The organism is Halomonas sp. LES1 (assembly GCF_031846005.1).
Lineage (GTDB): Bacteria > Pseudomonadota > Gammaproteobacteria > Pseudomonadales > Halomonadaceae > Halomonas.
Map to the genome: position 1 here is coordinate 453,389 of NZ_JAVRGC010000002.1, position 57,671 is coordinate 511,059.

Here is a 57,671-nt window from a genome sequence, read left to right on the forward strand (position 1 = left end):
CGACGACCTCCCAGTAGGACATGGGCGCGGAGAGCACCTCGTAGACGGTGCCCGAGAAGCGGGGAAAGAAGATGCCGAACGAGGCGTTGGAGACGCTCTGGGTGAGCAGCATCAGCATGATCAGGCCCGGCACGATAAAGGCTCCGTAGCTGATGCCGTCCACCTCGCTGATGCGACTGCCGATGGCGGAGCCGAACACCACGAAGTAGAGCGAGGTGGAGAGCACCGGCGAGACGATGCTCTGCAGCACGGTGCGCAGGCTGCGGGCCATCTCGGCACGGTAGAGGGTCTTGACGGATTCGAGATTCACGTCGTCTCCTTGACCAGATTGACGAAGATCTCCTCCAGGGAGCTCTGGCGAGTGTGCAGATCCTTGACGGCGATGCCCGCCGCCTCCAGATCGGCCAGCAGGCCGGCGATACCGGTGCCATCATCCTCGTCTGCCGTGGCGTCATAGGCGTAGACCAGGGCGTGCCCCTCCTCGGCCAGCGTCAGGCGATGACGGGCGAGGCGGGGAGGCACCGAGTCCAGCGGGTCACGCAGATGGAGGGTGAGCTCCTTGCGACCGAGTTGTTGCATCAGCGCCTGCTTGTTCTCCACCAGCACCAGCTCCCCCGAGCGGATCACCCCGATGCGGTCGGCCATCTCCTCGGCCTCCTCGATATAGTGCGTGGTGAGGATGATGGTCACCCCGCTGTCGCGCAGCGCTCGCACCACCTCCCACATATCGCGGCGCAGGGCGACATCGACCCCGGCGGTGGGCTCGTCGAGAAACAGGATCTCGGGCTCGTGGGCCAGCGCCTTGGCGATCAGCACCCGACGCTTCATGCCGCCGGAGAGGGTAATCAGGCGGTTGTTGCGCTTCTCCCACAGCGACAGCGAGCGCAGAACCTTCTCGATATGCGCGGGATCCTTCGGCTTGCCGAACAGCCCGCGGCTGAAGCTCACCGTATCCCACACCTTGATGAAGGCATCGTTGGTCAGTTCCTGGGGCACCAGGCCGATGCGCGCCCGGGCCTTTCGAAACTCGCGCACATTGTCGTGGCCATCGACCAGCACGCGCCCGCGACTCGGGTTGACCAGCCCGCAGATCACGCTGATCAGGGTGGTCTTGCCCGCCCCGTTGGGGCCGAGCAGGGCGAGGATCTCGCCACGGCGGATCTCCAGGTCGACATCCTTGAGGGCTTCGAAGCCCCCCGAGAAGGTCTTGCCCAGCCCCTCGACGCGAATGACCGTACGGTCCCGCGCCTCACTCAAGGGTGATATCCCTGTCGAAGGTCAGTGCCAGGTCGATGCCGTCGACCGTCACGGTGACACGCGCCGGCAGATGCTCGTCGCCCTTCAGCTTGCCCTCGTCGATCGCCTGCCGAACGGCCTTCTCGATCTCCTGCTGGGTATTCACCCCGACATTCTTGAGCAGCGTGCGGATGCTGTGCTGAAACGCGTCCTGATTCATGACAAGGCTCCTTTAGCAAGAAGGGATCAATATCCATCCTACCGTGACTGTTCGAGACTGTCGCCTCGGCGCCGATGGCACTTAGGCTGGAGATGGCACTTGGGCTGGAAATGGCGCTTAGGCTGGGGGTGGCATGGTAGGAGGGAGGCTCCCCCATCGCGACGGGCGCCTCGACGGTGTTGCCGATCTTGGTGCTGTCATCCGGGGGAGCCCTTCGGCCGCGATGCGGAGCCGGGATGCCGGGCCGATCCCGCCTACCGACAAGGTTCACGTCACTCCACGGAGAAAAAAGCGCCCCGGATGGGGCGCTTCGCTTATCGACTTCGGCCTCAAGTCTTGGCTTCAGGTCGGGCCGCCGCGGACGGCGGCCTACGATGGTGCGAGCATCGGAGTCGAAGCTGCGGGTGTCAGAGTCGTGGCACTCAGGCCTCTTGAGCGGTCGGAATCACAATGGAAGCAGCGATCTGGCTCAAGGTCGATGTGCCTGTGATAGTCACATCATCATGCCACAGGTGCCGGCGCTATCTAGCCCCGTGACCGGGCTTAGAAGCGCCAGCCCACGGAGGCCGTGAAGGCATCGACGGTATAGTCACTATCGAAGTCGTAGCGCTCGTATTCGGCGCGCAGCAGCATGGGGTCCAGCTGGAACTGGGCGCCGACTCCGTATACCGGGTCGGTACCGTCCTGGTCGCTGAGCTCCTGCTGGAAGTTGCCGAGGTTGCCGTTGGTCTGCGTCTCCCAGTGCGCCAGGCCGGCCTTGCCGAAGAGCGTGAACCAGTCGGTGAGCGGCAGCTTGCCGACAAGGCTCGCGCCATAGGCCTGGGACTCGAGCTCGGCGTTGACGGCATCGTTGCCCTTCAAACGCACCTCACCGAGGTCACTGTAGAAGCCTTCCACGGCGAGGTAGCGGTTGAGGTCATAGCCCACGAAGAACTTGGTGACGTTATCGTCATCGTCGATGTCGAAGTCCTCGACACCCCCTTCGACGAAATCGGCGACTTCATCCCGATCGTTCTCGAGCGAACCGAAGCCGGCGCCAGCCCCCAGGTAGAGACCGCGGTGTTCGGCTCCCTCCGCCAGGGCCAGCGGGGAGAGGGAGATGGCGGCGATCACCAGACCGCCAAGGGACAGGGGACGCAGTGCGGTGGTGTACTGGATCGACATGAGAGGCTCCTCATCATTAATCAAGTGGGAACACCCGGATGGCAGTGCCACCTCGACGTGCGGAGCCCTCACCTTAGTAAATATGCATGTAATACTAAAGTTTGAATTAGTTACCGTTGGTAGAATGGCGTCGGTATTCGGCGACGGTTATCGCCCGGCGCGAATGAGCCGCACCCCACCAGCGGGTGACACAAAAAAAGCGCCCCGTGAGGGGCGCTTCGTTCATCGACTTTCGGGGTTGAGACCCGGGCCGCCGCGGACGGCGGCCTACGATGTTGCGAGCATCGGAGTCGAAGCTGAGGATATCAGAACCGCGACACTCAGGCCTCTTGAGCGATCGGGATCACATTGGAGGCGGCGTTCTGATACTCCTCGATCTCGTGGAAGTTCATGTAGCGATAGATCTCGCCGGCCATGGCGTCGAACTCGCTCATATAACGGCGGTATTCGTCGACGCTGGGCAGGCGGCCTTCCACGGCGGCCACGGCCGCGAGTTCCGCAGAGGCGAGGTAGACGTTGGCACCGTCGCCCAGGCGGTTCGGGAAGTTACGGGTGGAGGTGGAGACCACGGTGCTCTTGGCGGCGACGCGCGCCTGGTTACCCATGCACAGCGAGCAGCCCGGCATCTCCATGCGTGCCCCGGCACGACCATAGATACCGTAGTAGCCCTCTTCGGTCAGCTGGTGCTGGTCCATCTTGGTCGGCGGTGCCAGCCACAGGCGGGTCTTCAGGCTGCCGGCCGGCTGCTTCTCGAGCAGCTTGCCCGCGGCGCGGAAGTGGCCGATGTTGGTCATGCACGAGCCGATGAACACCTCGTCGATCTTCTCGCCGGCCACCTCGGAGAGCAGGCGGGCGTCGTCCGGGTCGTTGGGCGCACAGAGTACCGGTTCCTTGAGCTCGTCGAGATCGATCTCGATGATCTCGGCGTACTCGGCATCCTTGTCGGCGCGCATCAAGCTCGGGTCGGCCAGCCACTCCTCCATGCCCTGGATGCGGCGCTCGATGGTACGGCGGTCGCCGTAGCCGTTGGCGATCATCCACTTGAGCAGGGTGATGTTGGACTTGAGGTACTCGGTCACGCTGTCCTCGGACAGGGTGATGGTACAGCCGGCGGCGGAACGCTCGGCGGAGGCGTCGGAGAGCTCGAAGGCCTGCTCCACGGTGAGGTCCTCGAGACCCTCGATCTCCAGCACGCGACCGGAGAAGGCGTTCTTCTTGCCGGACTTCTCGACGGTCAGCAGGCCGTCCTGGATCGCGTAGTAGGGGATCGCGTGGACCAGGTCACGCAGGGTGACGCCCGGCTGACGCTTGCCCTTGAAGCGCACCAGCACGGACTCCGGCATGTCCAGCGGCATCACGCCGGTCGCGGCGGCGAAGGCCACCAGGCCGGAGCCGGCGGGGAAGGAGATGCCCAGCGGGAAGCGGGTGTGGGAGTCGCCACCGGTGCCCACGGTGTCGGGCAGCAGCATGCGGTTCAGCCAGGAGTGGATGATGCCGTCACCCGGGCGCAGGGAGACGCCGCCGCGGTTCATGATGAAGTCGGGCAGGGTGTGGTGGGTATCCACGTCGACCGGCTTCGGGTAGGCGGTGGTGTGGCAGAAGGACTGCATCACCAGGTCGGCCTGGAAGCCGAGACACGCCAGGTCCTTGAGCTCGTCGCGGGTCATCGGGCCGGTGGTGTCCTGAGAACCCACGGTGGACATCTTCGGCTCGCAGTACATGCCGGGGCGCACGCCGTCCAGGCCGCAGGCCTTGCCGACCATCTTCTGGGCCAGGGTGAAGCCCTTGCCGGTGTCGGCGGGCTGCTCGGGCAGGCGGAAGACGTCGGAGGCGGGCAGGCCCAGGGACTCGCGCGCCTTGGTGGTCAGGCCGCGACCGATGATCAGCGGGATACGGCCACCGGCACGCACCTCGTCGAGGATCAGCTGGGTCTTGAGCTCGAAGGTGGTGAGCACCTCATCGCTGCCGTGCTTGCACACCTTGCCCTCATAGGGGTAGACGTCGATGACGTCGCCCATCTCGAGCTTCTCGACGTCCATCTCGACCGGCAGGGCGCCGGAGTCTTCCATGGTGTTGAAGAAGATCGGCGCGATCTTGCCGCCGAAGCAGAAGCCGCCGGCGCGCTTGTTCGGCACGTTGGGGATATCGTCACCGAAGAACCACAGCACGGAGTTGGTGGCAGACTTGCGCGAGGAACCGGTGCCGACCACGTCGCCGACGTAGGCCACCGGGAAGCCCTTGGCCTTCACTTCCTCGATCTGCTTGAGGGGACCCTTGACGCCCGGCTCCTCCGGCTCGATGCCGTCACGCTCGTTCTTGAGCATGGCGTTGGCGTGCACCGGGATATCCGGGCGCGACCAGGCATCCGGGGCCGGGGAGAGGTCGTCGGTGTTGGTCTCGCCTGGCACCTTGAAGACAGTCAGAGTGATCTTCTCGTCCAGTTTTGGCTTTGCGAGGAACCACTCGGCGTCGGCCCAGGACTGGATGACTTCCCTGGCCACGGCGTTGCCCGCCTTGGCACGCTCTTCCACGTCGTGGAAGGCGTCGAACATCAGCAGGGTGTGCTTGAGCTGCTCGCCCACTTCCCTGGCCAGGTCGGCGTCGTCGAGCAGCTCGACCAGCGAGGCGATGTTGTAGCCGCCCTGCATGGTGCCCAGCAGCTTGACGGCGTGGACCCTGTCGATCAGCGGGGACTCGGCCTCGCCCTTGGCGATGGCGGTCAGGAAAGCGGCCTTGACGTAGGCGGCCTCGTCGACGCCCGGCGGGACGCGGTTGGTCAGCAGGTCGAGGATAAACTCCTCTTCACCGGCCGGCGGAGTCTTCAGCAGTTCCACCAGGGCGGCGACCTGCTCGGCGTTCAGCGGCTTAGGCGGCACGCCTTCGGCGGCACGCTCCTCGACATGTTGGCGATAGGCTTCAAGCACGTTAGGGCCCTCATTGCGTGTGGGGCCAGAGTGTCACGACCCGGTGGAATCGCGACCCGATAGAGTCGTGACCCGGTAGAGTCGCTACCCGGTAGAAACACCACCGGAACAAGCCTCTGGCGCGTGGAACAGGGGTGGAAGTCCCCGTTTCAGGTGGCGGCGATTCTACGCGAGACTGTCGACAATGTTAAGAGAAGCCCATGCTGGCGGGCCTTGCACTTTGGTCGGCGGGATGTGGGTTGGGCTACAGGATCCTCCCCTTTTTGGGGTCTGACCCCTAAAGGGGAGGGCTCACAACGGCAGATTGAGCTGGCGCCTCGCATCGGCCTCCACCAGCCGGGTGCCGACGCCGAGCAGGCGCACCGGGCGCTGGCCGCGCCGCCAGGCTTGCTCCAGTAGTCTGGAGTAGTTCTCGGGGGAGGGCGCCAGGCCACGGCTCTCCAGGGTCGTCAGGCTGAAGTCATCGAAGCGCACCTTGATGACGATGCCGGCGAGTGCGGGGTGGCCGTGGCGCGCCAGGCGCTCCTCCAGCTTCTCGCACAGCGGCAACAGTGCCTCCCGGCAGTGGGCGAGGTCGGGCAGGTCGCGGGAGAAGGTGGTCTCCACGCTGACCGACTTGCGCTCGCGCTCGGGCTTGACCGGACGGTCGTCGATGCCGCGGGCCAGTTCGAAGAGGCGCTTGCCGAACTTGCCGAACTCCTCCACCAGCCGCTCGATGGGCAGCTTGCGCAGCTCGGCGCAGGTGTCGATGCCCAGGGCATCCAGGCGAGCGCCGGTGGCCGGGCCCACGCCGTGGAGTTTTTTTACCGACAGCGCGCTGACGAACTCCTCGACCCGGTGTGGAGGAATGACGGTCAGACCATCGGGCTTCTCCCAGTCACTGGCGATCTTGGCCAGGAACTTGCTGGAGGCCGCGCCTACCGAGATGGTGATTCCGGTACGCCTGAGGCTCTCCTGCTTGATCCACTGCGCCATCCAGGTGGCGCTGCCCGAGAAACGCTCCACGCCGGTGACATCGAGAAACGCCTCGTCCAGGGAGAGCGGTTCCACCAGGGGGGTCAGCTCATGGAAGATCGCCTGGATCTGGCGCGAGACCTCGCGATACTTGTCGAAGTCGCCGCGCAGCAGGGTGAGGTGAGGGCAGAGGCGTAGCGCACGGGCCGTGGGCATCGCCGAATGGATGCCGAAGGCCCGTGCCGGGTAGTTGCAGGTGGCGATCACCCCGCGCCGGTCGACGCTCCCGCCGATGGCCAGCGGAATGTCGCGCAGCGCGGGGTTGTCGCGCATCTCCACCGCCGCATAGAAGCAGTCGCAGTCGGCGTGGAGGATCTTGCGCTCAGGAGAGGGATTGACCGTTGCCGCCACGGATCACGCCAACGCCGATGCCTTCGATCTCCAGCGGGTCGTGCCGCAGGTCGACCTTGATGGGCGCGAAATCGGCATTTTCCGCCACCAGGGTCACCTGGTGCCCCTTGCGCTGGAAGCGCTTCACCGTCACCTCATCCTCCAGGCGCGCCACCACGAGCTGGCCATTGCGCACTCGGTCGGTGCGGTGCACCGCCAGCAGGTCGCCCTCGAGGATGCCGATCTCCTTCATCGACAGGCCACGAACTCGCAGCAGGTAGTCGGCCCGGGGCGTGAAATACTCCGGGGGCAGCGGGCAGTAGCGATCGATATGCTCGGCGGCCAGGATCGGGCTGCCCGCCGCCACTTCACCGATGATCGGCAGCTGCCGCGCCGGGGCCTCCTCGGTCTCGGCCTCCGCTTCCTGTGCGGGCAGTCGAATCCCCCGTGAGGTGCCGGAGATCATGCGGATGGCGCCCTTGCGCTCGAGGGCGCGGAGGTGCTCCTCGGCGGCATTGGGCGAACGATAGCCCATCGCTCGGGAGATCTCCGCTCGGGTCGGTGGATAACCGAGCTCCTGCATGGTCTTGACGATAAAGTCGTAGACGTTCTGTTGGCGCTGGGTCAGCGGACGAGCCATGGGAACCTCCTGTGCGAATGGCGCAAGCGTATTGATCAAGTATACAGCATGACGTTCCGTACAGTAATCCGGAGGCGGTCAGCCGTGTTCCTGGCCGACCAGGGCCCCTGAACAACATCTGCATGGACCGTTTTAAACGATGCGTTATCCGAGCGTTGAGCCCAAACTGCCGACTAGCGTAGAATTGCGCTAAATTTCAAACAAATGTTTATAACTGGACGCACCCAGCATGGCACAGAATGATACCGTCACCCGGATCCTCGACACCGCCGAGGTGCTGTTCGCCGAGCGCGGCTTCGCCGAGACATCGCTGCGCACCATTACCAGCAAGGCCAAGGTCAACCTGGCGGCGGTGAACTACCATTTCGGCTCGAAGAAATCGTTGATTCAGGCGGTCTTCGCGCGCTATCTCGACCCCTTTACCGAGCGCTTTCATCGTGCCCTGGACGAGCTCGAGGCGCACTACGGCGACCAGGCCATACCGCTGGAGCGTCTGCTCGAGACCATGGCCAGCAGCGTGCTGGAGGTGCCGGCAGAGCGCAATAGCCTCAAGGTGTTCATGCGTCTGCTCGGACTCGCCTACAGTCAGGCCCAGAGTCACCTGCGCCGCTATATTCAGGAGGAGTATGGCAGCGTCTTTACGCGCTTCACCGTGCTGATTCGCCAGGCCACGCCGGAGCTGCCCGATAGCGAGCGCTTCTGGCGCCTGCACTTCATGCTCGGCTCGGTGATCTTCACCCTCTCGGGCCTGGATGCGCTGCGTGATATCGCCGAGAAGGACTACGCGGAGCATGTCACGGTGCGCGACCTGGTGCGCCGCCTGCGCCCGGTGGTGGTCGCCGCCATGCAGGCGCCGGTGCCGGCGCATCTCTCTTCTGCTTCCCAGGAGGTCTGATCATGTCTCAGACACCCGTGTCACAGACTCATAGACAGCCCTTGGGGCCGGTGATGCTGGATCTGGAGGGCACGCGACTGACGGCCGATGAGGCCGACCTGCTGTGTCGCCCGGAGGTCGGCGGCGTGATCCTGTTCGCCCGCAATGTCGACTCGGCCGGCCAGGTCCGCAAGCTGTGTGACTCGATTCGTCGGCTGCGGCCCAGCCTTCTGATCGGCATCGACCAGGAGGGCGGGCGCGTTCAGCGGATTCGCGAGGGGGTGACGCGGCTGCCCGCCATGCGCCGCCTGGGGCGTGATGCGGATACCCGGCCGGAGGAGACCCGGCGCCTGTGTCAGGACGCCGGCTGGCTGCTGGGCATGGAGATGGCCGCCTGCGGTCTCGATCTTACCTTCGCGCCGGTGCTCGATGTGGATGGTGGCACCTCCACGGTGATCGGCGATCGCAGCTTCTCCTCCTCTCCCGAGGCCGTGACGACGCTGGCCGGCGCCTTTGTCGACGGCCTCCACGAGGCCGGCATGGTGGCGGTGGGCAAGCACTTCCCGGGGCATGGCGGCGTGGCGGCCGACTCCCATCACGAGCTGCCGGTCGATGACCGCCCCCTTGAGGCGTTGCGTGCCCACGATCTGGTGCCTTTCGCGCGGCTGGCCTCGCGGCTCGACGCCGTGATGCCCGCCCATGTCGTCTACTCCGACTTCGACAGCCGTCCCGCGGGCTTCTCGCCGGCCTGGCTCGGCATGCTGCGGGAAAGCCTGGGCTTCCGGGGCGTGATCTTCTCCGACGACCTGAGCATGGCCGGTGCTGCCTCGGCGGGCTCTCCCGCCGAGCGTGCCCGGGCGGCACTCACCGCCGGCTGTGACATGCTGCTGGTCTGCAATGATCGCCAGGCCGCCCTGGAAGTGCTCGATGCCTGCCGTGACCACCGCGCCACCCCGCGCCTCTCGAAGCTCAGTTTCGCGCGGGCACGGCCGGCACTGGAGAGCCTGTCGGCCCTCTCTCGCTGGCGCCGCCTGCATGCCCATCTCGAGGCCATGGGGTAACCATGGCCCACCGGGACAGTCCCCTGTCACGAGGACTGTCCCCGATATCGATTAACCACGAGACTTTCTGATGCCCCGACTCGATCCCGAGACCCATCAATCGCTGACCGATATGCGCGACCTGATGGCCAGCGCCGACTGCCTGATCAGCCAGGAGGAGGTCGAGCGCGCCCTCGACCGCATGGCGGAGGAGATCACCCGTGACTTGGGTGACAAGCTGCCGGTCTTCTACTGCGTGATGAATGGCGGGCTGATTACCACCGGTCATCTGCTGACCCGTCTCGGCTTCCCGCTGGAGGTGGATTACCTGCATGCCACCCGCTACCGCGGCAAGACCCGGGGTGGCGAGCTGTTCTGGAGAGTATCGCCCGAGATTCCCATGGCCGGACGCCATGTGGTGATCGTCGATGATATCCTCGACGAGGGCGCGACCCTGGCCGCCATCCTCGACTACTGCCGCGAGGCGGGGGCGGCCAGCGTCAGCACCGCCGTGCTGGTCGACAAGCAGCACGACCGCAAGGCGGTGCCCGGCCTCAAGGCGGACTACTGCAGCCTGGAGGTGGCCGACCGCTACGTGTACGGCTTCGGCATGGATATCAAGGGCTACTGGCGCAACGCCCCGGGGATCTTCGCGCCGAAGGGGATGTAATCCGGCTTCGCCGGGTTTGGGGGTGTGGTAGGAGGGATTGGACCGCCGAAGCGGCTCCGCATCGCGATTGGCGCCCCAAGGCGCCTCGGCGGTGTTGATGAGCACTCTGGAGCTACTGTGAGGAGGCCTACGGTCTCCAGTCGCGAGGCAGAGCCTCCCTCCTACGGAATGCGCCATACCTCGGTTGTCGTCATCAAAAACCCCGCGGGCCCTTAAGGCCCGCGGGGTTTCCCTTTCTACTTTTTTTCGCTTGGTCGCTTGGCACCTACTTCAAGCCAAGCTCATGCACGGCTTCCTCACGCATCTTGAACTTCTGGATCTTGCCGGTGACGGTCATCGGGAACTCATCGACAAACTTCACGTAGCGCGGCACCTTGTAGTGGGCGATCTTGCCCTTGCAGAAGGCCTTGAGCTCCTCCTCGTTCAGCGCCTCGCCATCGGTCAGCTTGATCCAGGCCATCACCTCCTCGCCATACTTCTCGTCCGGGACGCCGATTACCTGCACATCCGAGACGGCGGGGTGGGTGTAGAGGAAGTCCTCGATCTCGCGCGGATAGATGTTCTCGCCGCCGCGGATGATCATGTCCTTGATGCGCCCGACGATCGCCACATACCCCTCGTCATCCATGGTGGCGAGGTCGCCGGTATGCATCCAGCCCGCCTCATCGATGGCCTTGTCGGTGGCCTCCTGGTTGTTCCAGTAGCCGAGCATCACGCTGTAGCCGCGGGTGCAGAGCTCGCCGGTCTCGCCACGGGGCACCACGGCGCCGGTCTCGGGGCTGACCAGCTTGACCTCCAGGTGGGGGTGAATGGTGCCCACGGTGGTGACGCGCTTCTCCAGCGGGGCGTCGGTCTCGGTCTGCAGGCTCACCGGGCTGGTCTCGGTCATGCCGTAGCAGATGGTGACGTCCTGCATGTTCATGCGATCGATCACCTTGCGCATCACCTCGATGGGGCAGATGGAGCCCGCCATGATGCCGGTACGCAGGTGCGAGAGATCGAAGCTCTCGAAATCCGGGTGCTCCAGCTCGGCGATGAACATGGTCGGCACGCCATAGAGGGTGGTCGCCTTCTCCTCGGAGACCGCACGCAGGGTCTGCTCGGGGTCGAAGCCATCCCCCGGATAGATCATGGTGGCACCATGGGTCATGCAGCCCAGGTTGCCCATCACCATGCCGAAGCAGTGGTAGAGCGGTACCGGGATCACCATGCGGTCCTGGTCGGTGAGCGCGATGGTGCGCGCCACGAAGAAACCGTTGTTGAGGATATTGTGATGGGAGAGGGTGGCACCCTTGGGCGCGCCGGTGGTGCCGGAGGTGTACTGGATATTGATCGGGTCGTCGAACTGCAGGCTGGCCTGCACCTCGGCGAGGTGCTCGGCGGAGACCTCGTCGGCGTGAGCCAGCATCGACTGCCAGCTGAACATGCCGGTCAGGGCGCGGTCGCCATCCAGGCAGATGACGCGCTTGAGCTCCGGAAGCCTGGCGCTCTTGAGGGTGCTCGGTCCTCCGTCGCGCAGCTCTTCATGGAGCTCCGGTGCCAGCTCTTCATGGAGCTCCGGTGCCAGCTCTGCCAGGGTCGCCACATAGTCGGAGCTCTTGAAGACCCCCTGCAGGACCAGCGTCGAGGCGCCGGATTGCTTGAGGGCGTACTCCAGCTCATGGGTGCGATAGCTGGGGTTGATATTGACCAGAATGGCGCCGATCTTGGCCGTGGCGAACTGGGTAATGGTCCACTCGGCACAGTTCGGCGACCAGATGCCCACTCGTTCGCCTTTCTGCACGCCGATGGCGAGCAGGGCGCGGGCGGCCTGATCGACGGCCTCCTGGAGCTCCTTCCAGGTATAGCGAAGCCCCTGGTGACGGCTGATTAGGGCGTCACCGTCGGGGAAGCGAGCGACGGTCTCGTCGAAGCAGTCACCGATGGTCTGGCCCTTGAGCGGGGTATCACTGGTGCCGCTGACATAGCTGATCGAGTTGAGTTGGCGTGTCATGAGCGTGTCTCGCGCTTGTTGCTGAAATTGTTGCTGAAATTGTTGGGCGTCTGGACAGCACGGCCTGGATCCTGGCGACTGCCGGCTCAATCGCTATCGCCGAGGCTCGCCAGCACATCCCGGGCGCGGCGCTCGACATCGTCGAGCTCGAGCTGCATCAGCCGAATATCCTCCAGCTGGCGCTCCAGGTTGCGGCGCTTGTCGGTCAGGATCTCGATAAGGCGTCGCAGTTGGCGCCGGTTCCCGTCGGGCATGGCGTCATACATCATGACCACCTCGCGGATCTCGGCCAGCGAGAAGCCCAGGCGCTTGCCGCGCAGGGTCAGCTTCAGGCGCACGCGATCCTTCTCATCATAGATGCGAGTCTGGCCACGACGCTCGGGGGCCAGTAGCCCTTCCTGCTCATAGAAGCGGATGGTGCGCGTGGTGACCTCGAACATCTTGGCCAGTTCGCCGATGCTGTAGGTGCGTCGCTGGCGTGGCAGCGGCCCGTCCTGTGCAGTGGCGGGAGCCGAGGAGGAGGGTGGTTGAGTCATGTGTGTCTTCCGTTTGTTATTGGCAAGCGGAGCGTGGCTCGCCCGCCTTCAGGCAACACTAGCCGAGGTTTACGTTAACGTAAAGGTCTTGTTAGACCATGGGTTGATATGGGATAAACCAAGCAAGTGCTAGGTTGGTGCCACTAACCCGTAGCGCCAGATATCACGGCCGCGAAGCACGCCACTACAATGTGCATGACAAGTGTTCATGATAACGGTTCATGATATCGAGTGGCCCTGCACCTGCTTGCAGTACTGGCGTATCGCACTTGCCCACTGCACCCGATCAAGGCATCACTTCATAGCTACGTGCATAACTACGTTCATAATTACTTTCATAACAACGAGACGAGGAACCTTCCATGGACTTCTCCTTGACCGATGACCAGAAGGCACTGGCCCAGGCCGCGGCAGACTTCGCCCGGGCCGAGCTCGCCGACCATGCCGCCGAGTGGGACGCCAACGCTCATTTTCCGGTTGACGTGATTCGCCGGGCGGGGGAGGCCGGCTTCCTGGGTATCTATACCCCCGAGGAGCATGGCGGCCTGGGGCTCTCGCGACTGGAGGCCTCGCTGATCTTCGAGCAGCTCGCCCAGGGCTGTGTGGCCACCACCGCCTACCTCACCATCCACAATATGGTGACCTGGATGATCGCCAACTGGGGCGATGATGCCCTGCGCGAGGCCTGGGTGCCCGCCATGGTAGCCGGCGAGGCGCTGGGTTCCTACTGTCTCACCGAGCCCGGTGCCGGCTCGGATGCCGCCAGCCTGCGCACCAAGGCCGTGCGCGAGGGCGACGAGTATGTGCTGAGCGGCTCGAAGATGTTTATCTCCGGGGCCGGTGCCACCGAGGTGCTGGTGGTGATGGCTCGCACCGGGGCGCCGGACAGCGGTGCCGGGGGCGTCTCGGCCATCGTGGTGCCTGCCGATGCCGCCGGTATCGAGTATGGCAAGAACGAGGAGAAGATGGGCTGGAAGAGTCAGCCGACCCGCCTGGTCAGCTTCGACGGCGTCCGGGTGCCGGTCACCAACCGCCTGGGCGCGGAAGGCGAGGGCTTCAAGTTCGCCATGAAGGGCCTCGACGGTGGGCGCCTCAATATCGCCAGCTGCTCACTGGGCGCCGCTCAGCAGGCGCTGGCTCTCTCGCGCGACTACCTGGCCGAGCGCAAGCAGTTCGGGCGTGAGCTCAACCAGTTCCAGGCGCTGCAGTTCAAGCTTGCCGATATGGCCAGCGAGCTCACCGCCGCGCGCCTGATGGTGCGTCACGCCGCCTGGCGCCTGGACAATGGTGACCCCGAGGCCACCGCCCACTGTGCCATGGCCAAGCGTTTCGCCACCGACATGGGGTTCACTGTCTGCAACGAGGCCCTGCAGCTGCATGGCGGTTATGGTTATATCCGCGAGTACCCCCTGGAGCGCCTGGTGCGCGATACCCGCGTTCACCAGATTCTCGAGGGGACCAACGAGATCATGCGTCTGATCGTCGCGCGGCGCCTGCTCGCCGACGGCGTGATCGAATCGCTGCAATAAGCTCGCCCGAACAAAACAACTCGCCTGGATAAAGCCATAAGGAGACCAGGATGACGGATCTTCCCGTGCTCTTCGAGGAGCGGCCCACCGCCGACGGTGGGCGCATCGGCGTCGCCACCCTCAATGCCCCGCGCTCGCTCAACTCGCTGTCACTCGAGATGGCGCGTCAGCTCGATGCCAAGCTCGAGGCCTGGTCGGTGGATCGCAATATCGTCGCGGTATGGATCGAGGGCAGTGGTGAGAAGGCCTTCTGCGCCGGTGGCGACGTGGTCGCGCTCTATCGAGCCCTCAATGAGGAGGGTGACAACCGCGGGTCGGGTCGCGACAGCGAATTGCCAGCGACCTACTTCACCCTGGAGTACCGGCTCGACTACCGCATCCACACCTTTCCCAAGCCGGTGATGGTGTGGGCGGATGGCATCGTCATGGGCGGCGGCCTGGGCCTGACGGCCGGGGCGTCCCATCGCCTCGTCACCGAGACCACGCTGATCGCCATGCCCGAGATCACCATCGGGCTCTATCCGGATATCGGCGCCAGCTGGTTCCTCAACCGCATGCCGCCGGGCGTGGGGGCCTACCTGGGGCTTACCGGCGCCCAGCTCAATGCCCGGGATGCCCTGGATCTCGGCCTGGGAGATCACTTCATCCCCCGTGAGCGCCGCGCGGCGCTGCTCGACGCACTGGGGGAGGCCGACTTTGGCGATCGCGGCGCGAAGGCACGGCGCGCCGCCGTTCAGGCCGTGATCGACCGTTTCGAGGCGCGCGAGCAGGCGCCGGAAGGGCAGGTGTCCCCGCACCAGGACACCATTCAGGCGCTGGTCGGCAATGTCGATGTCGAGACCGCCGTGTCACGCATCCTGGCCGATGACAGCGACGATAAGTGGCTCGCCGCCAACCGCAAGCGTCTGGCCAGTGGCTGCCCGATCAGCGCCCATCTGGTATGGCGCATGCTCGAGCGCCACGCCCACACCAGCCTCGCCGACGCCTTCCGCGATGAGCTGATGCTCTCGGTGCAGTGCGGTCGCCTCGGCGACTTCGTCGAAGGCGTGCGGGCGCTTTTGATCGACAAGGACAAGAATCCCCGGTGGACCTACCGCGACGTCGCCAGCGTCCCCGCCACCTTTATCGACGCCATGTTCGAATCCCCCTGGACCAGCGAGGAGCATCCGCTGCGTGACCTGGGCCATGGCCAGCGGGTGGGGTAGCGAATTGAGCTTCGGGGTCAGACCCCAAGCCATGGGGTCTGACCCCAAATGAGACCCCATATACAACGCAACAATCACAAGGAATTAATTATGAATATCGCCTTTATCGGCCTCGGCAATATGGGCGCCCCCATGGCCAGCAACCTGGTCAAGGCCGGCCATAGCGTCACCGTCTTCGACCTGGTCGAGAGCGCTATGCAGGCGCTGGAGAGCGAGGGTGCCAAGCGCGCCGAGACCGCCGAGGCCGCCGCGAAGGGCGCCGAGGTGATCATCTCCATGCTGCCCGCCGGCGTCCACGTTAGGAGCCTCTACCTGGGGCGTGAGGGTACCCCTGGTCTGTTGGAAAGCCTGGAGAGCAAGCCGCTGATCATCGACGCCTCCACCATCTCGCCGGAGGATGCGCGCGAAGTCGCTGCCGCCGCCAGGGAGCATGGCCTGACCTGGCTCGACGCCCCGGTCTCCGGCGGCGTAGGCGGTGCCAAGGCGGGTGCCCTGACCTTTATCGTCGGCGGCAGCGCCGAAGGCTTCGAACAGGCCAGGCCGGTGCTCGAGGCCATGGGCAAGAACATCTTCCATGCCGGCGAGAGCGGTGCCGGCCAGGTCGCCAAGATCTGCAACAACATGCTGCTCGGTATTCTGATGAGCGGCACCGCCGAGGCCCTGGCGCTGGGGGTCAAGAACGGCATGGACCCGGCCGTGCTCTCCGAGATCATGAAGCAGAGCAGCGGCGGCAATTGGGCACTCAACGTCTACAATCCCTGGCCCGGCGTGATGGAAGGCTCCGCCGCCAGCCGCGACTACCAGGGCGGCTTCCTCACCGATCTGATGGCCAAGGATCTCGGCCTCGCCTGGGAGCTCGCGCTGGGTTCCAAATCCACCGTGCCCATGGGCTCTCAGGCCCGTAACCTTTTCGCCCTGCATAGCGCCCAGGGCAGCGGCAGCCTCGACTTCTCCAGCATCCAGAAGCTTTACCGGGAAGGGGAGTAGCGCCCGAGGCCACCCGTCGTGATGCGCAGAAGAGGCGACGGGCCGATCCCTGCTGCATGCTCATATCAGCGAGGGGGTTCGTCGTAACCTTATGTCGCAAGGGTTGGCGCCGATCTTCCCACCCGTTTTTTCAATTCGATTTTTTCAACCAAGGTCTAACGCCCTCCTATCCGAGGGCGCTTCGCGCTACCATAACGTTTTAACGTTATCTTCACCCGGTGAGACGCGAACCGATCATGTCCGAGACCCTGTCCGAGCCTGCCGCCGTAAAGGCCGATGCCGAGGCGCTGCTGTCCGATGAGCTGCTGACATTCCTTGGCTGCCGCACCCCCGATGCCTGGGTGGCGTGGGCGCTGGAAAACCCCGAGCTGCTGCTGATCGACCACGCCCAGTGCGAGAAGAAGGCGGCCTCCACTGCCATGAGCCTGCTTTACCGCTACGTGGACCAGCCGCTGCTGCTGACCAAGATGAGCCAGCTGGCCCGCGAGGAGCTGCTGCACTTCGAGCAGGTGGTCAAGCTGATGGAGGCCCGCGGCATCGCCTACTGCCATCTGAGTGCCTCGCGCTACGCCGAGGGGTTGCGTCGCCATGTGCGCGCCAATGACCCCGAGCGGCTGGTCGATATCCTGATCATCGGTGCCCTGATCGAGGCGCGCAGCTGCGAGCGCTTCGCGCGGCTGATACCTCACCTCGATGCGGAGCTTGCCAAGTTCTACCGCACTCTGGTTAAGTCAGAGGGTCGCCACTACGAGGACTACCTGATGCTGGCTCGGCACCTGAGCGATGCCCCGATCGAGCCGCGAATTGCCTTCTTCGCCGAGCGCGAAGTCGAGCTGATACAAGAGCCGGATACGGCCTTTCGTTTTCATAGCGGTGTACCGGCCTGATCCCGGCTCACCGTCAAGGACGCAGGAATACCATGATGCGGGATGCTTCCGACGCAGCCGACACCCCTGCCGCGGTGCGGTTGACACTCTTCGGCCACTTCTCGCTCTCTCTCGGCGAGGACACGCTGACCCAGTTCAGCTACGACAAGGTCAAGGCGCTGCTGGTCTACCTGTTGCTGCACCACCAGCCGGTTAGCCGGGCGACCCTGGCCGAATTGCTCTGGCCCGACCAGGGGCTCTCGTCGGGACGCACCAACCTGCGTCATGCGCTGCACTGCTTGCGTCAGTCACTGGGAGAACACGCCGACGAGGTGCTGGTCGTCTCCCGCCAGACCATCGCTTTCCAGCTGCCTTCGCACTGGTCCCTCGACCTGCAGGATATCCAGCAGCTGCTCGAGGGTGAGCGCGAGCTCTCGACACTGGACGCGCTGCTCGAACACTACCAGGGTGACCTGGTGGAGGAGTTGCAGATCAGCCACTGCCCCGAGTTTCAGCGCTGGCTGGTACAGGTGCGCAACGACTGGCGTCAACGCGTGATTCGCTTCACCGAAGCGGGGCTCGAGCGCTTCGATAGCGTGCCCGACACGCTGCTCGAGGCGCTGGTCAATCGTTTCTCGGGCTACGGGCCCTTCCACGAGCGCCTGGTCCGCCAGCTCGCCGAGCAGGGCCAGCTGGCCGCGGCCCATGAGCAGTACAACGCCTACCTGCAGCTGCTGGCGCTATCCGGTCAGCAGCCCGAGGCCGGCTTTCTGCAGCTGGCTCGCTACTGGTCCGACGCCCAGGCCGATGCCAGCGCCGCCGCTGGCCTGGGGTTCTCGCGCACCCTGGCCCCCGACAGCTCGCCGCTGCGGGAAGACGAGATCGAGCAGCGTCAGCTCTCGGTAATGGCCATTCGCCTGCGCCTCAAGGCCGACCTCTCGACCCGCTCCTCCAGTCGCGCCAATCTGATGCTGCAGTCCGAGCTGATGCGCTGGCTGGAGGAGCAGTGTCATCATCTGGGGGGGTTCTGGTTGCCCGGTGCCACCGGCGGGCTGGGGCTGGCCTGTTTCGGTACCCACGGCCCGGCACACCAGCTGGCCGAGCTGGTGGCGCTCTATGAACACTGCCGGCGCATGCTGCCGGAGGAGTCGGCGCGCCACTGGACGGGTGAGGGCGAGCCGCCGCTTATCGAGCTTGCCGCGGGTCTCAACAGCGGCCGGGTGATTTATCTGCCCGAGCGGCGCCTGGTCGACCCGCTGGGACAGGTGACCCAGGGCTCCCTGGAGCTGATGAGCGCCGCCGAGGGCAGCGAGCTGGTGATCTCCCAGGAGGCCAGCCAGCACATGCCGCCGGCCCTCGACCTGCAGCCACGGTTGAGTGCGCGGCTGGTGGCCAGCGATGGCCGGGTGCGCCTGCGGGCTATTGTTCTTGGTGCGAATGAAGGCGGGCGCGAAGCCTTGCCGCCGAGCCTGGTCGGCCGTGAGACCCAGCTGCGCACGCTGCGCGACGCCCTGGCCCGAGCCGGCATCGGCCTGCGCCAGAGCGTGCTGGTGCGCGGTCCCTCGGGAATGGGCAAGTCGGCATTGCTGGTCGGCTTTCGCCAGCTCGAGCAGAGCCGCGACGCCACCATCTGCTGGCAGCCCACCACGCGCCTCTCGATACAGGAGCCCTACGGGGTGGCCCGCAAGCTGCTGCGCTGGCATCTGGGTCATGAACTGGATATTCAGAGCCCGGATACCGAGAGCCTTGATGCGGAGAGCCTGACGGCCCTGTGCCAGCGCCTGTCTCTGCCCGAACCCGACGAGGCGCGCCGCCGGCTGCTCGAGACGGCGCTGGGCGTCCGGGAGGCGAGTGTCGGCACCGAGCTCGCCCAGTGCGGCGAGTCGGTGGAGCTGGTGGTCGGCCTGGTACAGCGGCTGATCGGCCAGATCGCCGCCGAGCGTACCCTGGTACTGATGATCGACGACCTGCAGTGGCTCGACGAGCTCAGCCTCAAGGTGCTGGCGGGCCTGCAGGCGCGCCTGCCCATCAACTGCGCCTTTATGCTGGTGGCCAGCCACCACGGCCGTGAAGGCCTGCCCGCCAAGCTGCACTGGGACCAGCAGGTCAGCCTCGGCAAGCTCGACGCCATGCACGCCTCGCGGCTGCTCTCCCAGCTGGCGCGGCGCTATCGCCTGCATATCAGCCCGCGCCTGCGCGGTCAGATCATCGAGCGCTGCGACGGCGTGCCGCTCTATCTCCAGGAGATCGTGCGCCGAGTCGACATGGACCGCCGCGAGGGGCGCAGCGTGCAGCTCGACGAGCTGCCCCACGGCCTGCTCGGCCTGCTGGCCAGCCGCATCGACCAGCTCGATGGCGACCGGGAGGTGGCGCATATCGCCGCGGTGCTGGGGCGCCGCTTCCGCTACGACTTCCTGGCAGAGTGTAGCGAGCTCGACGGCCAGCGCCTGACCCGGGCCCTGGAGCAGATGCGGCATCTGGAGATCATCGAGCCCGCCGAGGGTGACGATACCGGTCGCGAGTTCCAGTTTACCCATCAGCTGCTGCAGGAGGCCGCTTATCTCTCCTGTCCTCGGGATGTGCGCACCGCCATCCACCGTCAGGTGGTCGAGCTGATCGAGGAGCGCTTCCCGATATGGATCAGCCGCCACCCGGGCGACTTCGCCACCCATCTGCGGCGCAGCGGCCACTATGCCCGCGGCGCCCGCTACTACGAGCTGGCGGCCCGCGAGGCGCTCAAGGTCAGTGCCAACCGTACCGCCCTGAAGATGGCCGACCTCGGCCTGGTCAGCCTGCGTCAGGTGGAGGGGCAGACCGAGCGCGAGATCAGCCTGCTGACGGTACGCGGCCAGGCCGCCTTCGCCCTGGAGGGGCACGGCTCGCCCACCGCCCACGAGAGCTTCGTGCGTGCTCGGGAGCTGATCAAGGCGCTGTCCGAGGAGGGCGAGAGCGTCGACCTGGAGCAGGCCTTCCTGGTCAAGTGGGGGCTGTGGGTGGGGTGCAGTCAGCGCCACGCCCATGCCGACGCCTTCCGCCTGGCCGCCACCCTGGCCGACCTCGCCCGCAAGATCGGCGATCCACGCTATGCACGCCTCGCCGAGTACGCTCAGGCCAGCTGCGAATACTGGGCGGGACGCATCCCGCTCGCCTACGACCATCTCGACGAGATCAATCCGCTCGAGTCCGAGATGATGATCGAGTGGCTACCGTTCTCCGATCACCCTCAGGTGGCGGCGGCCTGCTTCCAGGGCTGGGCGCTCTGTCTGCGCGGCGACTACCGGCGCGCCGAGGCCCAGGTGGAGTCGGCGATTCGTCTCGCCGAACGCATCGGTCATCCCGGCAGCCTGGCCATGGCACTGATGTATGCCGCCAATCTCTATCGGCAGCTGGGCCATGTGCATCTGGCCGCCGATCGTGCCGAACGGACCCACAAGCTGACCGGAACCTCCGACCTGCAGCTATGGCAGATGGCGTCGAGAAGCGTGCTTGGCTGGCAGCGCGCCATCGCCGGTGATCGTGATGGCCTGGCCCAGGTCGACGCCACCCTCGAGGAACTCACCGAACTGACCGGACGAGACCACTACGCGCGCCCCTCGTTATGGTACGTCGACGCCTGCATGGCCCTGGGGGAGTATGCCCGTGTCGAGGAGTATCTCGACCAGGCCCTGGTGCTCGCTCGCGAACGCTCCACGCTGTTCGTGCCTGAGCTCGCCGTACAACTGGCCCGGGCACGTCACCGCCTCGGTCATCCGCGTGAGGAGATTGTTGCGCTGCTCGAGCTGGCCCTGAGCGATGCCCGCAAGGATGGCAACCTGCATCTGCAGATCACCGCCCTGGAGGCCTGGCTGAGCCTGGTCGACTCCGGCGATATCAATGCGCGGCAGGAGTTCCGCCGCCTGCTCGCCGAGATCAGCTACAGCGATGCCCCCATCCTCACCCGCTGGCATAGCCTGCTTGACCGCACCCAGCCCCGCGCCGTGGATACCGCCTTGTAGTCCTTTGTTGTAGGAGGGATCGGTCCGCCGCCTCGGCTTTGCCTCGCGACGGGAGGTAGGGGTTCATTGTGGGTGGCCGGCTCTGCCGGACGAATGGAGGCCAAAGGCCTCTCCGGTTGGGCGTCACCCTGCGATGAATCAATCAATGACGTAACGAGCATCGAAAGGAATCACCATGAAAATTGCCATCGCCGGCACCGGCTACGTCGGCCTCTCCAACGCCATGCTGCTGGCCCAGCACAACGACGTGGTCGCGCTGGATATAGTCCCGGAGAAGGTCGAGTCCCTTAATGCCGGTATCTCGCCCATCGAGGATGCCGAGATCAGCGAGTTTCTCGCCAATCGCGCGCTCTCCTTCACGGCTACGCTCGACAAGGAAGCCGCCTACCGCGAGGCGGACTTTGTCCTGATCGCCACGCCCACCGACTACGACCCGCGCACCAACCACTTCGACACCTCGAGCGTCGAGGCGGTGATCCAGGATGTGCGCGATATCAACCCCGCCGCGGTGATGGTGATCAAGTCCACCGTGCCGGTGGGCTTTACCGCCGACGCCTGCCGCCGCCACGGTACCGAGAACCTGCTCTTCTCGCCGGAGTTTCTGCGTGAGGGCAGGGCGCTCTACGACAACCTCCACCCCTCGCGAATCATCGTGGGGGAGCGCTCCGCCCGCGCCGAGGCATTTGCCGGGCTGCTGACCCAGGGCGCGGTGAAGGAGGAGATTCCGGTGCTGTTTACCAACAGCACCGAGGCCGAGGCGATCAAGCTGTTCGCCAATACCTTCCTCGCCATGCGGGTGGCCTACTTCAACGAGCTGGACACCTACGCCGAGACCCTTGGCCTGGATACCCGCCAGATCATCGAAGGGGTGGGGCTCGACCCGCGCATCGGTAGCCACTACAACAACCCGAGCTTCGGCTACGGCGGCTACTGTCTGCCCAAGGACACCAAGCAGTTGCTGGCCAACTATGAAAACGTCCCCAGCAACATGATCAAGGCGGTGGTGGATGCCAACCGCACCCGTAAGGACTTTATCGCCGAGCAGGTGCTGGCGCGCCGGCCAAGCGTGGTGGGGGTCTACCGGCTGATCATGAAATCCGGTTCCGACAACTTCCGCGCCAGCGCCATGCAGGGGGTGATGAAGCGCCTCAAGGCCAAGGGCATCGAGGTGATCGTCTATGAGCCGGTGCTCGAGGAGGAGGCCTTCTATGGCTCTCGGGTGCTTCGCGACCTCGACGCCTTCAAGGCAGAGGCCGATGTGATCCTCAGTAACCGTATGGCAGATGAGCTGGCCGATGTGGCCGAGAAGGTCTATACGCGAGATCTATTTGGCAGCGACTGAGCCTACTGAGAGGTCAGACCCTGAGGCCTCCCACGAATAGAATACGGAAATCAGCACATACAAAAACGCCGGGCCCTGGAAGGGGCCCGGCGCTGTCTGCCTGAGGCGAGCGCCGCTTAGAAGCGGTAAGTGACACCCGCGCCGACGGAGACCGGGTCGAGGCGCACGTCGTCGACGGTCTGGCCGGCCTGCTCGAACTCGGCGTCTACCTCGGTGTAGCGGGCGAAACCGGTGGCACTGAGGTTCTTGGTGATGGTCAGGTCAACGCCCAGCTGACCGGCAAAGCCGTAGCTGTCGTCGACGTCCATGCCGGCGCCGCTCACGCTGGAGAAGCGGGTGTAGTTCATGCCAGCGCCGATGAACGGCTGTACGCGGGCTGCTTCCACCCCACCCAGCGGGTAGTACTGCAGCATCAGGTTGGCCGGCATGCGGTCGAGGGTGCCGCTCTGGCCGCTCGCGAGGCTGTAGTCGTGCTCGACGTCCTCGCCGAGGCCGAGCTCCACCCCTAGCTTGTCGTGGAAGAGGTAGCCACCGGCCAGGCCGAAGGCGTTTTCCTTGGAGAGCTCGTCGCCATTGGTGTCGGACTTCTCGAACTCGCCGCGGACATACACATCTCCCGCCTGGTAGGCCATGGCCTGACCGGCAACCAGAGACAGTGACAGGGTAGCAGCAGCGATGACAGGGGATAAGCGCATGGTGTTCTCTCCTTCTCGTGTTCTACATCATCCAAGATGCAACACCCATACTATATGATAAGGAAACAGTGTTTTCAAACTGTTCCTGACGTATGGTCGCAGCAGACGGCAAGGAACTCCCAGTCCCTCTGGCCTCTTATGGTCAGCCTCCAGTGCTACGCCGAGCTCTCTGGCGTGTGCAGGAATATGCAGCCTAACTAGCCGGTCGGCGTCGCGCGTGCCTGCTCAGTCGCCGTGGCCCCAGACGATAAAGTGGGGATTCAGCTTCTCGCCGGGCGTGGCGTAGCCGAGCGGCTTGCCTTCCAGAGTCACTACCCGTCCGCTGGCCTGCTCGACCACCGCCTGAGCGGCGCCGGTGTCCCATAGACAGGTGGGGCCAAGACGCGGATAGACATCTGCGGCACCTTCGGCGACCAGGCAGAGCTTAAGCGAACTGCCCATCGGCACCATAGTGTGGCTGCCCAGTGTTTCCAGCCATTCGGCCAGATCGGGACTCGGATGGGAGCGGCTGCCCACCACGCGCCAGCTCGTGCCCTCCGCGGGCCTGCCGGCAACGCGAATGGCGTGTCGCTGATTATCCTTGCCGTCACCCCATTCCACCTTGAAGGCGCCCACGCCCTGGGCGGCGAGGTAAGAGACCTCCAGTGTCGGGGCAACGACCACGCCCAGCACCGGCCGGTCATTCTCGATCAGCGCGATATTGACGGTGAACTCGCCATTGCGCTTGATAAACTCCTTGGTGCCATCCAACGGATCGACCAGCCAGTAGCGGCCGTTGGCATCGGCGCCGGCGAAGCCTTCGGTATCCTCCTCGGAGAGTACGGGTATACTCTCGGGAAGTGCGTTCAACCCCGCCACGATCACCTCGTGGGCCGCCTTGTCCGCCTCGGTTAGCGGGCTCTTATCCGCCTTCTCCTCGATGACGAACTCGCGGGAGTAGATGGCTATGATGGCATCGCTGGCCGTGAGGGCGAGGCGCTCGACGGCGTCGAGCAATTCGGAAAGGTGCAATGACATAAGGATCTCGCTGGTTGATGGGCTGCAGGAGAGGCCGGTCCGACGTTTCGGCTTTGCATCGTGACTGGTGCCAAAGGAGCTGGGAGCAGTACGGTGGGCATGGTCCGCTTTCTTATCATCTCAAGGCTTGAGGACGCAGGAAATCCTGACATGGCACAACCTTGCTTTTTCAAGCGCTGAGCCCGATAGCAGCCAAAGCAGCACAAGATCATGGCTCTGCATCGAACGGTAACAACAACCCTCGCCTTTGGTTGGCACGTGGGCGGCAAGGCGCCGCCAAGGGCTCTCTTGCCAGAATGAGGCAAGGTTGCCGCCTTGGGGCCTCTAAAACCGTACCCTATCGCTTCTCGGCGTGGAGCCGAAAGACGAAGTTGCGTAGAATATTGCGCCATCAATGACGATCGTCCTGGGCCAGATGCACGACGATGTCTTCGTTTTTGAAGGGCATGGGAAGGGCCCGGTGGAAATCCCGGGGCGGCAGCGTGCCTGAAGAAAATTCACGATATTGGACAGGGAAAACGCATGAAACGACGAAGAACCCAGAAAATCTTGCTAGGGTCCGGCATTTCGCGCCGAACTACTTGAAAGGGGAGAGGTCTTTCAAGGGCGAAATCCGGCGAAAACAGAAGAAAGCCGCGCTGGATTGGACGCATCTTGCTGACATCCTTGCAGTCTGAATCTTTTATGCGTTTTCCCTGATAAGTGACTGTAGAATAGTCTGTTCATTAGGTCACATAGTAATTATAGGTATCAATAATGCTGAAACTTGAAGATGTGAAGCTTGGTGTTATCGGGCTCGGCTATGTAGGTTTGCCTTTGGCCGTTGAATTCGGAAAATTGTTGCCGACGGTCGGCTATGATATCAATGAAAAAAGAATTCATGATCTTAATGATGGCATTGATCATACTTTAGAGGTTGAATCAGAGCTTATGAAATCTGCCAGTAAGCTAAGTTTCTCTTGTGACCTTGATGCCCTAAAAAACTGTAATACCTATATCGTGACGGTCCCGACCCCTATCGATAGTAGTGCAAGGCCAGACTTGACGCCCCTCATCAGAGCAAGTGAGGCTCTGGGCAAGATCATAAGCAAAGGTGATGTTGTTATTTATGAGTCCACTGTATACCCTGGCGCTACTGAAGAAGATTGCATTCCGATAATTGAGAAGGTTTCTGGGTTGACTTTCAATCAGGACTTCTTTGCAGGATATAGCCCCGAGCGTATAAATCCGGGTGATAAGGAGCACCGTGTCACGACAATTATGAAAGTTACTTCTGGATCTACGCCAGAAGCTGCAGACTTTGTGGATACGCTATACAAAAGGGTGATTGTCGCGGGAACACACAAGGCGAGTTCGATCAAGGTTGCCGAAGCCGCAAAGGTGATAGAGAACACTCAACGTGATCTTAATATCGCTCTTATGAATGAGTTGTCAATAATATTTAATCGCATTGGGGTAGATACTGAAGAAGTTCTAAAAGCCGCTGGTACTAAATGGAATTTTTTGCCATTTCGTCCTGGCCTTGTGGGCGGTCACTGTATCGGGGTAGACCCCTATTATTTAACGCATAAAGCTGAGCAGATTGGCTATCACCCCCAAGTCATCCTCGCCGGACGAAGAGTTAATGATGGCATGGGGTCGTACGTTGCTGGGCAACTGGTCAAGAAAATGATCAAGGAGAGAATCCACGTAGAGGGGGCGCGGGTTCTGATCTTGGGACTGACCTTCAAGGAAAACTGTCCAGATCTACGCAACACTAAAGTGGTCGATATTATCAGAGAGCTCTCTGATTTTAATGTAGAGGTGGACGTATTTGACCCGCATGCTATCCAAGGCGAAGCAGAGCGCGAGTATGGTGTTAGTCTCGTCGATATGCCAACTGAAGAAACGTACGAAGCGATCGTGCTGGCGGTAGCACACGATAAGTTTCGTGAAATGGGCATCAATAAGATTCGTCGTTGGGGCAAGCCTGTGAGCATCCTTTATGATTTGAAGTGTGTTTTCGAAAAGTTTGAGGTGGAACTCCGTTTGTAAAGTTTGAGGTGCCGAGGAGTTGTTGTTTTAGTTTCGATTCTAGGGTTTTCCGGTTTTATCTTGGTTAAATATGAAATATCAAAAACCATTACAAGGCTTACGAGCCTTTGCTGTATTAATTGTCGTGCTTAACCACCTTAGCATCACTGGCTTTTCGGGGGTGTCGGGTCCCGCGTGATTGACAACCCGTTTGGTAAATAGCTCAGGTCGCTTGGCCTGCCACTCCTTCATCGCCGTGATCGGTGACTGATGATGCAGCGCCTTCTGAGGGATGTGGTGATTGTACAGCCAAGCGTAGCGTTTGAGCGTCTGCTCCAGGTCCTCGCCTGAGGCATACCGCCGGGTTGCCAGCACGTCGCATATGCGGCCGTTGAACCGCTCTACCATACCGTTCGTCTGCGGCCTGCTCGGCTTGATCAGGCGATGATCAATACCATGGGCCTGGCACTCCTGGTCGAAGGGGTGGCGGCCGCTGGGCTTGCGTTCACCGGCCCTTGTGAAGCGATCCGTGAAGGACTTGCCGTAGTACCTACGGAACATTCTGGTTAGCGGCAGCCATCGTGGCCTAAGAGATCCTTGTGTGACCCACATCATCACAAGGAGACCGACGATGGCTGCCTCCACTCAGCTTATGCCAGACACCATGTATGTCGCGATCGATATTGCCAAGCGTTACCACGATGTACTTGTTCGCTGGCCCGATGGTCGTGAAAAGGTATTTAAAATGCCCAACACACGCGCTGGGCACGACGCCTTGATTCACTTCTTGCAACAGCAGGACGCCCCTGTGCTGGCCGTGCTGGAGCCCACAGCGGACTTTCATCGGCCTATTGTCTACCGACTGGCTCAGGCAGGGATATCGGTGCACCTCGCCTCATCTTTGACAGGCGCTCGGGTTCGAGAGGCCTTGTATACCTCGTGGGACAAGCATGATCGAAAAGATGCGCGTGTTCTGATGTATCTGCTGACCCAAGGCATGACACATCCCTTTCATGATCCCCTCCGTGAAGGATACTTCGACCTCCAGGAGATCTCGAATACCTACCAGCAGGTCGCTCGGGCCCGAACACGTTGCCAGCATAGCCTGGTCAACCACTACTTGGCGTTGTACTTCCCGGAGATGGAACGCTACTTCAGCACCTCTCGGGCCCACTGGTTCTGTCATTTCCTGCTGGCATTTCCCACACCGGCCAGCATTACTGCATTGAGTCGCAAGGCGTTTGCCGAGGCCGCCTGGGAGAGCGTAGGGCGCAAGGTGGCGAAGCAGCAGTTCCTGGAGGGTATCTATAAAACGGCCCAGGCCAGCATGGGCCTGCCGGTCGCACCGAATTCTCCCGCGGTGCACACTTTCCGGCTTCAGGTGAGGCAGTACCTCTCACTGACCGAGTAACGTCAGGCCTTGGAGGCGATGGCAACGACATGCCTGAGAGATAACAAGGACTTCGCTCGCCTTCAAACGCTTCCCGGCGTGGGGCCAATCATTGCCTTGATGATTTTGGCGGAGAGCGGGGACCTGCGGCGTTTCTCGCACCATCGCCAATACTTGAAGTTTTGTGGTTTCAACCTCGCCGCGTCGCAGAGCGGCAACACGTGTAGTCGTTATCGACTAGCCAAGCGTGGCAATGCTCGTCTGCGCTACGCCTACTGGCTCGCGGCGACAGTCGCCATCCGGATGCGAGAAAACAGCTTTCGCACCAAATTCGACCGCTACATCGGGACAGATCCCTCCAATGGAGACCTTAGGCGGAAAGCGCTAACGGCCGTGGCGGTGAAGATGGCCCGGGTGGCACATGCCCTGATCAAGCATGAGGTCGACTATCGCGGCTATCATGAGTACTACATTCTTGGCGGTGGGACTTCTCTACAAAGCCGTAGGGCCGCAAGGACCCCGTAGATAATGGTTGAGCCCGCCCGCCAGGATGCCATGAGCCTCTGTTAAGCCCTGTCGAGCCGAACACCTTGGTTCGGACTCCTGTCACTATGGTGAGCCACCGATCCGGATATGGCGGGCTGCCAGGAATGATTGGCCTTGCTGATGTCTGAGCTATGCTGACATCGGCAAGGGTCTTTTTTGTCCATGATGCCACGGCAATCGCAGGTAGCCCGTTATCCGTAAGCACCGTCTGGATCGTGAAGGGAGCCTTTGATCTTACCCAGCATTGGTGGACACCGATCTAAGTGATCATTCGGGCTTCGAAGGCCTCCGGGCTGATCATCCCGATAGCACTGTGCCGGTGCTGCCGGTTGTAGTCCAATTCAATGTACTCGAACACCTGTCGTCGCATGGCTTCCCGGGTTGCGAATCGCTCACCGTGAATGGCTTCGACCTTGAGACTGTGAAAGAAGCTCTCGGCGCAGGCATTGTCGTAGCAGTTGCCCTTGGCGCTCATGCTGCACCGGAGATCGTGCCGGATCAGCAACGACTGGTATAGGGACGAGCAATACTGGCTACCGCGATCGCTATGCACGATGACTCCCTTGGGCATCTTGCGGCTCCACAGCGCCATCTGGAGGGCGTCGCCGACCAGGTCAGCGGTCATGCACTCGCTCATCGCCCAGCCAATCACCTTGCGTGAATACAGGTCAATCAGCACCGCCAGGTAGAGCCAGCCTTCTCCTGTTGCCAGGTAAGTGATGTCGCCTACCCATTTCTGGTTCGGTGCCGTAGCGCTGAAGTCCTACTCCAGCAGATTCGGTGCGACTGGCAGGCCATGGCGTGAATTCGTGGTGGCCTTGAATTTGCGAGCGGCTTTTGCCCTCAGGTTCTGCCGACGGAGGCTGACAGCGACGGCATTGCGGCAGATGGCGACGCCAGCATCGTTCAGGTCATGGGTCAGCCTGGGAGCGCCTGAGCGTCCCTTACCCTGATGAAAAGCCTGAGCCACGCGCTGATCGGTGATCGCTTGTCGGCGCCGGCGGGGAGACGGCTCACCTCCCCGTCGTCGCCAGTCGTAGTAGCCGCTGCGGGCGACGCCGAGAAACGCGCACATCTGTTGAATGCTAAAGGCCTGACGATGCTGCTCAATGAAGGCGTACTTCACTTCAGGCTTTTCGCGAAGTACACCGCGGCTTTTTTTGCGATTTCAAGCTCTTCCGACTTCTCGGCCAGCTGACGCTTGAGCCTCGCGTTCTCTTCCGCCAAGGCCTGCTCGCGAGCCGAGGCATTCTGCTGCTGCTGAGCCTTGGATCGCCATTGGTAGAGCTGGCTGGGTTGAAGACCCAGCTCACGAGCGGCGGCACTGGCACCAACACGGTCAGCGAGCGCCAGGGCTTCATCCTTGTAGGCCTGGGAGTAACGGGTACGGGTCTTCTTCATCGACGTTGCTTGCCTTGCCATGGGGCACCTCGTTCAGTGTACTGCCTTAACGGGGTGTCCACTGTTGGTGGGCAAGATCAGGTGCTTGATGTCGATATGTACGTACCCGGGCTCGTAGTCCTTGAAGGGCTTGTGCCGGGGCTTCCCATCATCGCCAGCGTCCTGTCGAGCCAGTTCTGCCAGTGTCGGCACCTCGCGGCGCTGGAGCATGCGGTGCAGGCCTGAGCGGGACAGTCGAGGGTTCAGAAATTCACGTGCCACGACGAGCAGGTCATCCAGGCCGAGGCGCAGGAATTCGCGAGCGGCGATCAGCACCTCCTCCTGCTCGGACGTGAGCGTGGCCAGCAGGTTGTGGCGTGTATGTGGCCGGTCATGGAGATCGTCGTTGTATCGCCAGCGGCGTATGGTTGAGTCGGATACGCCATACTGACGGGCCAACTCGCTATCCGTGATGCTGGAGGGTGCTGCCTGGATCTCGGCACGGATTTTCGGTGTCGTGGTCGCTTGCTTATGCAGCTTGATGTCCATGAACCTGCTCCCGGATGAGTTGCTGTAGAAGCTTTCTGGCTGCCAGCAAAGGGTAACTCCTATAGCTCATTTGATCATCCGGGACCCTGCATCTAGAAGGGTAAGGTGGATAGTACCCGCTTTGATAGTGACGGTCGTGTTTACCTCCTTTACTGGTTTTTTGCTGTTGTCAGAAGAGAGGCTTAGTCACCTAATAGATTCTTCGCTAGCAGTAATATTTAGTGTATCTAATATATATTTTTGGTCGCAGATAGGTTATTTTGATGCTGAGGCTCTTGAAAAGCCACTGTTGCACACATGGTCGCTCGGAGTCGAAGAGAAGTTTTATATTGTTTGGCCTGTTTTTATTGTTATGTTGGCTAAGTTGGGGTCAATAAATAAAATAACTTATGGTATTTTTACTCTATCTCTCTCTTCCTTTTTGTTGAGTATTTATGTATTTGGCTGGGGGGTTCCTGAAGCTTTGTATTCAAGCGATGGATTTAGCGCATCGTTTGAAAATGGATTTTCTACTGCTTTTTACTTTATGCCGTTTAGAATATTTGAGTTTGGTATTGGGGCGATGCTCGGGGCTGCTTATTTTAAATAACAGCCAAAAATGTCGGCAGGCCTGTCGGATTTTCTATTTTTAATTTCGGGTGTCATACTTGCTTTCGCTGCAGTGAACTTAAATAAAGATAGCGTGTTCCCATTCTATGATTCGCTTTTGATTTCAACTGCTGCAGGACTTTCCATTTACTCTTCATTTAATTCTCGCCTCGCTTCATTGTTTTTGGCCAACAAGGTTATGGTTTTCATTGGTGGTATTAGCTATTCTCTGTATTTGGTGCACTGGCCTATTATATATTATTATTCTATGGTGTTTAGATTTCCTTCTTTGCTGGAAAGTTTTGGGTTATTTTTAATAATGCTGGCAATTGCTTGGGATATGTTTCGTTTAGTTGAGCAGCCGGCGCGGCGATTTAAATTTTTTAGTTCTTCCGATTGTTTTTTTAAAAGCCACTCAGAAAGTGATTTTGGTGGTGGGGATGGTCGGTATTAGTTTTTGATTAATGGTTTGAAAGATGTTGATTGGCGTATTCCTGAAAATAGGAAAACTTTGAAAAATGCGGAGTGGCGAGCGCTAGAGCGACGAACTTATTGCCAGGATGGAATGGATAGTTTTCCTAATAAAATTTTTATATGTCAAAATGATCGAAAATCGGAAAAAACAGTGATCGCGTGGGGGGATAGCCATGCCTTGCATCTAGTTGCTGGTCTCTCCGAAATTTATCCTGACTACAATATCGCCATTGCATATATTAGTGGATGTATACCACAAAGCGGATTCAACGGGTTCGTGAGAAATTTTCCTACGAAAAGTGGGGCGCAGGCATGCATTGACTTAAATTACGATTTTTTGGATTGGACCAACACTTATGACGGTGAGGCTTTGATGTTCATGACCAGTGCAAAGCGAGACACTCCAGAGCGGATTAGTGAAATAAATAGTAACTTAATAAATCGTTTTGAAAGATCTCAACATGATGTGTTTGTCCTTGGTGACTTTGTTCGTCCTGGTAATCAAATTGCTCAGTGTCGCAGTGTTCCTGATTTTATCTTGTCAGACAAGCTTCTTAAAACTATATGTGGTCCAGACGAAAATAAAATGAATTCAGAAATAATTTATAGTGAAAGAATGGAAGCGCTTTCCGAAAATTATATACCAATTCATAAATCGCAATGTCATGAAGGCGAATGCCGTTTTAGTGATGAGGAAGGTAGAGCCACATACAGAGATCATCATCATCTATCAGTTTATGGGTCAGTTTATGAAATGAAGAAAGCTTCTGATCTTATTGCTAAATATACAGATGGGGTTTTTAAGTGATAATCGTGTGGATTTGATTTTTTTAATGATGAGGGGGATGCGAAGAACGTATGCCGCGACAATTGAAAAAACTATACTGCAATAATGTTGAGCGCTGGGCAATGACCAATCTTAACTCTCTTCCACTGTTTTGCTATAAGTTTGAATGTATAGTTACTTTAGCCCGAGCAATTCCTTGCCTCTTTCAAACAATATTTTCAGTGCTCAATGAGTTTTATAACAGGCGTATTGATTCGTTAACCAATTGCGTCGATTCACATAGGACCCATAGTTAGGGAGTGGTTGTATGGATCAGAAATCAGATAAATATATAATAAAAAAAATCGATTCAATTCTAGACCAGAGACTGAAAAGACTGGAAGATGATTTGTTGAAAGATTGGACTTATCGGCAGATTCTTGCCGATAAGGTCTTTGGTGATATGGAGCCGTTGGGAGGACTCACCAGTTGGACGGTGCCTCCCGAGATGGCGTGGTGGCTCTATCGCCAAGTCGTCGAGCATCGTTACCGGACCGTAGTCGAGCTAGGGTCCGGCTTCTCAACGCTGGTGCTGGGAGAGGCACTCAAGACCACCGGGTCGGGAAGGCTTTTCTCCTTCGAGCATGATTATGACTATTACCTAAAGACGCGCTCGATGCTGGAGGAAAATGGCCTGGAGGAGATCGTGCATCTCTTACACGCGCCGCTGGTCGTCAGGACGATAGGCGATGAGAATCACCTCTGGTACGATCTCGACGAGGCCGAACTCGAAAAGACCTTTGGCGGGTCCAAGATAGATTTTCTTCTGGTGGATGGACCGCCTGCTGCGACCCAGCCTCAGGCTCGCTATCCCGCCTACCCCGTCTTTGCGCCCTATTTGCATGAGCATGCGGTCGTCGTCTTGGATGATGGGGCACGTGCAGATGAGACGGCGACAATCAAGCGCTGGCTAGGTGATGAAATGCAGCGCCATGGCTTAGTGGTGATGAACAATATGCGTCATTCCCCTGTGCTCTTTAAGCATGGTGTCGCTGCTACCGTTCATGAGCAAGAGGCCGGTGAGGTACACGTGGCGAAAGAGCCGTTGGAGCAGACGGTCAACAGTGATGTGTCGAACCGTAGTCGTCGTGAGACGGTCGACGAGACGGCCCTGCATCGGGCGCTCGAGGAAAACGCCAAGCTCGAATCCAGGATCGATAAGCTTAAGCTGGAGATGGCTGAACTGCGCAGGCGAGAGGCTGCAGTGAGCAATAGCCTGAGATTCCAACTGGTCGATATGATAGTCAAGGATATGCGCCAGCCTCAGCGGTGGCCCGGCATGCCTGCGCGGCTCTATCGAGCGGTCAAAGAAAAGAGGGTACAGGGAAAAGAGGGGAGGGTTGGGAGAAAGCCGCGGAACACCCTGTGGAGTGCCTGGGAGGTGGAGAAGCGCGAAGGTATCGAGGCGGCGATTGCCTTTGCGGAAAGTAGCGCCGATGCCAGGGAGAGGCCAGGCATTCATCTGCTCAGGGCAAATCGTGATATGGCCAACGATCAGGCGTGGTTGGCAAGCGTGAATGCCTATATCGCCCAGTTTGACATGGCACCAGTAGCCCTCAAGGATGCAGGAAAGTCTCGTTTCTTTCGATTAAGTACAGCCCCCTTGGCCACCGTCGAAAGCGAGACCAAGGTGAGTGTGATCATGCCAGCTTACAACGCGCAGGAAACGCTAGAGTTCTCCGCTTTTTCTATCCTAGCGCAGACTTGGCGAAACATAGAACTAATCATCGTCAACGATGCTAGCGATGATCGCACGTTAGAGATCTGCCAACGCCTCGAGCGGTGCGATAATCGAGTCAGGGTCATTAATAATACTAGCAACGTGGGGCCCTACGTCTCAAAGAATCTCGCTTTGCGCCAGGCTAGCGGTGACTACATCACCGGGCATGATGCTGACGACTGGGCGCACCCCCAGCGCATCGAACTTCAGCTTGAAAAGGTCAAAGGACGCAAGGTCTCCATCGCCGGCATGTTGCGGTTGAATGCCGAAGGACGGATCACGCGATTCAACAAGCGGGTCGCCAATAGCTACGATGGGGTCCTGGCCGGCGCCTTTATTTCCGCAATCTTCGAGAGGACGTTTCTGCTCGAGGTGCTGGGGGGGTGGATCGCTGTGCGATTCGCCGGGGATAGTGAACTGATACACCGCGCTGAAAGGTACCTTGGGGGGAGCATCCCGAGAGACTTCATTCCTGCCATGTTCTGCCTGGATGCCCCGGAAGGGTTGACGAATCACGCCGAGCATGGGTATTCGCCCGAGAGGGGGCTCTCGGAGGTTAGAAAAGCATTCCGTGACGCCTTCAAGGCGTGGCATGCGTCGCTGTCTGTCGATGACCTTTACTTAGATCCATGGCAAGCGTTCTATCCGTTCCCGGTGCCGAAGCCGATGCGAGTGCCATATGAAGCCAGGCAACAGAACCTGGCACACTCGGGCCTAGAGACATGCGTGACGGGGCATGCCTGCATCATCACGGACCTGAGGTTCCCTGGCGGGAATGCCTCCTCCACGCTCGCCGAGTACCATCAGCTCAAGCGCCAGGGCTTCGAAGTCAAGATGCTGCATCTGCCGTCTAACATCAGCGCGGGGAAGCCGATAGCGAATCGCTACCGAGAGGTGCTTGATGACGTGGTTTACTTCCATTCGGTTGATCGAGTAGATGCCGAATTCGTCATTGTTCGTCACCCCCAGGTGGTATGCAGCCGGCGTTTTCACTGTTTTGCCGAAAGGGTCGAGAGCGATAATGTGATCATTGTCGTCAACAATTCGATTCGGCGATCAACGGGTGAAAGCGTCTACGAGGCCGAGCGGTTCCGTGAAGCCGTGACGGCCCTGCCTGGCGACAACGTGGGGATGTATGCTATCGGGCCGCGGATCAGGCGCGAGCTTCCGCAGATCGGTCTGCCCGAATCCATGATTGGCGAGTTGCTATGGACGCCCACCTTTGATGTGAAGGAGTATCCCTTCTCGCCCAAGCCAAAGATTACACTTCCCTTCGTCATCGGCCGTCACGGTAGGGACAGCCAAGAGAAGTGGCCCGACTCAAGGGCCGAGCTTCTTGATGTCTACCCCGACGATGACGCCTATCGGGTCGAGATCCTGGGCGGTGCCAAGCGGGCGGTTCAGATGTTGGGCCGATGCCCCGACAACTGGGTTGTGCACGATTTCGGCGCCCTGCACCCCGCCGACTATCTCGCCTCTCTCGATGTCTTCGTCTACTTCCCCAGCGAGAACCTGGTCGAGGCCTTCGGCAGGACGGTGGTAGAGGCCATGCTGTCCGGCGTTCCTGTTATACTGCCGCGCTCCTTCGAAGAGACCTTCGGTGACCTCGCCCTCTATACGGCACCGTCCGGCGTCAAGGCGGTGATGACGAGGCTAGCCGAGGATGATGAGGCGCGGGTTAGCTTCCTGACGGGGGTCCGGTCGGTGGTCGAGCGCCGGTACTCCCATGAGGCCACCGAGAGCCGCCTGGGCTATCACCGTGACGGGGCTCGCGCTGAAGGTGGCACACTGCCGTCGGGCGATCTCGAAGAGGCTGTGCGCCGCTTTAAGCGATGGGTAGAGACGGGTGAGCCGAAATGATGAGCCATGGCATGGATGACCCTGCATGATCGACAGCTTGAAACACAGGGCCAGGGAGCTTTTAAAGGAGCTGTGGATCCTGGTGCCCAGTTTTCGCGCCCTGCGCTACCGGAAGCGAGAGGGGGTTTACCTATTCCTGCCCATCAATGGTGTCGGCCTTGGGCACCTTACCCGCTGTCTTGCCATCGCTCGGCGTGTCAGGCAGCGTGACCCCGGTGCCATCATCGTCTTCGTGACCACCAGTATCGCGCTGCCCATCGTGCATCGCGCCGGTTTTATCTGCCATCATATTCCGCCCGCGGCCCTGGCTGGCCGCAGTGTGAGCCAGGCGGACTGGAACCGGCTGTTCAGCAGGAGCCTGGAAGAGGTGATCGAGCTGTATCGGCCGGCCTGCCTCGTTTTCGATGGCAGCTTTCCCTATGTGGGGCTGAGGCGAGTGCTTAGGCGCTACCGGAGAAGGATAGAGCGGGTATGGGTGAAGCGAGGGCTCAACAAGGCCGCGGCCAAGGGGGAAAAGGGCGGTATCTACGCGTCGCGATTCGACAAAGTGATCTTCCCTCAGGAGGTGTCGGCGCGGGTTGATGTCGCGGCTGACGATGACGCGGCTCTGTTCGCCGTCAATCCCATCTACCTGCTGGGCCGGGAGGAGCTGCTGGAGCGGGCGCATGCTCGACGCATGCTCTCTCTCGATGCCGAGCGTCCCTTCGCTTATGTGCAGCTGGGGGCCGGCAATATCAATGAGGTCGAGGACCTCCAGGGCCAAGTGATCCGGGCGCTCAAGCGCCGGGGCTTTCTGGTTGTGGTGGCACGATCTCCGATTTCACTTCAGTCTAGTGGGCCTACTGGCGCTGACCGGGTCATCATGGACTATCCCAATAGCCGCTATTATGAGGCCTTCGACGTGGCAGTCATGGCGGGGGGCTACAACTCGGTGTGTGAGGCGGTGGCCTATGGTGTGCCAACGATCTTCATCCCCAACGTGTCAACGGGTTCCGATGACCAGCTGAAACGTGTCAATCAAGTCAGGAGGGAGGGGTACTACGAGGTGATGACGACCTACGACGATAAGCGCTTCACGTCTCTGGTAGACAGGGTGATGACGACGGAGCGGTCGCCTGGCGGTTACGGCCTGGCATGCGAGAATGGTGCCGAGCAAGCGGCCGCGCTTGTTGCTCGCTTTTCGAGGGGCGAGGAACACATGATTGAAGCACGGCGAGTGAAGTAGGATGTCGGTACTGCGGCTGTTTTATGACTATGCGCGATGGAGCGGATCCATTTATCGGAAGCTGTTCTCCATCGTGCCTTGGCGGACCGCGGGAGTGGCCATCTTCTCGCTGTTCAGCCAGTTCACGCTGATGTTAGCATTTTTCCTGCCACTCAAGGTCATCATCCTGATCGGCTCTACGGGGATCCCAAAGTACTTCCCCCCGTCCTGGGCGAGCCTGGACAGGAATTCGCTGGTGATCATGCTGAGTGTCTCAGCAGTGGCCTTCTACCTTCTCCACCTAGTGGCCGAGAGGGGCGTTGATATCTTCGCAGACAGCGGGGCCCGCACGCTGGTGGCCAGAAGCCGAAAGATGACGCTTTTCGCTGGCCAGGAGGAGTTTGCCAAGAGCGTCTATCAGCGCATGTCGCGGATCCTGGCTGCCGGCTGCTTTCTGGTATTAGTTGCGTTGTTCTTCATGTTGTTCTACCCCTATCTCTTCTTCGTGCTTACGGCCTACCTGTCGCTGTCGCTGCTACTGGTCTCCCTTACCGCCGAGTTGAGTGACTGGGTCAACCGCCTCCTTGTCGAACAGACCAAGCTCTTCATCCAGACGGCGTCAGGCATCGGTTTCCTGTGCCTCTTTGTATTTATGGTGGCCGACTTCGTACTGTGGCAGGGCGCGGAGTTCATGGTAGCCATCATCAGCTTGCTGCTCACCCGCCAGCTGTTACAGAAGCTCGTGGGAGCTCTGGTCGATGGTGTCTCGCTGTACCAGAAACGCCTGAAGATCAATGCTTTGTTCTTCCATGGCCATGCGCTATCCCACACCGCACCGGTAGACTCCGGCAGCTCGGTATGGCGTTTCCTAGGTCCGGATATCCAGCAGCAGAAGGTCACTCGTTTCCTTGTAGAAGAAGGTCGGGACACCAGCAATTTCGCCATCGCCTCCATGACATGGCAGGATCAGGACCAGCGGGGCGTGCTTTGCTTCAGGGTCGAGGTTGAGCAACAAGTGCCCCAGAAGAAGAAAAGCCGAGAGCACTATTTGTTGAAGATCTATGACTCCGGCAAGCAGGGGCTGGCCCGCCGGGAAAAGGAACTGCTGCAGAGCGAGCTTGCGCCTGCGCCCCCCTGCTTGGAGGTCTTCGCCTTAGGGGACGTCCTCGGATATGCGGCGATTGCCTACCGCCTAGAGGGGGCCAGGGAAGTATCATCCAAGGAGTCGAGCGAGGCGAGGCTCGAGTTCATAGCGAAGTGCTGGTCCTCACGGCCCTCTGCCTCGACCCTGGATCGCTACACCAGGTCTCATCCAGTGCTGGCCGCACGACTCTCCGAGCAGTCTCTGGAACGACTCGAGGTCATCGCCCAGAATGGAACAGGCCTCGCTGACGTGCTCCGTCTGCGCGAGGCATTTCAGAGGATCAAGGGAATACTGGATGGCCTGCCGCGCTGTCTCGTGAACAAGTCAATATCGCGCCATGCGCTACTCAGGACTCGTGGGGGCGACGTGGTGGGGAGCGATTGGGCTAACTGGGCCCTGGAGCCGGTGGGCGTCGGCCTTCCCGTTTCCAACAGCGTCCTCGAGCGTCTCCCGGCTTTATTGGAACGGGCGGCCATCGCCAATCCCGAGCTGGTCGATATTGACCCGCAGCGGGTCATGCTGGCGGCGTACATGTCGCATTGGGAGCGTCTGTGTGCACGCCAGCAGTATGCGCAGGCCATTCGTTTGATCCCGGCAATGCTCTCCTGCCTAGGAGCGGAAGAAGCATCTTGTGATGATGCCACCGGACAGCCGTCAGCCAGTCTTCTGGACGGGAGATAGCCGCTGTGATTCACACGTCCTTGGTCACCGTCCTCTTGCCTACTTACCACGACTGGGCGGGAGTGAGGGCCTGCCTCGGCGGTCTGGACCGACAGCAGCTCCCAGCTGAGTGCTTGGAGTTACTGGTGGTGAATAACGCCCCAGACGATGCCCCACCCTCCGACTGGTGCTTACCCGGCAATGCCCGGCTGTTGATGGAAGCAAACCCCGGCTCCTATGCCGCCCGCAACTGCGGTATTGCCCACGCCCGAGGCGACGTGCTGGCCTTTCTCGACGCCGACTGCCTGCCAGAACCCGGTTGGCTCGAGGCAGCGCTTGCTTGCATGGAAACCCATGGCGCTGATCTGGTGGCCGGTGATATTCAGCTGACCTACCAGAGTTCGAAGCTGACTCCTGCCGAGTGTTACGAGAAAGCCTTTGCGTTTCGCCAAGCTCAGAACGTGGAGCGGGGCGTTGCCGTGACCGCTAACCTGGTTGTCAGGCGTGAGGCCTTCGATGCCGTGGGCGTGTTCAATGAGCGTATGATGTCCGGCGGGGACTTCGAATGGACACGACGTGCGGCGGCGGCGGGCTTCAAGCTGGTCTATTGTCCAAATGCGGTGGTGCGCCATCCGGCTCGGAATACCCTTTCCTCTCTGGCGCAGAAGGCGAGGCGTGTCTCAGCCGGTAGCATGGCACTGCATGGCGAGAAGGGAGCGTTCCAAGGCGGCGGTCGAGTGCTGGGCAATCTTGGCCATGACCTCCGTGAGTTATTGGGCCGCCGCGACATGACCTGGCGTGAGCGTGGCTGGGCCCTTGGTGTGCTGATCTATCTGAAGGGCGTCAAGCTGCGTCAGCGCCTGGCAATGCGGTTCGGTTACCGCCAGGCGGGGGAGCTTCCCCGGTGAGAGTCCTGTTGGTGGCATCTTTTGGCGGGCACTGGGTCCAATTACAGCGGCTGGCTGAACTTCTGGAGGTAGATGAGCAGATCTTCGCCTCCACCGCCGATGGACACCATGGTGGCGCATCCTACTACCTCGATGACTTCAGCGTACGTGAACTGTGGAGGGGCGTTCGTCAGTTGCCCAGGGCAGTTCGCATTGTCCGCCGAAGCCAGCCTGATCTGATTATCAGCACCGGCGCGGCGCCCGGGTTGCTCGTGCTGTTCGCTGGTTTCCTGCTGGGCAAGAAGACCCTCTGGGTGGACAGCATCGCCAACTGCCGTCGGCTCTCTCTGTCTGGCAGGGCCGCCAAGCTGTTTGCCACTCGGGTTCTCACCCAGTGGCCGGATCTGGCGGCGGGTCGAGTGTGCTACTTGGGGAGCCTTCTGTGAGAATCCTCTTTGCCGCTGGAACCCAGTTTGCCTTTCCCCGCATGGGCCAGGTGGTGCTTGAGGTTTCACGCCAGCGGCCAAGCTGGCCATTGGTCTATCAGGCCGGCCCTGGGGCGTCACTCCACCGTTTCTCATCGTTATCCAACCTGCAGGCTCAACCGTTGTTCGCGGCGGAGCTGTACCAACGGCTCTTTGCCGAGGCCGATCTGGTGGTGACACATGCGGGCATGGGGAATATCTTGGCCTGCCTAGAACAGGGCAAGCCGTTCCTGATGCTGCCGCGCCAGGCCAGGCTTGGGGAGCACCGCAATGATCACCAGGTGGATACCGCCGAGGCGATCAACGAGCGTTTTTGCATCCCCATTCACGAGGATGTTGACTCTTTGGTCAGGTCGATTCTGTCGTATGATGCGTTATCAGCAACCGCGGTCGATGGTGACGCCATCCTCCGCCGGCGCAAGATATTCGGGAAGAAGCTCAATGCGCTGATTGGCTCCCTATAGCTTAAAGCGACCTCATGGATAGAAGACCTCCTGGAATTTCTGAGCGATACCCCGCGCAACTGATCGTGCCAGTGGTAGATCTCTTTGCTATGGTGACTAGTGCGCTGCTGGCGTATTGGCTTCGCTTCGGTACCTTCGATATGCACGAGCGCTTCTGGCTGGCCACGGCCGTCATGGCGCTTTTCGTTGTGCTCTTCAATGTGATGCAGCGGAGTTATGCCAGATGGCGCATCACTCGAATACCTACCTTATTGGCCAGGCTATGCCTGGTGTGGGCTGTCGTGGCCATTATGGCGGCCTCCTTGATCTTTTTTGCCCACGCGGCCGAGCGCTTCTCGCGTTTGTGGGTGGGTGGAACCCTCCTTATTTCGTTCAGTATCTCGGCAAGCGCCCGAGTGGCGGCGCAGCTCGTGCTGCGGCGGGCCCGGCGTTTCGGCCGGGCTCGGCGCACGGTGTTTCTGGTGGGGCCATCCGAGCAGTTGCTTCAGGTGGGTCGGGGAATGCGTAAAGCTCCGGCGGAGGGGTACTCGATCGCTGGCGTCCAGCGAGTTGCGGGTGAGGTGGGCGCTACGCAGCTGGATCAGTTGGCCAGACGGGTAGTGGAATCTGGGGCACGCGAGGTGTGGATCTGCGTCCCTCTGGAGATGGGGGGCATCGTTCAATCCATTTTCTATGTCTTGCGCCACCACACTGTGGAGGTTCGCTTCATTCCAGACTTTCGTGGCATGCAACTGCTCAATCATCGCATGAGCGAGGTGGCGGGGCACCTGGCCGTGGATCTGAGCGTGACCCCCCTGGATGGCCTGGCGCGAATCATCAAACGTCTGGAGGATCTGATCCTGGGGGCCCTGCTTACCCTCCTGATCATTCCCGTGTGCCTGACCATCGCCATAGCCATCAAGGCGACGTCGCCCGGGCCTGTGCTGTTCAAGCAGTACCGCACCGGCGCCAACGGCAGACGCTTCAAGGTCTACAAGTTCCGCTCCATGGTGGTGCATGGAGAGCGCAATGGCCACGTCACCCAGGCCAGCCGCAGTGACCCCCGAGTCACGCGGGTTGGTGCCTTCCTGCGCCGAACCTCCCTCGATGAACTGCCGCAGTTCTACAATGTGCTGCAGGGTCGGATGTCGATTGTGGGGCCCAGGCCCCATGCCTTGGCGCACAACGAATACTACAAGGACATCGTGGAGTCCTATATGAAGCGCCACAAGGTCAAGCCAGGGATAACCGGCTGGGCACAGGTGAATGGCTACCGTGGCGAGACGGATACTGTCGAAAAGATGGAAAGGCGGGTCACCTGCGACCTCTGGTACATCGACAACTGGTCACTGTGGTTGGACCTGCGAATCATCTTTCTGACGATTTTCAAGGGCTTTATCAGCAAGAATGCATATTGAGGAGCGATAGGGTGATTCTGGTAACTGGCGGTGTCGGCACAGTGAAACGGGGGTGATCAGCTCGGAGGCCTTTGAAGCCCAAATGATCGCATAGATCGGTGTCCACCAATCTGGGTAAGCTCAGGCTGGTCTGCCGAAAAGAGTCTGGACGAGATGATGGCCGACACCTGGCGCTGGCAATCGGCCAACCCGCAGGGCTACGCCGTGTAGCGCGGACCGACCCATGGCATGTGATAGAATGGCCGGCCTTGCGCCGGCCATTTCTGTTTCTGGCCTACCGAACTCCTGACTGCTCGAGCTTGGCACCCTCCATGATCATGCCTACTGACTCCGCCCCATCCGCTTCGCCGGCGTTGTTTCGCCAGCCCTCCCTCATCCAGCTTTACACCAGCCTCGCTGTCTTCCTGTTGGGAGCGATTGCCCTGGTGGTACCTAGCGGCTACTCATTGGGTGCCGTGTTGCTGCTGCTGGGGAGCGTGGTGCTGTTGATCAAGCGGCCGTCGCTGGGCCTGGATCGCCGAGACATGGCCATCATGGCGGCCTTGATCCTCTATACGGTGATACGGATCGCCGCGGCCTGGTGGGATGGCCAGGGCTGGTCGGGTGTCGATAAGCCCATTCGCTTCGTTCTGGCAATTCCGGCAATGCTGCTGGTCATGGCCTATCCGCCACGCTTGAGCTGGTTCTGGAGTGGCCTGGCCATTGGTGCGATCGGTGCCGGCAGCTGGGCCGGTTGGCAGAAGTTGGTGGCGGGCGTGGACCGTGCAACGGGCTATACCTACGTGATCCAGTTCGGCAATCTGAGCATGCTATTGGGCATCCTCTGCCTGGCGGGACTTGGCTGGGCGTATGTGCAACGCCACCGTCACCTTTGGCTTGGCTTGATGGCAGTGGGGGCCTTGTGTGGTGTTCTGGGCTCGCTGTTTTCCGGCAGCCGGGGCGGTTGGGTCGGCATCCCCTTTATCCTGCTGGTGCTCTATCGGGGATATGGACGTCATCTCTCTTTTGGGCTCAAGGTTACGGCGCTGGCTATCGTGATCGGCGGTGGGGCGTTGATGTATGCCCTACCGCAGACCGGTGTTCAGCACCGTGTCTTTATGGCGTTCAATGATATAGAACGCTATGTGGAGGGCGAGAGTCGTACCAGTTCGCTCGGCGCCCGCTTCGAGATGTGGAAGGGGGCCACGCGCCTGATCATGGAGAAGCCGCTGACCGGCTGGGGTGAGAACGGCTATCGCCGCGCCATGCAGGCCCTGGGAGAGCAGGATATCGTCCACCCTAGGGTGGCGAATAAGTATGGTCACCCGCACAACGAGTTTCTCAACGAGCTGGTCAAGCGGGGCGTTTTCGGTTTGTTGGCCCTGCTGGCCCTCTACCTGATACCCATGCGCCTCTTTGGCAGGCAGATGGTGGGCCGAAATCTTGAGAGTCGCAGCCTGGCGATCGCAGGGGTGTTGCTGCCGGTGGCATATATCGATTTCGGCCTATCCCAGGCCTTCCTGGCCCATAACAGCGGCACCATGATGTTCGCGTTTTTGCTGGCGGTGTTGTGGGGCTGTTTCCGAGCCACGGGTATGTCGGAGCCGGCTGAGTCTGTTCGGTAGCGGCATGAGAGGTGGTGAGGAGTCCGATGGGGTCTGACCTCCATTGATTGGGTCAAACCCCTAGTCAACCTTGCGTCAAGGTTATAGCAAGAAGAACTGGCTATACATCGCCATTAGTGGTTCACCGCCGAGCAGGGCAATCCAGCCGGCCAGAGCGAGATAGGGCCCGAAGGGCATCGGGGCGCCGCGCAGCCTGGGGATGGCGAGCTGGATCAGGATGCCCAGCAGCGCGCCGACCCCGGCGGAGAGAATCAGCAGCAGCGGCAGGTATTGCCAGCCCATCCAGGCGCCCAGGGCGGCGAGCAGCTTGAAGTCGCCATAGCCCATGCCCTCCTTGCCGGTGATCAGTTTGAACGCCCAGTAGAAGCTCCACAGCACCAGGTAGCCGGCCATGGCGCCGATTACCGCACTGGACAGCAGTAGTGGCTCAAACAGTAGTTGATAGAGCAGGCCCGCCCACAGCAGCGGCAGGGTGAGCAGATCGGGCAGCAGCTGGGTGCGCAGGTCGATCGCCGCCATGGCGAGCAGCGAAAGGCAGGCACCGAGCACAAACAGCCCCTGCCAGGTGGCACCGAATAGTGCGACTACCGCTACGGCGAGTGCCCCCCCGGCCAGCTCAACCAATGGATACTGGGGGCTGATGCGGGTGGTGCAGTTGGCGCAGCGCCCGCGGCGCTTCAACCAGCCGAGCAGCGGGATATTGTCGTGCCAGGCGATGGTCGTCTCGCAGCGCGGGCACATCGAGCGCGGCGTCAGCAGGTTGAAGGTCTCCTGTTGCTCCTCGGGAAGCTCCAAGGCCTCGCGGGCCTCGGCTCGCCAGCCGAGCATCAGCATCACCGGCAGCCGGGCGATCACCACATTGAGGAAGCTGCCCAGGCAGAGGCCTATCATGGCCGCCAGGAGATAAAGCAGGATAGGGGGGAGGTCGAGCACGGAATGAGACCTTGTTGCTTGATTTGATGGAAAGTTTGTAGGAGGGAGCGGTTCGGCGCCCCCGCTCCGCATAGCGACTGGCGCGGTCACGTGCCTCGATGATGTTCCATTTCTCTGCTAAAGCCATTGGGAGGCCTACGGCCTCCGTTCGCTCGGCGGAGCCGGCCTCCTACAATATGGTGGCCGCTTGGCTGCTTTCTCAGATAACGGAGCCGAGTTCGAAGATCGGCAGGTACATGGAGACGACCAGGCCGCCGACCAGCACGCCGAGCACCACGATGATAAAGGGTTCGAGCAGCGAGGTGAGGGTATCGACCATATTGTCGACCTCCTCCTCGTAGTAGTCCGCCACGCGGTTGAGCATGGCGTCCAGCGAGCCGGCTTCCTCGCCGATGCCGACCATCTGTACCGCCAGCGGCGGAAACTTCTCGGTCATGCGCATGGCGAAGTGAAGCTGTTGGCCGGAGGAGACGTCCTCACGTACCTCTTCCACGGCGCGCTCGTAGACCTTATTACCGGTGGCGCCGCCGGCGGTACTCAGCGCCTCCACCAGGGGCACGCCGGCCCCGAAGGAGGTGGCTAGGGTGCGCGAATAGCGCGCCACGGCGGACTTGTCCAGGATCTGGCCGATCACCGGAATCTTCAACGACCAGGCGTGCATGCGGTAGGCGAAGGCTTCCGATCGCTTCATGCCATTGCGGATGAAGAACACCAGCGCGACGATGCCGAGTACGCCCCACCACCAGTATTGTTGCGCGAATTCGGAGAGCTGCATGGTCATGCGGGTCATCGCCGGCAGCTCGGCGCCGAAGCCCTGGAACAGGCTCTCGAACTGTGGCACCACCTTGATCAGCAGCAGGGCAGTGACCCCCACGCCCACGCTGATCACCGCGGCGGGGTACCATAGCGCCTTCTTGACCCGGCCCTTGAGCGCCTCGACCTTCTCTTTATAAGTCGCCACGCGATCGAGCATGCGGTCCAGCGAGCCTGACTGCTCGCCGGCCGCCACCAGGTTGCAGAACAGCCTGTCGAAGTGCTGGGGATGGCGGCGCATGGCCTCGGAGAAGCTGGAGCCGGCACTTACATCGTTCATCAGCTCCTGTACCAGGGCGCTCATGGCGGGTTTCTTCATGCTCTCCGCCACTACCTGAAAGGCCTGCAGGATGGGCACGCCGGCGCGGATCATGGTCGACATCTGGCGGGCGAAGAGCATGATGTCGCGGGGCTTTATCTTGCCCATGCTGCCGCCGATGCCGCTCTTGCGGCGAACGGTCTTGACGATGATGTTCTGGCCGCCCAGGACTTGCTCGACCTCCTGGCGCTTGGTGGCGACCAGCTCGCCCTTCACCTTGCGTCCGCCGGGGCCCTTGCCGGTCCAGTTCCAGCGATAGAGCTTGGTCTTCTGGCTTGCTTTGGTCTTCTTTGCTGTTTTCGCCGTTGCCATCTAGATCCCTGTTCCCTGATGCTGCGTCTTGACGTTGTTTTACTGGCCATCCAGCGTTAGCGACATTTTCCGGGGAGGCCTTCGGCCTCCTGTCGCCCGCCGGCCTGCTACCATGCTTTCCTCGCCCTACGTTCCTCGCCCCCTCGCTCCTTGGCCCTTGGTCAGTCCTTCGTCACCCTGAACACTTCCGCCAGGCTGGTAACCCCCTGCATCGCCTTGTGCAGGGCGCTGCGGCGCAGGTCCGGGTGGCCTTCCTGGCGCGCCTGGCGGTCGAAGTCCATGGAGTCGCCGTTCTTCATGATCAGATGGCTCATGGCGTTGCTGATCGGCACCACCTCGTAGATGCCCACGCGTCCTTTGAAGCCCTTGGTGCAGTGCTTGCAGCCGACCGGCTCATAGATGGTCGCCGCGGCGACCTCCTCGGCGCTGAAGCCCTGCTCCTCGAGCACCTCGTGGGGGATATCGGCCGCCTGCTTGCAGCGGTCACACAGCCGCCGTGCCAGGCGCTGGGCGATGATCAGGCTTACCGAACTGGCGATATTGAACGCGGCCAGGCCCATGTTGGCAAGGCGTGACAGCGTTTCCGCCGCGGAGTTGGTGTGCACGGTGGAGAGCACCAGATGGCCGGTCTGGGAGGCCTTGACGGCGATCTCGGCGGTCTCCAGATCACGGATCTCGCCGACCATCACCACGTCGGGGTCCTGGCGCAGAAAGGCGCGCAGGGCGCTGGCGAAGTCCAGGCCGATCCTGGGCAGCACGTTGACCTGGTTGACGCCGGCCACCTTGATCTCCACCGGGTCCTCGGCGGTACAGATGTTGCGCTCCACCTCGTTGAGGATATTGATGCCGGTATAGAGCGTCACCGTCTTGCCGCTGCCGGTGGGGCCGGTGACCAGAATCATGCCCTGGGGCTGGCTGAGCGCCGTCTCGTACATCGCCTTCTGATCGGGGGTGAAACCGAGCTGCTCGATGCCGATCTGGGCCGAGCTGGGGTCCAGGATCCGCAATACCAGCTTCTCGCCATAGACCGTGGGCAGCGAGTTGACACGAAAATCGATGGAGCGTGTCTGGGAGAGCTTGAGCTTGATGGCACCATCCTGGGGCAGACGGCGCTCGGAGATATCCAGCCGCGCCATCACCTTGAGGCGCGCGGCGATGCGGGTGCGCATGGCGAACGGCGGATGGGCGATATCATGGAGCATGCCATCGATGCGGAAGCGCACCCGATAGTTGGTCTCGTAGGGCTCGAAGTGGATATCCGAGGCGCCGCGGTTGATGGCATCGAGCAGGATCTTGTTGACGAACTTGATGATGGGGGCATCTTCGCGGGCCGACTGGGCATCGCTGTTGATATCCACCTCGCGGCCGCCACCCTCCTCGGCGTAGTCCAGCTCGCCGATGGCGTCATCCACCCCCTTCAGCGAATCGAGCATGCTCGATTCGCTGCTGGCCAGATAGCTCTCCAGCACCGGCACCAGCTGGTCCAGCGGTGCCAGTACCCCCTCCGGCGAGAGGCCGGTGGCGAACTGCAGTTCGTCGAGCTGGGTCAGGGTGGAGGGGGAGGGCACCGCCACCGTCAGCCGATGGCCATGCTGGATCAGCGGCAGCACCTTGAGCTTGCGCAGGATCTTCTCGGGGAAACGTTCCGCCCTGGGCAGTGTCTCCAGGCGAATGGCATCCAGATCCACGATGGGCAGGCCATACTCCCGGGCCGCGGTCAGCGTGGCCTCGCGAGCCGGCACCAATCCTGTATCGATCACATGGTGCAGCAGCGAGACCTCGCCCTCCCGCGCCTCCCTCTCGGCTCGTGTCGCCGCCGCGGCGCTGAGCCGCTCATCGGCCACCATGCGCCGGGCCAGGCCACGTAGCCCGGCGGCCGGATCGTCGCTGACGGGCGGCTGGGAGGAGGTCGGCGGTGAGCGGTAATCGTTCATGGCGTCTCGCGGCTGTGGGGGGGCGTGGCTTACCTCTATAGCCACACTGGGATGGCGCAACTCATACCATTCTAGCCGTTCGTACCCCTCGCGCCCACCCACCGTCCGGGTGCGTGAGGCCACCAGGGGCCTTGTCAGTGCAGCCTCAGTTCTGCACTCTGGTGAGCATTAGAGTTGTGATACTTAGACGATTCTGACCTACAATAATCCTTGCAAGGTTGCAAAGCGTAAATTAATGTAACCATCATCCAAGGATGAGACATCTGATCCTGGTGGAAACGGTGGGGGAACAATCCCCTCCAGGCCATCGAAACCAACGCCGCACGGGCAGCACGGCAGGCTCACGCCACAAGCGCCACGGCGGAATGGCAAGCAAGGGGTAAGGAATGAAGCAAATGATGATGAAGAAGGCACGGCTCAACAAGGCTCAGGGGGGCTTTACCTTGATCGAGCTGCTGATTGTGGTGGCGATTATTGGGGTCTTGGCGGCCATCGCGATTCCGCAATACCAGGATTATGTCGATAATGCGGAAGATGGGGCTTGCCAGAGTGAAGCTAAGGCATTTGCTAATGCGGTTGCAGCTGAGAGAGCTCTTGGTAACGCTGATCCAGATACAAGTGATGTATTTGATGGTGCTAATGATGGATCATCGCCATCATGTACTTCCCTTACTGTCAATGCCCAGGATAATACAATTGTTAGTTATAATTCCGGTTCGGGCTCTGGCGATAATGATACTGGCGATATTGAGATTGGTGTTGATCAAAACTAAGTCAATCAGTGACACGGCTACGATCAATCGGGAGCAGACCTCCGTTCCCCCTCTAGCCTGAATCAACCAGCGGCCGGCAGATATGCCGGCCGCTGGTTTTTTACAGAGCGCAAAGATTCTTAAAGTTTGTTGCGATGCACAAAAACATCTGCTATTGTTGCAGTGCATCAGAGCGGAACCTTCACGCAAGAGGCTCCGTTCACAGACACTGAACTAGGAGGTTCCCAGATGACCAATGCATTTTCATTCGACACCAAACAGTTCGATACCGCCCAGATCGATTCCCTGTACTTCGCCCCGGCCCGTGCCTTCGCGGCCCTCTCGGTAGACTACACCGAGAAGCTGGTCAACGCCCAGCTCGAGGCCACCCGGGCCTACACCGATCTCAATCTGGCGCAGCTGCGCCGCCTGGTCGAGGTCAAGGACGCCGAAGGCCTGAAGCGCTACGTCGAAGGCCAGCAGGACGTCGCCAAGCAGCTGACCGAGCGCCTGAAGGGCGACGCCGAGAAGGTCGTGGCCCTGCAGCAGGAGTTCGTGCAGGAGAGCCAGAAGCTGACCGAGGGCAATGTCAAGCAGGCTCAGGAAAGCGTTAAGCAGGTTCAGGAGAGCGCCGAGAAGGCCACCGCTTCCGCCACCAGCAAGTCTGGCAAGGAAGCGTCTGCCAAGAGCGGCAAGTAAGCTCGACGCAGGACTCGTTGCCAGGGCGCCATAGCCGCTTCTGATAACGAGCCCCGGCAAGACCCAGCAGGCTGCCGATCCCAGGATCGGCGGCCTGTTCGCGTTGTGCGTTTGTTATGTCGCCGCTTGTTCGCTTGGCTGCCTACACTGTCGTAACGTAACCGGCAGGGAGGCCCACCCCATGAGCGAATTTCTCGATACCTTTCCCTCCATTTCCCACCATGGCGGCGCCAGTGGCGTGACCGGCAGCTGTCATCGCCTGCAGATCAGTAAGGATCGCGCGCTGCTGGTCGACTGCGGCCTGTTCCAGGGCCAGGATGCCGATCACCTCGACAGCTTCGAGCAGCTCAGGGTGAGCTTCCCCGTCGAGGATCTGCTGGCGCTGGTGGTGACCCATGTGCATATCGACCATATCGGCCGGCTGCCCTATCTGCTGGCTGCGGGGTACTCGGGGCCGATCCTCTGTTCTATGCCCACCGCCAGGTTGCTGCCGCTGGTGATCGAAGATGCGTTGAAGATCGGCTTCACCCGCGATCGCGCATTGATCGAGCGCTTCCTGGGCGAGGTGGAGGAGCGGCTAGTGCCGCTGGGCTACCGCGAGTGGCACACCCTGGTGGACGATGCTCGCCATCGGGTGCGGGTCAAGCTGCAGCGCGCGGGGCATATCCTCGGCTCCAGCTATGTGGAGGTGGATCTGCTCGACCGTAAGAGCAGTGTTGTTCAAAATACGCTTGGCCAGCGCATTATATTCTCCGGCGATCTGGGCGCGCCCTATGCGCCGCCGCTGCCGGCGCCGCGGTCGCCCCGGGGTTGCGATGCCCTGGTGCTGGAGAGCACCTATGGCGATAGGCGTCACGAGGATCGCCGCCAGCGTCGCGGCAGGCTCAAGGCGGCCATCGACCGGGCCCTTGCCAACGGTGGCACGGTGGTGATCCCGGCCTTCAGCATCGGTCGCACCCAGGAGCTGCTCTACGAGATGGAGACGCTGATCCACCGGGCCGACAGTCGGCGCTGGCGGGAGCTGGAGATCATCGTCGATTCGCCTCTGGCCGCGCGCTTCACCGAGGTCTATCGCGAGCTCAGGCCCTGGTGGGACGCCGAGGCCCACGCTAGGCTGCGCGCCGTCGGCATCCGCTCAGCTTAGAGAACTTTTATACCGTTAGCTCGCATGAGGAACACGAGCGTACGGTGGCCTATCTGGCCGATAGCCACCGGCCGGCGGTGGTGATTGCGGCCAGCGGCATGGTCAGTGGCGGGCGGGTGGTGAATTACCTCAAGCGCATGCTGGGTGATCCGCGCCACTGCGTGCTGTTTACCGGCTACCAGGGCGCCGGCACGCCGGGCCGCGATATCCAGCGCTATGGGCCCCGGGGTGGCTGGGTGGCGCTCGATGGCGAGCGCATCGATATTCGCGCCCGTGTGGAGACGGTCTCCGGCTACTCGGCCCATGCCGATGCCCGGGATCTTCTGAACTTCGTGCGGCGCATGCGTCGCCCGCCGCGCCATATTCGGCTGGTGCATGGCGAGCGCCACGCCCAGCAGGCGCTGCGTGACTCGCTGCTGGCCTGGGCGGCGGAGGCGGGCCATGAGCTGGAGGTGACATTGGGCGTGGATTTCCAAAACCCCTGAGGGAGCTGCGATACTCGAGGCCTTCGTTGATTCGTCGAACCGTGTAGCAGGGAGCATGCCATGGCCACCATCGAGCACAGTGCGATTCTCGCGGCAGCGCCGGAGCGGGTCTTCGCGCTGCTGGAGCGCGTCGAGGACTTCGCCGACTACTCCGATCTGATCCACAGCATCGAACCGCTGGGCGATGACCGCTTCCGCTGGCATGTACATGCGGTGGGGCGCGACTGGCACTTCGATGTGGCGATCACCGAGCGGCGCGCGCCGGAGGCGCTGGCCTGGGAGTCGCTGGATGGGGTGGAGAACCGGGGGCGCTATCGCCTGCGCCCGGTCGAGGGGGGCACCGAGGTCAGCCTGACCCTGACCTATACGCTGCGCAGCAAGCTGCTGGAGAGGGCGGTGAACAAGGCCGCCACGCCGCTGGTCAACCGCGTGAGCCGGCAGATTCTGGAGCGGGTGGAGCAGCGGCTGTGAGCCGTTGCCGAATGGTGCCGCTGGCAATTCCGTCTTGTGGTGGGGGGATTGTGTCTGAGGACTCGCGCCGTCACCCCTTGAGCGGCTGCTTGATAAGAAGCTCCACTCGACGGTTGGCGGCCCTGCCCGCGGCGTTGTCATTGCTTTCCAGGGGCTGGGTGTCGGCATAGCCGATGGCACGCAATCGGTCTTTCGAAACCCCCTGGGTGGCCAGGTAGCGCAGCACGGAAATGGCGCGTCCCGCGGAGAGTTCCCAGTTGGACGGGAAGCGGGCCGTGTTGATCGGCAGGTTATCGGTATGGCCGACCACCGAAATGCTGCCATCGACGCTGCTCAGCGTCTCGACCAGGCCATCGAGTACGTCCTCTCCGCGAGGGGCCAGGGCGGCTTGGCCACTGGCAAAGAGCAGGTTATTGTCAATGCGCAGGGTAATGCCCTCCTCGCCTTCCACGACACTGATGCCTTCCGTCTCCAGCCCCTTGAAGCGCGGCTGCAGCCCGCTGTGCCGGGGTAGCAATCCTGCTGGCTGAGGCGTGCCGTCGGACATGACGGCCATGACTGCACTCCGTGCGACAGGCGCGATGCTGCCTGGGGCGTTCACGGCACTCCGACTCTCCCGACTGCCCTGGCCATGTTCTGTCATGGCAAGCAGCAGAACGAACAGGGTAATCAGCAGGGTCAGCACATCCAGATAGCTCATCAGCCAGCTCTCCGCATCACTATCCCGCTGGGGGAGAGGGGATAGGGCGTCATGGGGGTGGCGCTCAAGCATCTGCAGAGGCCTCGTTGCCATGTCGGCCAGGGCGCTCCGGGTCACGTATCTCGTCGTGGTAGTTGGCGACGAAGGAGTGGAGGGTCTCTTCGATAAAGGAGGGCAGCCGACGCTTGGTGATCATGGAGATCCCCTCCAGCACCATGTTCATGGCGATCAGGCGCTCTTCGGTACGCCGCTCAAGCTTGACGGCAATGGGCTTGAAGACAAGGTTCGCCAGGAGAATGCCATAGAAGGTGGTTAACAGGGCAACCGCCATGCGCGGCCCGATGACATGCAGGTCGCCTGCCTCCATGACCTCGAGCATATTCACCAGGCCGACCAGGGTGCCAATCATGCCGAAGGCCGGGGCATAGGTCGCCATGGTGCGAAAGATCTGTGCCTCGGCATGTTCACGCGCCTTGAGCCGGGCAATACGCCAGCGCAGGAGGTCGTGGATCTCCTCCTCCTTGGTATTGGCAATGACCAGCTGAATGCCGTTGCGAAGGAAGGGGTTGCGCGTCTCCTCCAGGGCATTCTCCACGGCACGCACATCGCCTTTCAGCCAGAGTCGCGACAGATAGACCAGCTCCTCGATATCGTCGCGGATATAGGTGTTCTCGCGCCGGAAGACAATGCCCACCAGGCGCACGACCCTGAGCACCTCCTTCAGGGGGTAGCTGATAAAGGTGGCCGCCATGGTGCCCGCGATGACGATGCCAAGCCCGGGAAGATTGATAAAGCTTTGCGGAGACTCGGCGGTGAAGAACAGGACGCTGGCAAGGAGTACGCAGCTTGCCAGGATGCCGATCAGCGTCGATGGATTCATAAACCATTGGCTCCGGGGTTGGTAGGGCAGGGGAAAGGGAGAACAGCATACCCAATCAGCGCGTTTCGGCCAGCCGAGTGCGCAATCGGCTCACCGCCTGACTATGTAGCTGGCAGACCCGGGACTCCGTGACACCCAGCACGGCCCCGATCTCCTTGAGGTTGAGCTCCTCCTGGTAATAAAGCGCCATCAGCAGCTTTTCGCGTTCCGGCAAGGCCTCGATCGCTTCCACCAGGCGCCCGCGCTGCTCCTGGTCGAGCAGCTGGGCGAAGGGGGTGGCCTGGCTGTCTTCCGCGGGCAGCCGTCCCTCGCCCCCTTCCTCCATCAGCTCCTCGAACGGCAGCAGCTGACCGTTGTTCGTATCGTTCAGTAGCCGCCGGTACTCCTCCAGCGAGATATCCAGTGCCTGGGCGATCTCGGTCTCTTCCGGCGGGCGGCCATAACGCTGCTCGAGCCGGTGAATCGCCGCATCCATGGCCCGAGCACCACGCCTCACGCTGCGTGGCAACCAGTCCCGCGAGCGCAGCTCATCGAGCATGGCACCACGGATGCGCTGGTTGGCAAAGGTGGCGAAGCTGGCCCCCTGGCCGGTCTTGTAGCGCTGCAGTGCCTCAAGCAGACCGACGGTGCCGGCCTGGATCATGTCATCCAGGTCGATGCTGGCAGGCAATCTTACCCGAAGTGCCAGCGCCTGGCGGCGCACCAGGGGCAAGTACTGCTCGATCAGCTGCGTCTGGTCGATCTTTCCATGTGCTGTATACATTGCTATGCCTCGCAGCTAACCCTCACGATAGTTGACGATGACCTGCAGGCCTCGTGTCTGGACCGCGGGACCCGGGGTCGTCAGACGAAAATCGAACCGCAGTGGCAGGCCGGCGCTCAGGCCGGCCAGCTCCTCGGTGCTCCCGCGCTCCCCATGCAGTGGTAGGCATCGATGCGGGTGGCAGAGCCGAACCGCTACCCGCTGGCGTGCCGTATGGGGGAGTGAGTATCGCCATGTCACGCTGGTGATCTCGCGGTTGCCGGCTACCGGAGAGGGAGGGGCCAGGGGGCTGGAGTGTACCGCCACATTGGCCAGGGCAACCCTGGGACCGGTATCGCTCGCCACCCAGCTACCGGCTCCCAGGCTGGGAAGGGAGAGCAGCGCCAGGCCGGTCGTGAACAGCGACAGGAGAAGACGGTACATCATTTCGCAAATACCAGCAGATCGATCTCCAGACGGCTGGCGGCCACCTGGCGAAGGTTCTCGATGAGTCCGCGACGAGGCACATCGGGGTGGTGTACGGCCAGCAGGCGCCTGGGGCCACCCTGTTGGCGCAGGGCGGTGAGCGTCGCCAGGCCACGGCGAAAGGCTTCGGCATCACGGTCGACCCACAGTGCCCAGCGGGGTTGCTCGGTGGCCAGTGTCGCCAGGTGGGCGCTGTGCGGTGATACCGGCACCAGGCGCCAGCCATCCGGATCACTCAGCCAGCGGTAGCCCTGGTGGTGCCACTGCTTGAGCAGGGCCCGCACCGTGTCGAGACAGCCCTGCGGCCCCACCACCATTAGCGTGGTCCGGGCCGATGCCGCGGGACGAGACCTGCTGGCCGCCCTGCTACGCAGTCCTGCCGCCTGGTCCATTAGGCCGCACCCCCGCCGGTCTGGAGTTGGCGAATCGCGTCACGCGTGGCGAATAGCTGCAGCAGCGCCTGGAGCAGGGCGGTGTCACGGCGCCGGCGGCGACCTCCCTGCAGTTCGAGCAGCTCGGCGCGCAGGTCCATGGCCTCCTCATCCTCGGCATGCTCCAGGTGAGTCGTCACGGCTGCGATGCCGGCGGCCAATGCCAGGGTCAGCTCGGGGCGTGTGGTGGGTGGCAGCCACTCCTTCAGCGTCGACATGGCCTGGCGCGTCAAGGGTTCGAGGCTTTCGCCCTGCAGTGCGGCCAGCAGCGGCCGAGTCTCGACGGGTCGTATGGAGGAGGTCAGCCAGTAACGCTTGCCGAGCAGGCGGCCACTCTCTTCGTCATGCAGCACCATATGCCATGCCTGGCAGTGGGGGGCTGCCCGGTCGGAGAGGTGTTTGGCGAGCAAGGAGACCGGCAGCCTCGAGAGTGACGCCTTGACCGCCTTTCCGCGCAGGCGAGCGGTCAGTTGTCCGTCAGGCTCGGCCAGCGCGGCCAGCCGTGAGAGGGCAAGAGGCTCCCCCTGGTGAACGACTCGCGCTGCCGGTTGAGCGCGGGCAAGCCAGCGGATATCGCGCCGCTCGAGCTGCTCGCGTAGCGTGGCGCTGGGTAGCGTCGGGAACAGCTGAAACAACGGTGACTCATCATCGCAGCGTGTCATGGCGGCCTGCAGACGCTCGCTCTCATCCGTGGGCTGGTGATGCTGCAGCAGAACTGGCAGACGGGGAAGGCCCATGGCGTCGAGGAGCATGTCGGGCAGGCGCCAGTCGCTGCTGCGCGCGGGCCGGCGTGGGGCCCAGAGCAGACCGGCGGCGGGTGGCGTGTGTGCGGGAGGCTTCAGCAGAGCCGGTAGCGCCTCATGCTGGCGCTCGGCCGAAGCGGCACTCAGGTCCCAGGCGCTCTCGAGCGCACTGAACCCTGGCAGGCGATGGCGCAGCCGCGTCAGGCACAAGGTGATACGGCGGCCTTGCCCCAGCAGCTGGCCGCCACTGGATGCCGGCCCCGGGGATGGCGCAGGCGGTTCTACCGAGAGTGGTGAACGGGTGGATAGCGCACGGGCCGCCAGTGACGATGCGTCGGGCAGGGTCAGGTCCTCGGGTACCCGCTGACCGCAGGAGACGAAGGAGAGGGTCAGGCCGTGACGGATGATGGTTTCAAGCGCCGGCGCCAGGCGGCATGCCTCGTCCTGCTTGGTGAGCAGGCAGCGCTCGATCCGGGCGTTGGCGGAGCCGGCGGCATCGCGGTAGCGCCGGACCACCTCGTCGAGGGTCTCCGGCTGGCTGGCGGCATTGAGCAGCAGCACCATCTTGACCGTGACCCGACCACCCTGAAGCTGAGCAATCTGCTCGACCACCCGCTGATCGCGCTGGCTCATGCCAACGGTATCGATGATCACCCAGCGGCGTCCCAGCAGGCGGGGTGCCAGGAAATCCACCGGCTGCTGGGGGTCCAGTGCCACCATCGGAATGCCGAGCAGTTCGGCATAGATCCTCAGCTGCTCGTGAGCGCCGATACGAAAGCTGTCGGTGGTGACCAGTGCGACACGCTCGGCACCGTGGCGCTCCACATAGCGTGCGGCAAGCTTGGCCGTGGTCGTGGTCTTGCCGACCCCGGTGGGGCCGACCAGGGCGGTGATGCCGGGGGGGTCAAAGAATGCCTCCCCGTCTTCAGCGACACTCAGCTGGTTGGCCAGCTGTCGCTGCAGCCAGGCCAGGGGGCGCTCGTCATCCGGCGAGGAGCGATCAAGCTCGCGGGGCAGGCCGGTGACGACCCGCCGTGTAAAGGCAGGGCTGAAGCCGGCTTCGCACAGGATGCGTCGCAGGCGCCCGGCGCAGTCGGTCTCGGGGTGGCGGCGCGCCTGTTCTCGGGCCAGCAGGGCGCGCATGTCCTGCATCTCGCTGAGCAGTCGCTCGCTCATGGCCTGCAGGTCGGGCGCCTCCCTTCCGGAGGTGGCAGGGTGGGAGGCGGAGGAGCCGGACTCCGGGGGCTCATGACGATCTCCGCGCGCGAGCGGCTCGACCGCTGGAGTGGCGGGGGCAGGAGCAGGGGAGGCGGCCAGGTGATTGACGGCATCATCGGCCATGGCCAGGATCTCCACCCCATTGTCGGTGGGGCGGTTGGCCAGGATCAGGGCGTCGTCGCCGAGTGCTTCACGCACCTGGCGCATCGCCTCGCGACTGTTGACTCCAGTGAAGCGCATGACGCCCATTTAGCGTCCTCCAACCAGGGTGGTGACACGTAGAGTGCGATCATCGGGAATTTCGGCCTGAGACAGCACCGCCAGATGGCGCAGGCGGCGTCTCAGGAAGCGTGACAGCAGGGCACGCAGGTTGTGCTGCACGACCAGCACCGGCGGTTCGCCACTGCTCTCGTGGCGCTCGAGTGCCTGCTGGGCCTGGGTCATCAGGGTCTCGGCCAGGCCGGGTTCGAGGGCGCCGTTGCCATTCATGGCCTGGCTCAGCACCTGCTCGAGCTGGCCATCCAGGCCGATGACATTGAGCTGCTCCTGGCCACCGAACCACTGTTGGGTGATGGCGCGGCCCAGCGCGATGCGCACCAGTGCCGTCAGCTCGTTGGCATCCTGCTGCTGAGGGGCGTGTTCGGCGAGGGTATCCAGGATAGTGCGCAGGTCACGGATGGCGACCTCCTCCTCCAGGAGGTTCTGCAGGATGCGCTGGAATACCGTCAAGCTGATCACCTTGGGTATCACATCCTCGACCAGCGCCTTGTTCTCCTCCCCGAGCTTGTCGAGCAGCTTCTGCACCTCGGCACGCCCCAGCATTTCAGCGGCATGTCGCTGCATCAGATGGTTGAGGTGGGTCGCGATCACCGTGCTGGCGTCCACCACGGTGTAGCCGAACACCTGAGCATGTTCACGCTGGTCGCTGTCGACCCAGACGGCGGGAAGGCCGAAGGCCGGCTCTCGGGTCGGGGTACCCTTCAGCTCGCCCGTCACCTGGCCTGGATCGATGGCCAGCCACTGCCCGGGATAGGCATCGGCGTGGCCGATCTCCGCGCCCTTGAGGCTCAGGCTATAGCTGTTGGGACTCAGTTCCAGGTTATCGCGAATATGGACTACCGGCGGCAGGAAACCCATTTCC

General features: G+C 61.7%; 45 protein-coding genes and 5 pseudogenes (2 of these 50 running past the window's edge). 26 read left to right on the forward strand and 24 right to left on the reverse strand.

What is annotated here, in order from left to right; translation table 11 throughout:
• From RM463_RS06310 to lexA, 7 genes are all read right to left on the reverse strand, one after another.
• Positions 1-310, reverse strand: the 5' end (the start) of a protein-coding gene (locus RM463_RS06310; protein WP_311429412.1) for an ABC transporter permease. Its footprint begins 452 nt before the window's first position; the window shows 310 of its 762 coding nt (coding positions 1-310); it begins with the start codon at positions 308-310; the stop codon falls past the left edge of the window.
• A complete protein-coding gene (locus tag RM463_RS06315) occupies positions 307-1,257 on the reverse strand; it encodes an ABC transporter ATP-binding protein (RefSeq protein WP_311429413.1) in 951 nt (316 codons plus the stop codon). The genes RM463_RS06310 and RM463_RS06315 overlap by 4 nt, the downstream gene beginning before the upstream one ends.
• Positions 1,250-1,456: a DUF6494 family protein gene (locus RM463_RS06320; protein ID WP_195687651.1), complete on the reverse strand. Its 207-nt coding sequence runs from the start codon at positions 1,454-1,456 to the stop codon at positions 1,250-1,252. The genes RM463_RS06315 and RM463_RS06320 overlap by 8 nt, the downstream gene beginning before the upstream one ends.
• 543 nt (positions 1,457-1,999) lie before the next feature.
• Entirely contained in the window at positions 2,000-2,620 is a 621-nt protein-coding gene (locus RM463_RS06325; RefSeq protein WP_311429414.1) for a porin family protein, read from the reverse strand.
• Positions 2,621-2,940: 320 nt separating this feature from the next.
• Complete coding sequence (gene acnB, locus RM463_RS06330; RefSeq protein ID WP_311429415.1) at positions 2,941-5,544, reverse strand: bifunctional aconitate hydratase 2/2-methylisocitrate dehydratase; 2,604 nt, start codon at positions 5,542-5,544, stop codon at positions 2,941-2,943.
• A gap of 291 nt (positions 5,545-5,835) precedes the next feature.
• Complete coding sequence (gene dinB, locus RM463_RS06335; protein ID WP_311429416.1) at positions 5,836-6,909, reverse strand: DNA polymerase IV; 1,074 nt, start codon at positions 6,907-6,909, stop codon at positions 5,836-5,838.
• Positions 6,881-7,528 carry a transcriptional repressor LexA gene (gene lexA / locus RM463_RS06340; protein ID WP_311429417.1) on the reverse strand — a complete coding sequence of 216 codons (648 nt, stop codon included), beginning with the start codon at positions 7,526-7,528 and terminating at the stop codon, positions 6,881-6,883. The genes dinB and lexA overlap by 29 nt, the downstream gene beginning before the upstream one ends.
• 229 nt (positions 7,529-7,757) lie before the next feature.
• On the opposite strand from lexA, the gene RM463_RS06345 reads away from it, so the two are divergent.
• The 3 genes from RM463_RS06345 (at position 7,758) to RM463_RS06355 (ending at position 10,112) form a co-directional block, all read left to right on the forward strand.
• The gene (locus RM463_RS06345; RefSeq protein WP_311429418.1) at positions 7,758-8,423 is read left to right on the forward strand and encodes a TetR/AcrR family transcriptional regulator; all 666 of its coding nucleotides are present in this window, start codon (positions 7,758-7,760) and stop codon (positions 8,421-8,423) included.
• A gap of 2 nt (positions 8,424-8,425) precedes the next feature.
• Positions 8,426-9,463 carry a beta-N-acetylhexosaminidase gene (nagZ, locus tag RM463_RS06350; protein ID WP_311429419.1) on the forward strand — a complete coding sequence of 346 codons (1,038 nt, stop codon included), beginning with the start codon at positions 8,426-8,428 and terminating at the stop codon, positions 9,461-9,463.
• 70 nt (positions 9,464-9,533) lie between these two features.
• Entirely contained in the window at positions 9,534-10,112 is a 579-nt protein-coding gene (locus RM463_RS06355; RefSeq protein WP_195687645.1) for a hypoxanthine-guanine phosphoribosyltransferase, read from the forward strand.
• Between the two features lie 265 nt (positions 10,113-10,377).
• On the opposite strand, the gene RM463_RS06360 is transcribed toward RM463_RS06355, so the two are convergent.
• Positions 10,378-12,105, reverse strand: coding sequence for an AMP-binding protein (locus RM463_RS06360; protein ID WP_311429420.1), 1,728 nt, complete (start codon positions 12,103-12,105; stop codon positions 10,378-10,380).
• Between the two features lie 86 nt (positions 12,106-12,191).
• Positions 12,192-12,641: a MerR family DNA-binding transcriptional regulator gene (locus RM463_RS06365; RefSeq protein ID WP_311429421.1), complete on the reverse strand. Its 450-nt coding sequence runs from the start codon at positions 12,639-12,641 to the stop codon at positions 12,192-12,194.
• Between the two features lie 362 nt (positions 12,642-13,003).
• Between RM463_RS06365 and RM463_RS06370 the strand changes: the two genes are divergently transcribed.
• From RM463_RS06370 to RM463_RS06395, 6 genes are all read left to right on the forward strand, one after another.
• Positions 13,004-14,170 (forward strand): acyl-CoA dehydrogenase family protein, encoded by a 1,167-nt coding sequence (locus tag RM463_RS06370; RefSeq protein WP_311429422.1) that lies wholly within the window; start codon positions 13,004-13,006, stop codon positions 14,168-14,170.
• A gap of 50 nt (positions 14,171-14,220) precedes the next feature.
• Positions 14,221-15,375 carry an enoyl-CoA hydratase/isomerase family protein gene (locus RM463_RS06375; protein WP_311429423.1) on the forward strand — a complete coding sequence of 385 codons (1,155 nt, stop codon included), beginning with the start codon at positions 14,221-14,223 and terminating at the stop codon, positions 15,373-15,375.
• Positions 15,376-15,465: 90 nt separating this feature from the next.
• A complete protein-coding gene (gene mmsB / locus RM463_RS06380; protein ID WP_311429424.1) occupies positions 15,466-16,362 on the forward strand; it encodes a 3-hydroxyisobutyrate dehydrogenase in 897 nt (298 codons plus the stop codon).
• Positions 16,363-16,598: 236 nt separating this feature from the next.
• Positions 16,599-17,249, forward strand: coding sequence for a tRNA-(ms[2]io[6]A)-hydroxylase (locus RM463_RS06385; RefSeq protein ID WP_311429425.1), 651 nt, complete (start codon positions 16,599-16,601; stop codon positions 17,247-17,249).
• Positions 17,250-17,284: 35 nt separating this feature from the next.
• Entirely contained in the window at positions 17,285-21,223 is a 3,939-nt protein-coding gene (locus RM463_RS06390; RefSeq protein WP_311429426.1) for an AAA family ATPase, read from the forward strand.
• Positions 21,224-21,398: 175 nt separating this feature from the next.
• Positions 21,399-22,565 carry a nucleotide sugar dehydrogenase gene (locus RM463_RS06395; protein WP_311429427.1) on the forward strand — a complete coding sequence of 389 codons (1,167 nt, stop codon included), beginning with the start codon at positions 21,399-21,401 and terminating at the stop codon, positions 22,563-22,565.
• A gap of 116 nt (positions 22,566-22,681) precedes the next feature.
• Here RM463_RS06395 and RM463_RS06400 read toward each other — a convergent pair whose 3' ends face one another.
• On the reverse strand, positions 22,682-23,260 hold the full coding sequence (locus tag RM463_RS06400) for an OmpW family outer membrane protein (protein WP_311429428.1): 579 nt from the start codon (positions 23,258-23,260) through the stop codon (positions 22,682-22,684).
• A 225-nt stretch (positions 23,261-23,485) separates the two neighbouring features.
• Positions 23,486-24,277, reverse strand: a complete 792-nt coding sequence (cysQ, locus tag RM463_RS06405) for a 3'(2'),5'-bisphosphate nucleotidase CysQ (RefSeq protein ID WP_311429429.1) — start codon at positions 24,275-24,277, stop codon at positions 23,486-23,488.
• 756 nt (positions 24,278-25,033) lie between these two features.
• Between cysQ and tviB the strand changes: the two genes are divergently transcribed.
• The gene (gene tviB, locus RM463_RS06410) at positions 25,034-26,311 is read left to right on the forward strand and encodes a Vi polysaccharide biosynthesis UDP-N-acetylglucosamine C-6 dehydrogenase TviB (protein ID WP_311429430.1); all 1,278 of its coding nucleotides are present in this window, start codon (positions 25,034-25,036) and stop codon (positions 26,309-26,311) included.
• 78 nt (positions 26,312-26,389) lie between these two features.
• Here tviB and RM463_RS06415 read toward each other — a convergent pair.
• A pseudogene (locus RM463_RS06415) lies at positions 26,390-26,833 on the reverse strand (integrase core domain-containing protein); the annotation flags it as partial.
• A gap of 88 nt (positions 26,834-26,921) precedes the next feature.
• Between RM463_RS06415 and RM463_RS06420 the strand changes: the two are divergent.
• Positions 26,922-28,205 (forward strand): annotated as a pseudogene (locus RM463_RS06420) (IS110 family transposase).
• Positions 28,206-28,485: 280 nt separating this feature from the next.
• Here the strand turns inward: RM463_RS06420 and RM463_RS06425 are convergent.
• Positions 28,486-29,648, reverse strand: a pseudogene (locus RM463_RS06425) (IS3 family transposase).
• A gap of 57 nt (positions 29,649-29,705) precedes the next feature.
• Positions 29,706-30,155 (reverse strand): annotated as a pseudogene (locus RM463_RS06430) (IS481 family transposase); the annotation flags it as partial.
• Positions 30,156-30,291: 136 nt separating this feature from the next.
• On the opposite strand from RM463_RS06430, the gene RM463_RS06435 reads away from it, so the two are divergent.
• The 11 genes from RM463_RS06435 (at position 30,292) to RM463_RS06485 (ending at position 43,468) form a co-directional block, all read left to right on the forward strand.
• Positions 30,292-30,744: a hypothetical protein gene (locus tag RM463_RS06435; protein ID WP_311429431.1), complete on the forward strand. Its 453-nt coding sequence runs from the start codon at positions 30,292-30,294 to the stop codon at positions 30,742-30,744.
• 9 nt (positions 30,745-30,753) lie between these two features.
• Positions 30,754-31,197: an acyltransferase family protein gene (locus RM463_RS06440; RefSeq protein WP_311429432.1), complete on the forward strand. Its 444-nt coding sequence runs from the start codon at positions 30,754-30,756 to the stop codon at positions 31,195-31,197.
• A 15-nt stretch (positions 31,198-31,212) separates the two neighbouring features.
• Positions 31,213-32,025, forward strand: coding sequence for an SGNH hydrolase domain-containing protein (locus tag RM463_RS06445; RefSeq protein ID WP_311429433.1), 813 nt, complete (start codon positions 31,213-31,215; stop codon positions 32,023-32,025).
• 286 nt (positions 32,026-32,311) lie between these two features.
• Positions 32,312-35,623: a glycosyltransferase gene (locus RM463_RS06450; protein ID WP_311429434.1), complete on the forward strand. Its 3,312-nt coding sequence runs from the start codon at positions 32,312-32,314 to the stop codon at positions 35,621-35,623.
• A gap of 232 nt (positions 35,624-35,855) precedes the next feature.
• A complete protein-coding gene (locus RM463_RS06455) occupies positions 35,856-36,848 on the forward strand; it encodes a glycosyltransferase (protein WP_311429435.1) in 993 nt (330 codons plus the stop codon).
• A gap of 1 nt (position 36,849) precedes the next feature.
• Positions 36,850-38,652 (forward strand): hypothetical protein, encoded by a 1,803-nt coding sequence (locus tag RM463_RS06460; RefSeq protein WP_311429436.1) that lies wholly within the window; start codon positions 36,850-36,852, stop codon positions 38,650-38,652.
• Between the two features lie 5 nt (positions 38,653-38,657).
• Positions 38,658-39,539, forward strand: coding sequence for a glycosyltransferase (locus RM463_RS06465; protein ID WP_311429437.1), 882 nt, complete (start codon positions 38,658-38,660; stop codon positions 39,537-39,539).
• Positions 39,536-39,964, forward strand: coding sequence for an oligosaccharide biosynthesis protein Alg14 (locus RM463_RS06470; protein ID WP_311429438.1), 429 nt, complete (start codon positions 39,536-39,538; stop codon positions 39,962-39,964). The genes RM463_RS06465 and RM463_RS06470 overlap by 4 nt, the downstream gene beginning before the upstream one ends.
• The gene (locus tag RM463_RS06475; RefSeq protein WP_311429439.1) at positions 39,961-40,467 is read left to right on the forward strand and encodes a glycosyltransferase; all 507 of its coding nucleotides are present in this window, start codon (positions 39,961-39,963) and stop codon (positions 40,465-40,467) included. The genes RM463_RS06470 and RM463_RS06475 overlap by 4 nt, the downstream gene beginning before the upstream one ends.
• A 14-nt stretch (positions 40,468-40,481) precedes the next feature.
• Positions 40,482-41,864 carry an undecaprenyl-phosphate glucose phosphotransferase gene (locus RM463_RS06480; RefSeq protein WP_311429440.1) on the forward strand — a complete coding sequence of 461 codons (1,383 nt, stop codon included), beginning with the start codon at positions 40,482-40,484 and terminating at the stop codon, positions 41,862-41,864.
• 311 nt (positions 41,865-42,175) lie between these two features.
• Positions 42,176-43,468 (forward strand): O-antigen ligase family protein, encoded by a 1,293-nt coding sequence (locus tag RM463_RS06485; RefSeq protein WP_311429441.1) that lies wholly within the window; start codon positions 42,176-42,178, stop codon positions 43,466-43,468.
• Positions 43,469-43,549: 81 nt separating this feature from the next.
• On the opposite strand, the gene RM463_RS06490 is transcribed toward RM463_RS06485, so the two are convergent.
• The 3 genes from RM463_RS06490 to pilB all read right to left on the reverse strand — a co-directional run bounded on the left by RM463_RS06490 (position 43,550) and on the right by pilB (position 47,779).
• Positions 43,550-44,359, reverse strand: coding sequence for an A24 family peptidase (locus RM463_RS06490; RefSeq protein ID WP_311429600.1), 810 nt, complete (start codon positions 44,357-44,359; stop codon positions 43,550-43,552).
• Between the two features lie 241 nt (positions 44,360-44,600).
• A complete protein-coding gene (locus RM463_RS06495; protein ID WP_311429442.1) occupies positions 44,601-45,845 on the reverse strand; it encodes a type II secretion system F family protein in 1,245 nt (414 codons plus the stop codon).
• Between the two features lie 161 nt (positions 45,846-46,006).
• A complete protein-coding gene (gene pilB / locus RM463_RS06500; protein ID WP_311429443.1) occupies positions 46,007-47,779 on the reverse strand; it encodes a type IV-A pilus assembly ATPase PilB in 1,773 nt (590 codons plus the stop codon).
• Between the two features lie 395 nt (positions 47,780-48,174).
• On the opposite strand from pilB, the gene RM463_RS06505 reads away from it, so the two are divergent.
• The 4 genes and pseudogenes from RM463_RS06505 to RM463_RS06525 all read left to right on the forward strand — a co-directional run bounded on the left by RM463_RS06505 (position 48,175) and on the right by RM463_RS06525 (position 51,330).
• On the forward strand, positions 48,175-48,552 hold the full coding sequence (locus RM463_RS06505; protein ID WP_311429444.1) for a prepilin-type N-terminal cleavage/methylation domain-containing protein: 378 nt from the start codon (positions 48,175-48,177) through the stop codon (positions 48,550-48,552).
• Between the two features lie 228 nt (positions 48,553-48,780).
• Entirely contained in the window at positions 48,781-49,230 is a 450-nt protein-coding gene (locus RM463_RS06510) for a phasin family protein (protein ID WP_311429445.1), read from the forward strand.
• Positions 49,231-49,411: 181 nt separating this feature from the next.
• Positions 49,412-50,859: pseudogene (locus RM463_RS06515) on the forward strand (MBL fold metallo-hydrolase RNA specificity domain-containing protein).
• 60 nt (positions 50,860-50,919) lie between these two features.
• The gene (locus RM463_RS06525) at positions 50,920-51,330 is read left to right on the forward strand and encodes an SRPBCC family protein (protein WP_195687615.1); all 411 of its coding nucleotides are present in this window, start codon (positions 50,920-50,922) and stop codon (positions 51,328-51,330) included.
• A 70-nt stretch (positions 51,331-51,400) separates the two neighbouring features.
• Here the strand turns inward: RM463_RS06525 and RM463_RS06530 are convergent, their stop codons facing one another.
• The 7 genes from RM463_RS06530 to flhA all read right to left on the reverse strand — a co-directional run.
• Positions 51,401-52,123, reverse strand: a complete 723-nt coding sequence (locus RM463_RS06530) for an OmpA family protein (RefSeq protein ID WP_311429448.1) — start codon at positions 52,121-52,123, stop codon at positions 51,401-51,403.
• The gene (locus tag RM463_RS06535) at positions 52,095-52,910 is read right to left on the reverse strand and encodes a MotA/TolQ/ExbB proton channel family protein (protein ID WP_311429449.1); all 816 of its coding nucleotides are present in this window, start codon (positions 52,908-52,910) and stop codon (positions 52,095-52,097) included. The genes RM463_RS06530 and RM463_RS06535 overlap by 29 nt, the downstream gene beginning before the upstream one ends.
• Positions 52,911-52,965: 55 nt before the next feature.
• Complete coding sequence (locus RM463_RS06540) at positions 52,966-53,673, reverse strand: RNA polymerase sigma factor FliA (RefSeq protein ID WP_311429450.1); 708 nt, start codon at positions 53,671-53,673, stop codon at positions 52,966-52,968.
• 15 nt (positions 53,674-53,688) lie between these two features.
• Positions 53,689-54,096: a flagellar protein FlhE gene (locus RM463_RS06545; RefSeq protein WP_311429451.1), complete on the reverse strand. Its 408-nt coding sequence runs from the start codon at positions 54,094-54,096 to the stop codon at positions 53,689-53,691.
• Positions 54,096-54,455 (reverse strand): hypothetical protein, encoded by a 360-nt coding sequence (locus tag RM463_RS06550; RefSeq protein ID WP_311429452.1) that lies wholly within the window; start codon positions 54,453-54,455, stop codon positions 54,096-54,098. Before RM463_RS06550 ends, RM463_RS06545 begins: the two co-directional genes overlap by 1 nt.
• Before the next feature lie 74 nt (positions 54,456-54,529).
• Positions 54,530-56,779: a flagellar biosynthesis protein FlhF gene (gene flhF / locus RM463_RS06555; RefSeq protein WP_311429453.1), complete on the reverse strand. Its 2,250-nt coding sequence runs from the start codon at positions 56,777-56,779 to the stop codon at positions 54,530-54,532.
• Positions 56,780-57,671, reverse strand: the end of a protein-coding gene (flhA, locus tag RM463_RS06560; RefSeq protein WP_311429454.1) for a flagellar biosynthesis protein FlhA. 1,190 nt of this gene lie beyond the right edge of the window; 892 of the gene's 2,082 nt are visible here — the last part of the coding sequence; its start codon lies beyond the right edge, outside the window; its stop codon occupies positions 56,780-56,782.

Excerpts from the sequence above, each read along its gene's own strand:
- flhF (WP_311429453.1), bottom strand. The coding sequence starts at position 56,779 with ATGGGCGTCATGCGCTTCACTGGAGTCAACAGTCGCGAGGCGATGCGC.
- RM463_RS06370 (WP_311429422.1), top strand. The coding sequence starts at position 13,004 with ATGGACTTCTCCTTGACCGATGACCAGAAGGCACTGGCCCAGGCCGCG.
- RM463_RS06385 (WP_311429425.1), top strand. The coding sequence starts at position 16,599 with ATGTCCGAGACCCTGTCCGAGCCTGCCGCCGTAAAGGCCGATGCCGAG.
- RM463_RS06490 (WP_311429600.1), bottom strand. The coding sequence starts at position 44,359 with ATGATAGGCCTCTGCCTGGGCAGCTTCCTCAATGTGGTGATCGCCCGG.
- RM463_RS06530 (WP_311429448.1), bottom strand. The coding sequence starts at position 52,123 with ATGGCAACGAGGCCTCTGCAGATGCTTGAGCGCCACCCCCATGACGCC.
- RM463_RS06510 (WP_311429445.1), top strand. The coding sequence starts at position 48,781 with ATGACCAATGCATTTTCATTCGACACCAAACAGTTCGATACCGCCCAG.
- pilB (WP_311429443.1), bottom strand. The coding sequence starts at position 47,779 with ATGAACGATTACCGCTCACCGCCGACCTCCTCCCAGCCGCCCGTCAGC.
- nagZ (WP_311429419.1), top strand. The coding sequence starts at position 8,426 with ATGTCTCAGACACCCGTGTCACAGACTCATAGACAGCCCTTGGGGCCG.
- RM463_RS06485 (WP_311429441.1), top strand. The coding sequence starts at position 42,176 with ATGATCATGCCTACTGACTCCGCCCCATCCGCTTCGCCGGCGTTGTTT.
- cysQ (WP_311429429.1), bottom strand. The coding sequence starts at position 24,277 with ATGTCATTGCACCTTTCCGAATTGCTCGACGCCGTCGAGCGCCTCGCC.
- RM463_RS06395 (WP_311429427.1), top strand. The coding sequence starts at position 21,399 with ATGAAAATTGCCATCGCCGGCACCGGCTACGTCGGCCTCTCCAACGCC.
- RM463_RS06525 (WP_195687615.1), top strand. The coding sequence starts at position 50,920 with ATGGCCACCATCGAGCACAGTGCGATTCTCGCGGCAGCGCCGGAGCGG.
- RM463_RS06400 (WP_311429428.1), bottom strand. The coding sequence starts at position 23,260 with ATGCGCTTATCCCCTGTCATCGCTGCTGCTACCCTGTCACTGTCTCTG.
- RM463_RS06545 (WP_311429451.1), bottom strand. The coding sequence starts at position 54,096 with ATGTACCGTCTTCTCCTGTCGCTGTTCACGACCGGCCTGGCGCTGCTC.
- RM463_RS06535 (WP_311429449.1), bottom strand. The coding sequence starts at position 52,910 with ATGAATCCATCGACGCTGATCGGCATCCTGGCAAGCTGCGTACTCCTT.
- RM463_RS06550 (WP_311429452.1), bottom strand. The coding sequence starts at position 54,455 with ATGGTGGTGGGGCCGCAGGGCTGTCTCGACACGGTGCGGGCCCTGCTC.
- RM463_RS06320 (WP_195687651.1), bottom strand. The coding sequence starts at position 1,456 with ATGAATCAGGACGCGTTTCAGCACAGCATCCGCACGCTGCTCAAGAAT.
- RM463_RS06450 (WP_311429434.1), top strand. The coding sequence starts at position 32,312 with ATGGATCAGAAATCAGATAAATATATAATAAAAAAAATCGATTCAATT.
- RM463_RS06365 (WP_311429421.1), bottom strand. The coding sequence starts at position 12,641 with ATGACTCAACCACCCTCCTCCTCGGCTCCCGCCACTGCACAGGACGGG.
- RM463_RS06345 (WP_311429418.1), top strand. The coding sequence starts at position 7,758 with ATGGCACAGAATGATACCGTCACCCGGATCCTCGACACCGCCGAGGTG.
- RM463_RS06360 (WP_311429420.1), bottom strand. The coding sequence starts at position 12,105 with ATGACACGCCAACTCAACTCGATCAGCTATGTCAGCGGCACCAGTGAT.
- mmsB (WP_311429424.1), top strand. The coding sequence starts at position 15,466 with ATGAATATCGCCTTTATCGGCCTCGGCAATATGGGCGCCCCCATGGCC.
- RM463_RS06460 (WP_311429436.1), top strand. The coding sequence starts at position 36,850 with ATGTCGGTACTGCGGCTGTTTTATGACTATGCGCGATGGAGCGGATCC.
- RM463_RS06390 (WP_311429426.1), top strand. The coding sequence starts at position 17,285 with ATGCGGGATGCTTCCGACGCAGCCGACACCCCTGCCGCGGTGCGGTTG.
- RM463_RS06355 (WP_195687645.1), top strand. The coding sequence starts at position 9,534 with ATGCCCCGACTCGATCCCGAGACCCATCAATCGCTGACCGATATGCGC.
- lexA (WP_311429417.1), bottom strand. The coding sequence starts at position 7,528 with ATGGCTCGTCCGCTGACCCAGCGCCAACAGAACGTCTACGACTTTATC.
- RM463_RS06375 (WP_311429423.1), top strand. The coding sequence starts at position 14,221 with ATGACGGATCTTCCCGTGCTCTTCGAGGAGCGGCCCACCGCCGACGGT.
- tviB (WP_311429430.1), top strand. The coding sequence starts at position 25,034 with ATGCTGAAACTTGAAGATGTGAAGCTTGGTGTTATCGGGCTCGGCTAT.
- RM463_RS06325 (WP_311429414.1), bottom strand. The coding sequence starts at position 2,620 with ATGTCGATCCAGTACACCACCGCACTGCGTCCCCTGTCCCTTGGCGGT.
- RM463_RS06440 (WP_311429432.1), top strand. The coding sequence starts at position 30,754 with ATGTCGGCAGGCCTGTCGGATTTTCTATTTTTAATTTCGGGTGTCATA.
- RM463_RS06540 (WP_311429450.1), bottom strand. The coding sequence starts at position 53,673 with ATGTATACAGCACATGGAAAGATCGACCAGACGCAGCTGATCGAGCAG.
- RM463_RS06495 (WP_311429442.1), bottom strand. The coding sequence starts at position 45,845 with ATGGCAACGGCGAAAACAGCAAAGAAGACCAAAGCAAGCCAGAAGACC.
- RM463_RS06505 (WP_311429444.1), top strand. The coding sequence starts at position 48,175 with ATGATGATGAAGAAGGCACGGCTCAACAAGGCTCAGGGGGGCTTTACC.
- RM463_RS06480 (WP_311429440.1), top strand. The coding sequence starts at position 40,482 with ATGGATAGAAGACCTCCTGGAATTTCTGAGCGATACCCCGCGCAACTG.